At 47.8% G+C, this 57,671-nt stretch carries 52 protein-coding genes, 5 tRNA genes and 3 pseudogenes (1 of these 60 running past the window's edge); 25 read left to right on the forward strand and 35 right to left on the reverse strand.

From position 1 onward, the window contains the following. A pseudogene (locus tag G451_RS0115345) lies at window positions 1–255 on the reverse strand (helix-turn-helix domain-containing protein); the annotation flags it as partial. Between the two features lie 483 nt (window positions 256–738). Continuing rightward, window positions 739–1,869: a hypothetical protein gene (locus G451_RS0115350; protein WP_027184957.1), complete on the reverse strand. Its 1,131-nt coding sequence runs from the start codon at window positions 1,867–1,869 to the stop codon at window positions 739–741. A gap of 891 nt (window positions 1,870–2,760) precedes the next feature. On the opposite strand from G451_RS0115350, the gene G451_RS29705 reads away from it, so the two are divergent. After that, on the forward strand, window positions 2,761–3,345 hold the full coding sequence (locus G451_RS29705; RefSeq protein WP_245587826.1) for a hypothetical protein: 585 nt from the start codon (window positions 2,761–2,763) through the stop codon (window positions 3,343–3,345). Between the two features lie 105 nt (window positions 3,346–3,450). On the opposite strand, the gene G451_RS29710 is transcribed toward G451_RS29705, so the two are convergent. After that, window positions 3,451–4,611, reverse strand: coding sequence for a glycoside hydrolase family 18 protein (locus G451_RS29710; RefSeq protein WP_051261549.1), 1,161 nt, complete (start codon window positions 4,609–4,611; stop codon window positions 3,451–3,453). 653 nt (window positions 4,612–5,264) lie between these two features. Here G451_RS29710 and G451_RS0115370 point away from each other — a divergent pair. From G451_RS0115370 to G451_RS0115400, 5 genes are all read left to right on the forward strand, one after another. Then, entirely contained in the window at window positions 5,265–6,560 is a 1,296-nt protein-coding gene (locus G451_RS0115370; protein ID WP_245587827.1) for an agmatine deiminase family protein, read from the forward strand. 591 nt (window positions 6,561–7,151) lie between these two features. After that, window positions 7,152–7,604, forward strand: coding sequence for a VOC family protein (locus G451_RS29715; RefSeq protein WP_051261550.1), 453 nt, complete (start codon window positions 7,152–7,154; stop codon window positions 7,602–7,604). 54 nt (window positions 7,605–7,658) lie between these two features. Further along, a complete protein-coding gene (locus tag G451_RS0115390) occupies window positions 7,659–8,897 on the forward strand; it encodes a YcaO-like family protein (RefSeq protein WP_169727886.1) in 1,239 nt (412 codons plus the stop codon). Continuing rightward, window positions 8,894–10,273, forward strand: a complete 1,380-nt coding sequence (locus G451_RS32920; protein ID WP_051261551.1) for a TfuA-like protein — start codon at window positions 8,894–8,896, stop codon at window positions 10,271–10,273. Before G451_RS0115390 ends, G451_RS32920 begins: the two co-directional genes overlap by 4 nt. Window position 10,274: 1 nt before the next feature. Next, on the forward strand, window positions 10,275–12,287 hold the full coding sequence (locus G451_RS0115400; protein ID WP_027184961.1) for a hypothetical protein: 2,013 nt from the start codon (window positions 10,275–10,277) through the stop codon (window positions 12,285–12,287). 179 nt (window positions 12,288–12,466) lie between these two features. Here the strand turns inward: G451_RS0115400 and G451_RS0115405 are convergent. The 15 genes from G451_RS0115405 to G451_RS0115475 all read right to left on the reverse strand — a co-directional run bounded on the left by G451_RS0115405 (window position 12,467) and on the right by G451_RS0115475 (window position 22,467). After that, a tRNA-Glu gene (locus tag G451_RS0115405) sits at window positions 12,467–12,542 on the reverse strand. A gap of 9 nt (window positions 12,543–12,551) precedes the next feature. Beyond that, window positions 12,552–12,627: transfer RNA gene (locus tag G451_RS0115410), tRNA-Lys, on the reverse strand. A 44-nt stretch (window positions 12,628–12,671) separates the two neighbouring features. Further along, window positions 12,672–12,747: transfer RNA gene (locus G451_RS0115415), tRNA-Glu, on the reverse strand. Between the two features lie 9 nt (window positions 12,748–12,756). Continuing rightward, a tRNA-Lys gene (locus G451_RS0115420) sits at window positions 12,757–12,832 on the reverse strand. Window positions 12,833–12,982: 150 nt separating this feature from the next. Then, entirely contained in the window at window positions 12,983–13,750 is a 768-nt protein-coding gene (locus tag G451_RS29725) for a GGDEF domain-containing protein (protein WP_051261552.1), read from the reverse strand. A gap of 216 nt (window positions 13,751–13,966) precedes the next feature. Continuing rightward, complete coding sequence (locus G451_RS0115430; protein WP_027184962.1) at window positions 13,967–14,887, reverse strand: manganese-dependent inorganic pyrophosphatase; 921 nt, start codon at window positions 14,885–14,887, stop codon at window positions 13,967–13,969. A 139-nt stretch (window positions 14,888–15,026) separates the two neighbouring features. Further along, the gene (locus tag G451_RS29730) at window positions 15,027–15,713 is read right to left on the reverse strand and encodes a PTS sugar transporter subunit IIC (RefSeq protein WP_051261553.1); all 687 of its coding nucleotides are present in this window, start codon (window positions 15,711–15,713) and stop codon (window positions 15,027–15,029) included. 13 nt (window positions 15,714–15,726) lie between these two features. Beyond that, window positions 15,727–16,188, reverse strand: coding sequence for a PTS sugar transporter subunit IIB (locus tag G451_RS0115440; RefSeq protein ID WP_027184963.1), 462 nt, complete (start codon window positions 16,186–16,188; stop codon window positions 15,727–15,729). Between the two features lie 2 nt (window positions 16,189–16,190). After that, window positions 16,191–16,628, reverse strand: coding sequence for a PTS sugar transporter subunit IIA (locus tag G451_RS0115445; RefSeq protein WP_027184964.1), 438 nt, complete (start codon window positions 16,626–16,628; stop codon window positions 16,191–16,193). Window positions 16,629–16,667: 39 nt separating this feature from the next. After that, entirely contained in the window at window positions 16,668–17,555 is an 888-nt protein-coding gene (gene rapZ / locus G451_RS0115450; RefSeq protein WP_027184965.1) for an RNase adapter RapZ, read from the reverse strand. A gap of 74 nt (window positions 17,556–17,629) precedes the next feature. After that, window positions 17,630–18,082, reverse strand: coding sequence for a PTS sugar transporter subunit IIA (locus tag G451_RS0115455; protein WP_027184966.1), 453 nt, complete (start codon window positions 18,080–18,082; stop codon window positions 17,630–17,632). After that, on the reverse strand, window positions 18,083–18,634 hold the full coding sequence (gene hpf, locus G451_RS0115460) for a ribosome hibernation-promoting factor, HPF/YfiA family (RefSeq protein ID WP_027184967.1): 552 nt from the start codon (window positions 18,632–18,634) through the stop codon (window positions 18,083–18,085). It lies immediately after the preceding gene. Window positions 18,635–18,671: 37 nt separating this feature from the next. Then, entirely contained in the window at window positions 18,672–20,096 is a 1,425-nt protein-coding gene (gene rpoN, locus G451_RS0115465; protein ID WP_027184968.1) for an RNA polymerase factor sigma-54, read from the reverse strand. Between the two features lie 148 nt (window positions 20,097–20,244). Next, window positions 20,245–20,790, reverse strand: coding sequence for a KdsC family phosphatase (locus G451_RS0115470; protein WP_051261554.1), 546 nt, complete (start codon window positions 20,788–20,790; stop codon window positions 20,245–20,247). 45 nt (window positions 20,791–20,835) lie between these two features. Beyond that, on the reverse strand, window positions 20,836–22,467 hold the full coding sequence (locus tag G451_RS0115475) for a CTP synthase (RefSeq protein ID WP_027184970.1): 1,632 nt from the start codon (window positions 22,465–22,467) through the stop codon (window positions 20,836–20,838). Between the two features lie 207 nt (window positions 22,468–22,674). Here G451_RS0115475 and G451_RS0115480 point away from each other — a divergent pair, with 207 nt between their 5' ends. The 5 genes from G451_RS0115480 (at window position 22,675) to G451_RS35360 (ending at window position 24,874) form a co-directional block, all read left to right on the forward strand. Beyond that, on the forward strand, window positions 22,675–23,487 hold the full coding sequence (locus tag G451_RS0115480) for a phosphoribosylformylglycinamidine synthase subunit PurQ (protein WP_027184971.1): 813 nt from the start codon (window positions 22,675–22,677) through the stop codon (window positions 23,485–23,487). A gap of 12 nt (window positions 23,488–23,499) precedes the next feature. Beyond that, on the forward strand, window positions 23,500–24,000 hold the full coding sequence (tadA, locus tag G451_RS0115485; protein ID WP_342663765.1) for a tRNA adenosine(34) deaminase TadA: 501 nt from the start codon (window positions 23,500–23,502) through the stop codon (window positions 23,998–24,000). A gap of 57 nt (window positions 24,001–24,057) precedes the next feature. After that, window positions 24,058–24,153, forward strand: a tRNA-Ser gene (locus G451_RS0115490). A gap of 188 nt (window positions 24,154–24,341) precedes the next feature. After that, entirely contained in the window at window positions 24,342–24,767 is a 426-nt protein-coding gene (locus G451_RS0115495; RefSeq protein ID WP_027184973.1) for an Arm DNA-binding domain-containing protein, read from the forward strand. After that, window positions 24,728–24,874 carry a hypothetical protein gene (locus G451_RS35360; protein WP_425387507.1) on the forward strand — a complete coding sequence of 49 codons (147 nt, stop codon included), beginning with the start codon at window positions 24,728–24,730 and terminating at the stop codon, window positions 24,872–24,874. Before G451_RS0115495 ends, G451_RS35360 begins: the two co-directional genes overlap by 40 nt. Here the strand turns inward: G451_RS35360 and G451_RS0115500 are convergent. Further along, complete coding sequence (locus G451_RS0115500) at window positions 24,837–25,049, reverse strand: hypothetical protein (RefSeq protein WP_027184974.1); 213 nt, start codon at window positions 25,047–25,049, stop codon at window positions 24,837–24,839. The two genes, G451_RS35360 and G451_RS0115500, sit on opposite strands and share 38 nt — an antisense overlap. 154 nt (window positions 25,050–25,203) lie before the next feature. Between G451_RS0115500 and G451_RS0115505 the strand changes: the two genes are divergently transcribed. Beyond that, window positions 25,204–25,662 carry a hypothetical protein gene (locus G451_RS0115505; RefSeq protein ID WP_027184975.1) on the forward strand — a complete coding sequence of 153 codons (459 nt, stop codon included), beginning with the start codon at window positions 25,204–25,206 and terminating at the stop codon, window positions 25,660–25,662. 273 nt (window positions 25,663–25,935) lie between these two features. On the opposite strand, the pseudogene G451_RS33710 reads toward G451_RS0115505, so the two are convergent. Together G451_RS33710 and G451_RS35365 are read right to left on the reverse strand one after the other, a co-directional pair. Then, window positions 25,936–27,134 (reverse strand): annotated as a pseudogene (locus G451_RS33710) (IS256 family transposase). Window positions 27,135–27,177: 43 nt separating this feature from the next. Further along, window positions 27,178–27,444 (reverse strand): hypothetical protein, encoded by a 267-nt coding sequence (locus G451_RS35365; RefSeq protein WP_425387508.1) that lies wholly within the window; start codon window positions 27,442–27,444, stop codon window positions 27,178–27,180. On the opposite strand from G451_RS35365, the gene G451_RS34585 reads away from it, so the two are divergent. After that, on the forward strand, window positions 27,343–27,729 hold the full coding sequence (locus G451_RS34585; RefSeq protein WP_051261556.1) for a diguanylate cyclase domain-containing protein: 387 nt from the start codon (window positions 27,343–27,345) through the stop codon (window positions 27,727–27,729). The genes G451_RS35365 and G451_RS34585 overlap by 102 nt on opposite strands. Before the next feature lie 84 nt (window positions 27,730–27,813). Here the strand turns inward: G451_RS34585 and G451_RS0115520 are convergent, their stop codons facing one another. The 3 genes and pseudogenes from G451_RS0115520 to G451_RS32925 form a co-directional block, all read right to left on the reverse strand. Then, on the reverse strand, window positions 27,814–28,161 hold the full coding sequence (locus tag G451_RS0115520; protein ID WP_027184977.1) for a zinc ribbon domain-containing protein YjdM: 348 nt from the start codon (window positions 28,159–28,161) through the stop codon (window positions 27,814–27,816). 114 nt (window positions 28,162–28,275) lie between these two features. Then, window positions 28,276–28,579: pseudogene (locus G451_RS35025) on the reverse strand (transposase domain-containing protein); the annotation flags it as partial. A gap of 475 nt (window positions 28,580–29,054) precedes the next feature. Beyond that, entirely contained in the window at window positions 29,055–29,483 is a 429-nt protein-coding gene (locus tag G451_RS32925) for a hypothetical protein (RefSeq protein WP_027184980.1), read from the reverse strand. Window positions 29,484–30,243: 760 nt separating this feature from the next. Here G451_RS32925 and G451_RS0115550 point away from each other — a divergent pair. The 9 genes from G451_RS0115550 to G451_RS0115590 all read left to right on the forward strand — a co-directional run bounded on the left by G451_RS0115550 (window position 30,244) and on the right by G451_RS0115590 (window position 39,598). Further along, window positions 30,244–31,170: an ACP S-malonyltransferase gene (locus G451_RS0115550; RefSeq protein ID WP_027184981.1), complete on the forward strand. Its 927-nt coding sequence runs from the start codon at window positions 30,244–30,246 to the stop codon at window positions 31,168–31,170. A 154-nt stretch (window positions 31,171–31,324) separates the two neighbouring features. After that, the gene (locus G451_RS0115555; protein ID WP_051261557.1) at window positions 31,325–32,557 is read left to right on the forward strand and encodes a DegT/DnrJ/EryC1/StrS family aminotransferase; all 1,233 of its coding nucleotides are present in this window, start codon (window positions 31,325–31,327) and stop codon (window positions 32,555–32,557) included. A 493-nt stretch (window positions 32,558–33,050) separates the two neighbouring features. Further along, complete coding sequence (locus tag G451_RS0115560; protein WP_156921673.1) at window positions 33,051–34,058, forward strand: hypothetical protein; 1,008 nt, start codon at window positions 33,051–33,053, stop codon at window positions 34,056–34,058. Window positions 34,059–34,142: 84 nt separating this feature from the next. Then, window positions 34,143–34,424: an acyl carrier protein gene (locus tag G451_RS0115565; protein ID WP_027184984.1), complete on the forward strand. Its 282-nt coding sequence runs from the start codon at window positions 34,143–34,145 to the stop codon at window positions 34,422–34,424. A 20-nt stretch (window positions 34,425–34,444) separates the two neighbouring features. Further along, window positions 34,445–35,137, forward strand: coding sequence for a hypothetical protein (locus tag G451_RS0115570; RefSeq protein ID WP_027184985.1), 693 nt, complete (start codon window positions 34,445–34,447; stop codon window positions 35,135–35,137). Between the two features lie 85 nt (window positions 35,138–35,222). Continuing rightward, window positions 35,223–36,284, forward strand: coding sequence for a YheC/YheD family protein (locus G451_RS0115575; protein ID WP_027184986.1), 1,062 nt, complete (start codon window positions 35,223–35,225; stop codon window positions 36,282–36,284). A gap of 314 nt (window positions 36,285–36,598) precedes the next feature. After that, the gene (locus tag G451_RS0115580) at window positions 36,599–37,651 is read left to right on the forward strand and encodes a hypothetical protein (protein ID WP_027184987.1); all 1,053 of its coding nucleotides are present in this window, start codon (window positions 36,599–36,601) and stop codon (window positions 37,649–37,651) included. Window positions 37,652–37,726: 75 nt separating this feature from the next. Then, window positions 37,727–38,242 (forward strand): acyl carrier protein, encoded by a 516-nt coding sequence (locus G451_RS32930; RefSeq protein ID WP_051261558.1) that lies wholly within the window; start codon window positions 37,727–37,729, stop codon window positions 38,240–38,242. A 306-nt stretch (window positions 38,243–38,548) separates the two neighbouring features. Then, window positions 38,549–39,598 (forward strand): YheC/YheD family protein, encoded by a 1,050-nt coding sequence (locus G451_RS0115590; RefSeq protein ID WP_027184988.1) that lies wholly within the window; start codon window positions 38,549–38,551, stop codon window positions 39,596–39,598. Window positions 39,599–39,804: 206 nt separating this feature from the next. Here G451_RS0115590 and G451_RS0115595 read toward each other — a convergent pair whose 3' ends face one another. The 7 genes from G451_RS0115595 to G451_RS32935 all read right to left on the reverse strand — a co-directional run bounded on the left by G451_RS0115595 (window position 39,805) and on the right by G451_RS32935 (window position 48,567). Continuing rightward, entirely contained in the window at window positions 39,805–40,833 is a 1,029-nt protein-coding gene (locus tag G451_RS0115595; protein ID WP_027184989.1) for an extracellular solute-binding protein, read from the reverse strand. Then, window positions 40,830–41,597, reverse strand: coding sequence for a spermidine/putrescine ABC transporter permease PotC (gene potC / locus G451_RS0115600; RefSeq protein ID WP_027184990.1), 768 nt, complete (start codon window positions 41,595–41,597; stop codon window positions 40,830–40,832). Before potC ends, G451_RS0115595 begins: the two co-directional genes overlap by 4 nt. Beyond that, complete coding sequence (locus tag G451_RS0115605; protein WP_027184991.1) at window positions 41,594–42,448, reverse strand: ABC transporter permease subunit; 855 nt, start codon at window positions 42,446–42,448, stop codon at window positions 41,594–41,596. Before G451_RS0115605 ends, potC begins: the two co-directional genes overlap by 4 nt. Then, window positions 42,438–43,556, reverse strand: a complete 1,119-nt coding sequence (gene potA / locus G451_RS0115610; RefSeq protein ID WP_027184992.1) for a spermidine/putrescine ABC transporter ATP-binding protein PotA — start codon at window positions 43,554–43,556, stop codon at window positions 42,438–42,440. Before potA ends, G451_RS0115605 begins: the two co-directional genes overlap by 11 nt. Window positions 43,557–44,424: 868 nt before the next feature. Beyond that, window positions 44,425–45,930, reverse strand: a complete 1,506-nt coding sequence (xylB, locus tag G451_RS0115620) for a xylulokinase (RefSeq protein WP_027184994.1) — start codon at window positions 45,928–45,930, stop codon at window positions 44,425–44,427. A gap of 41 nt (window positions 45,931–45,971) precedes the next feature. Beyond that, complete coding sequence (gene xylA / locus G451_RS0115625; protein ID WP_027184995.1) at window positions 45,972–47,285, reverse strand: xylose isomerase; 1,314 nt, start codon at window positions 47,283–47,285, stop codon at window positions 45,972–45,974. Window positions 47,286–47,358: 73 nt separating this feature from the next. Further along, window positions 47,359–48,567 (reverse strand): ROK family transcriptional regulator, encoded by a 1,209-nt coding sequence (locus G451_RS32935; RefSeq protein WP_051261560.1) that lies wholly within the window; start codon window positions 48,565–48,567, stop codon window positions 47,359–47,361. A gap of 481 nt (window positions 48,568–49,048) precedes the next feature. Here G451_RS32935 and xylF point away from each other — a divergent pair, with 481 nt between their 5' ends. The 3 genes from xylF (at window position 49,049) to G451_RS0115645 (ending at window position 52,202) form a co-directional block, all read left to right on the forward strand. Next, window positions 49,049–50,095 (forward strand): D-xylose ABC transporter substrate-binding protein, encoded by a 1,047-nt coding sequence (gene xylF / locus G451_RS0115635; RefSeq protein ID WP_156921674.1) that lies wholly within the window; start codon window positions 49,049–49,051, stop codon window positions 50,093–50,095. A 106-nt stretch (window positions 50,096–50,201) separates the two neighbouring features. After that, window positions 50,202–51,431 carry a sugar ABC transporter permease gene (locus tag G451_RS0115640; RefSeq protein WP_027184997.1) on the forward strand — a complete coding sequence of 410 codons (1,230 nt, stop codon included), beginning with the start codon at window positions 50,202–50,204 and terminating at the stop codon, window positions 51,429–51,431. Window positions 51,432–51,440: 9 nt separating this feature from the next. Beyond that, window positions 51,441–52,202, forward strand: coding sequence for an ATP-binding cassette domain-containing protein (locus tag G451_RS0115645; RefSeq protein ID WP_051261561.1), 762 nt, complete (start codon window positions 51,441–51,443; stop codon window positions 52,200–52,202). 257 nt (window positions 52,203–52,459) lie between these two features. Here G451_RS0115645 and G451_RS0115650 read toward each other — a convergent pair whose 3' ends face one another. From G451_RS0115650 to glmM, 4 genes are all read right to left on the reverse strand, one after another. Next, entirely contained in the window at window positions 52,460–53,545 is a 1,086-nt protein-coding gene (locus tag G451_RS0115650; RefSeq protein WP_027184999.1) for a VOC family protein, read from the reverse strand. A gap of 61 nt (window positions 53,546–53,606) precedes the next feature. Beyond that, on the reverse strand, window positions 53,607–56,012 hold the full coding sequence (gene priA, locus G451_RS0115655) for a replication restart helicase PriA (protein WP_245587828.1): 2,406 nt from the start codon (window positions 56,010–56,012) through the stop codon (window positions 53,607–53,609). Between the two features lie 48 nt (window positions 56,013–56,060). Then, a complete protein-coding gene (gene galU, locus G451_RS0115660; RefSeq protein ID WP_027185001.1) occupies window positions 56,061–56,933 on the reverse strand; it encodes a UTP--glucose-1-phosphate uridylyltransferase GalU in 873 nt (290 codons plus the stop codon). A gap of 216 nt (window positions 56,934–57,149) precedes the next feature. Continuing rightward, window positions 57,150–57,671, reverse strand: the final stretch of a protein-coding gene (glmM, locus tag G451_RS0115665) for a phosphoglucosamine mutase (protein ID WP_027185002.1). The gene runs 831 nt beyond the window's last position; 522 of the gene's 1,353 nt are visible here — the last part of the coding sequence; its start codon lies off the right edge, out of view — the gene reads right to left on this strand; it ends in the stop codon at window positions 57,150–57,152.

The raw sequence follows: 57,671 nt of genomic DNA on the forward strand, positions 1-57,671 counted from the left end.
CACTTTCCGTTCAATAGCGGCCTCAAGCCCCTGCTCTACAAATCTTTTTTTTAAGTGCTCAAGGCTACGAGTGGTCACTCCCAAGGCTTCAGCGACCTTAGCGACAACCCACTTGGGGCCATGTTCTCCTGCGTCGAGAAGGAGCAATGCACGCCCGTAAAGCACAGTACGCGCAGCCCTTTTTCCCTTAGATGATATTGCCTCAAGCTCAGCTCGTTCTTCCTGGGTCAGTGTCACTTTGTAGCGCGGCGCCATTCCTTCTCCTTCTTAGTGAAGAGAGAATAGCCTATTGCAATACAAATGCGAAGACTTAAATTTTACGATGTACTAGGCGCGTACGCCAAATGGCGCAGAAATATAATTTGTACTGAATAGTACTTAGTGCCAGAGTGCACGGATAGGAAAAGACTATACACAGATTACCCTTGACGAAGGGCCACATAGGAAAGACGGGGGCAGGCCGGGAAATCGCCTTTCCGACATGGTTGTTGTCACGCTATCCGCACAGCACTTTTACCCGATTGACGATCCCCTGGTTGAATTTTAATATTCATTAAGAAGCTCCCTCCGTCCGGGAAATACCAGAATCGGCCGGAGCGTAGGCGGTATTGGGGTTAACCCCCAAGGCCGCCATCTTCGTTTTTCACCTCGTCAAAAACCTCACTCCCCGTTTCTCCGATGGACTTCCCTGCATTCGCTGGTCATGCACGCCGGTTCTCCAATTTTTGACTCACAACGTTATTCAGGAAAAAACTCGGTAAAGGTACTTTCATCATGCCCAGGATCTTCCACAGGCTTTGAGTATATTAGCTTAATGTTGGATGGGAGAATTTTTCGGAACTTTTGGGTCAAATCAAGACCTTTTATATGAAAAGCATCCCAGTCAAAGGCTTTGTCTGAATATTCATTTTCAAAAGACGTTACCCACGTATTAAAATCGTTCTGAAGCTGCGTATCCATCTCGAATCCTAATTCATCAAAGTCCGCCCCCGTCGCATCAGCGACATTACCGCCAATGGGCGGATACTGGGAACCATTTTCTGTAAACCATCCCCAAGGGCCAGAACCAAAATCAGCCATCACAGTAAATACTGGCTGAGCGTTTCTCATTTCGTGAAGGTACTTATCGAGAGTTTGAGACCTCAAATCAGGACAGATCTCTTCTGCATTCTTTTCTGGGCATGCTCTTTTGTCATAAAAGCTTTTCTCATCTTTCGGTATAAATAAGATAGCTTCATACAAACTTTTAATCAGACTATACTTGCTAACATAGGCGTCAATTGGCTTATCGACATCATGATAGTAGGCATGAATCGTCAATCTAACGTGACCAAAACAACGATCATACGCCGTTAGACTTGTGTACATTCCTTCCTCATCAATCATTACTCTTGCCGATCGATTGGAGTATATCTCTTCCATCCAGCCAATCAAATCATGTAGAGGATCAGACGCATTGCTGCATTGGATTGTATGCTCTTGTTCATCAACTTTGAACATCAATGCCCACCCAGCATTTATCTTGCCAACAGAGATGGAGAAATCCTTAGCCGCTTTCGGACGGTTTGGAGACTCTGGAATGAGTTCGCTAGGAGCCCTCCAACATTCATGAACGGAATCGAAAGCCCATCCATGGTTGAAAGCCATTATAGGCAAAAGCGAATCATCCACCTTGGGGTTGCCGTTTTCATCTCTCGTACAGCATAATCCTTGCGTTATCTCGCGAACCTCCAAAATTCGCATATCCCTTTGCTCAAGTTCTTGAATCACCTCTTTATAGGACGTGGGCCATTCTGCAAGAATCCAACCGTCTTTATCTTCAAAACGGACGCCAAACATGGTCACTGGATAAAACTTTTTATCTTCCATAATTTGGACGCCTATCCAGAAAAAGACTGAGTTCGTCGCCCAATCGTCGCGACTTCAATTCCACCTCAACATCCTTGATCGCGATGTCCGTCAAAACCATAGGAAAACCTCCAGACATTAGAATGATAACCGTTTTCCAGGTCAGAAAAATGTTACCCTGAAGACTGCTCAGATGTTACTCAGAATGTCAACATCCTCCCCAGGATGTTGGCCCCCCTCCATTGACGCTCACAACCGGCAACACTATGGTTTTGGTGTCCGCAGACTCGACTTGACCACCGGAAAGGCCCACCGGGGACCGACCATAGTGGGGGGCAATGGGGGACAAGGTCGCCCCCCCCAAGTTGAGTATGAAGCAAGCCTTGCGGGGTTCCCTCCTTGGACAATTTGAGCCCTCTTGATTGGAACCACGCGAGGCTTTTTATGTACGGTAACCGTACTTTCCTATTGAATATCCCGTCCCCTTACATTCTAACCAACTTGTTGGGAGATCGGGAAGGCTGTGGCCAGCGGGCTGACTCTGCGGTACGATCATGAAAGCCAGTTCATTACCGACGACTTTCAACGTGAGAGTGCGTTTCTTGGGATCAAAGATTCAGCGTCTTACGTTCGGGGGGATTACCGTGGATAGGATTGCGCAATTTTAGAGGGACAACTGTCCCCCAAAAACTGGACGGCTACAAGCCCCAGGCTTTGCCTCCATTTTTGATTATAGAACCCCAGAAATCCAATTCCCTTCTGGCTTTTTTGAAATTTGATATTAATTGATTCTTTAATACCATATTACGCATAGCTTAAAGCTGTACAATCTACATGGAAAATCAAGGCATTACTGCAACACCAATCTTGCTGATGGCAAGAAATACCACTAAAAAAACGACGTGACATTTCATGAAAAAATATTTCCCCATTTTTCTCGCATTAAGCATTGTGACAAGTTCTATATTTCCAAATATTGCCCCATCTACAACAAAAAGCATTTCGACTCTTGCGGGACACATTCGCTCGACTTTGGATGAGCAGTTTGCTCTTGTCTGGGCATCACTCGCTTTCTTGCATTCCTGGAAAATCGATCCTACAGCCCCTCGAGGCATTCGGAATAACAACCCCGGAAATATACGCCATACAAAACGCGAATGGCTTGGCGAATGTCGCGGCGATGACCCAGCTTTCAAGACATTTATTAGCCCAACCTATGGTATACGTGCCATGGCAAAACTTCTTCGGAACTATCAACGTGTCCACGGACTCCTTAAGCTTAACGAAATGATTTCTCGCTGGGCTCCCCCGAATGAAAACAACACACGCGCCTATATAAAATTCGTGTCGCGCCAGTCCGGAATTGCGCCTCATGCTCGTGTAAAGAGAAAAGATTTCCCTAAAGTTATTGCGGCTATGATCAGTATGGAAAACGGTCAACAACCGTATGGTGACGAGATGATTCTTGAGGCATGCGACTTAGCACGAATCTCGTAAGACAATTCACGCAAATCTGCTCTGAACTCAAAAGACAGGAAAACAACATTCATTCCGACAACAACGAGCTGTCTCCAGGCAGCTCGTTGTTGTATTATGCAAATCCTATTGCAAAACAAGCAGCATAACAATTGGAGTTATTGAGGTCGAAGAATCTTGCGCTGCATATGCTGCCAAAGCTTGCGCATTATCCCCTGTGACCTCTGTCGACGGTGGCATCGCCGGTTGGTTGATGGCCCAAAACATCACCCCGCCATAATTGTTGGTTTTGATATAGTCGATGACCTGTTTATCGACATCCATCCCTTCCCATACTCCACCGGCCATCTGACCACCGGGCTCAAATCCCATAACAATTTTGGATTGCGAGACATATTGCCTGAAAAAGCCGAGGACCATTGCATAATTAGCGAGAGAAAAAGCGCCCTGCGCTCCCAAATCTTCAGGAGGAGCATCGTACATCATGACATTAACCCAATCGACGGTGTTGTCGAGCGAAGACCCGGCATCTACAAGGGCTTGGACGACATCAATCCCCTCTCCATCTGTGTTGAATTGTATGACAGAACTCGGTCTCGTACTGTCGTCCCAAAACGCGTTGAGGCGCGTCGTATACCCAATCAACTTATCATGCAGACCGTTTTCATCCAGCGCCTTTCGAAGGACTGGAAATATCTTTCCCAAGACATGACGCTGCTGGTCCTTAATATCCGAATTTTCACTGAGATGCTCCCAGTCGAAATCAATCCCGTCTCCGGTAAGACTGAGGAGCTTGACGCAATAATCGACAAATGCCTGTATTTGGTCATCGCTGATCGTCCGCGTCAGGTCCGACCAGCCGCCAATTGCCCAAATAAATTTCTTCCCGTCGGCATGACATGAATCGATCATGGCTTGAATCTTTAGACGTTGCCAATTGTTAGGATTTTCCCATTCTGGAACGGTTGGTGTCATAACATCAATAACATCCGCTGCTGTCATACTTTCATAAATGGACTCACCATCCCATTGTTGGTTGGGCGGATTATCTGGATTGGGAGATTTCGCCAATGTTAAGAAGGAATAGTACACGAGAGTAAATGGCGCAAAGTCATTTGCATAATACGCAGCTTCGGAAGTGCTTTCACTCCCTGGGTGAAGAGCATTATTCCAGTTCTCCCAGTAGCCGCCAATCATGATATTGTTTGCCCACGCTCTCGTATGCGGAAGAAGTAAACAGCAAGCAATCAACAAAATGCCGCCCAATATTTGAGAAAAATATTTCATAATAGCTCACTTTTAATGAAGTTCTGATACAAATTGAAAGCTCCTTCTGAACTCAATCTGAAAAGGTTGAGCAGTCTTGGCTACTATATAATATCTTCATAGAGGCATGGTCCAGAGGACACGATAATTTTTATGATGAAGCTGAAATACAAACATATTGAAAGCACTGAATTAAAATATGGATATCTATTGTGAGGAGCGTGATGAAACTGAGTCACCAGAGAGTAATATTCGGAATATACGTGAGAAAAACCATGCCCATCCAGTCATACCAATACTGCATGCACGTTACGAGACTTTACGCAGCAATGAAAAGGACGTGAAATCTGGCACTGACGAGTGTCATCGACAATGAAGATAGACATAACAATGCTCAGACTGATGGTGCCGAAATTACGTAGCATTGTAAGCTTGATCAGACACCACCATCACAATATCGTCAAGCTACCATCTGCCAAGCTTTAAACATTAAATCATACTAGGCCCAGGCTTTGCTTCCGTCTTTTATATAGAGGTGCAATTTTCCACATTTGTATTTGATATTTCAAGTTGTTTCGTGAAACAATGAAATCTATTGCTTGCATACACCACCATACCCCATCGGTCAGACGCAAACCACCCCAGTCTAATAACTACCCCAAGGAGAATATAGCATGCTTGTCGCACGAATGAAGATCACAACAATTCTTCTCGTAATTCTATGCAGCCTGAGCATATCGAGGCCGGCGTTTGCTGAAGGGGAATGGCGATTTCCCGGAGAATTCGAAGCCCAGGAACTGGTTTGGATGGGATGGCTTTCCAAAGAATATATCAAGGGATTCGATACCGACGCTGTGCTTTTGGAAATGGCCGAAAATATTTCCAAACACGTCAAACTGCGTATCTGCGTACCGAACAAAAAACAAAAGGATCATGTGCTCTCACTGCTTAAAAAGTACGAAGTGGACCAATCTAACATTTCCTTTTACGTAGCGCCGTTTAGCATGCTCTACTGGCGCGACTTTGGCCCCATTTTTACAGTCAATGCAGCGGGCCAAAAAAGCATTGCGGACTTTAATTTCAACTGCTGGGGCTATTTTCCCGATACGGACACCCAAGCCAGAATGATGGAGCGTGTCGACCGCGATGCTGCTAAGGCTGTGGGCCTCCCTTCTCGCATGACCCGACTGGTGAGTGAAGGAGGAGATCGGGAACTCAATGGCAAGGGAACCATCTTAGTAACTGAGGCCTGCGAGTTTCAACGCAACCCCAACCTCTCGCGAGAGGATATCGAACATGAATTTGCCGAAATGCTAGGTGCGACCAACGTCATTTGGCTCAAAAAAGGCACAGTGGATGATGATCCCTACAATACCAGCACGTTGCCCGGTCCGGACGGTAAAGGCGTGGCTTACCGCAGTGCGGCGGCCAATAACCACGTGGATGAATACTGCCGGTTTATCACGCCGAACACCATTCTCTTGGCTGAAGTCAGCGAGAAGGAAGCGGCCAAAGGGCCGGTGGAACGCGAGAATCGTCGACGCATGGAAGAAAACTACGAGATTCTTAAGAAGGCCCGCGACCAAGACGGCAAGCCATTCAAAATAATCCGCATCCCTATGCCCGAAACCCTTTTCTTCACGGCCAAGCCAGACGACGAAGCGTACTTCGGTCTCATGTCTTATCCCGCGTACACGGACGGCACCACTTTCCCTTTTGGCAAACCGGTGACGGTGATTCCGGCACAGAGCTACTGCAACTTCCTGATCACCAATGGATTGGTTTTGGCACAGAAGTATTGGATGGAGGGTATGCCCGAATCTGTCAAAAAGAAGGATGAAGAGGCGCTCGCAGTCCTTAAGAACGCTTTTTCCGACCGCGAAGTCGTGGCTATCAACACTTTGGGCATCAATTTTGGCGGTGGCGGTATCCACTGCTCCACACAACAGGAGCCAGCAGGGAAGCAGTAGCTCTCACTTGGCATCGCTGGTTTGGCCGCACACACAATCAAGTAGGGGGATTCCTCGCGGTTTCCCCCTCTCACACCACCGGGCATACCTGCTCGGTACCACGGCGGTTCTTCTTCACTTGTAACTCCAGATACTTTCCTTCCAAACTCATAAGACCTTGCTTTTCAAACCACTCATCAATCCGTCGAAATTGGGTGAAGCCCCATCGCAAGTACTCTCTTCGGCCGCAATGCAGGTTGGCAGGCATCACGCGATCAAATTTCTCTTATACGCCGGCTCCTGACTCTGAGGAAAGCTTGCCAGTTGCTCATCCTCAAGACCTAGAAAGAATCTAAGCAAGCCTCGTGTCGGACGTCCTCTTAGTTTCTAGCGTTTATTCTGGACCCTTTATGGATTATAAAGTAAACGTATCAGAGTATCATTATGTTAGCTCCATAAATAGGAATAAAAAAGATAACAAAATTATCTCAATTTGTTGTGTAAACTTCCAGACGAGATACGTAAACAAAGCAGAAAAGCCCAAGCGATGTTTCTTATTCACTGGCATAAAATAGGAGAGTTGGATCATCCACAACATAAAAAGAGGTAAGCATGGCAGGATATTCCCGACTTGGCAGGGTGGTCAACGTTGCGCTTATGACCGATGACTTGGACAAAGCGAAATCCTTCTACGCTGGACTGGCGGGTTGGACCTATAAGGATCAGAAAGCTCCCTTTGGCAACGATGTTGCCTTGGCTTTTTTTAACAACGCAGCAGTAGCCAGCATCATTGCCTTCCCTGAGAACAGACATCCAGAGGCTCAGCCGGTGTGGCGAATCGCCATAGCAGTGGAAGACGTGGACGAAACAGCAGCAAAAGTGAAAGAACTCGGTGGCGAAGTCGTTCAACAACCTACTGGCGAAGGTGCTCATAGGTATTGTCTTATTCGGGATCCACAGGGCAACTTTATCGCCTTGACCCCAGCCGACACATCAAACGCGCACAAGCAGGACAACGAAGACCTGGTAAACCAAATGCAGCATATGCGTAATATCGCTGGCTAGCCCCACGGGTGGCTACTGATGAGTGTTCCATAACTTCTTTTGTACGGAGCCGACGTGCTATTCAGAGGAGAGGAATACGTTGCAAACAAACGCTGGTGCGGCTCCACGCCTCGCTATGCGGAGCCAAACGAGGTATTGGAACTGTTTGAGACTGACCTTCTCGCCATTGGCGTGGTCAGGAGAGGATTTTACACTGGGCTTGCCGGGTTGGGCGTGCCATGCGCTGCTGTACATCGCCATCAAGGAAGGGCTCCAGGCCCATCGTACGGCAAGGGTCTAACCAGAGAGCAGGCCATGGTTTCGGCCGGAATGGAGGCGATTGAGCGCGCTGCAGCAGAGGTCTACGACGGTCCTGTGCTCAAAGCGTCCTATAGGGAACTCTGCACGTCCCACCCTATGATTCGGCAAGACCAGCTTCTTTTGACGAAACAGTCTTTCTTCCATCCACACCTGGAATTAGAATGGGGGTTGGGCTGGGATATCGTCAACCAGGAGGAAGTTCCTGTCCCGCTGGACATGATTATTTTCGGCGGATACCACCGACCAAGCTCTCTCTTCACCTTTGAGTCCACCACCAACGGCCTCGCTGCAGGCGTTGTTCTGGCCGAAGCCGCCGTTCAGGCCGTGGCGGAACTTGTCGAGCGCGACGGGCTGAAACTACACAAGTTTTTGTCGATACAGCGAAACAGCTATTTTCCCCTTCGCAAGGTGAAAATGGCGGCCATTGATCATCCTCTTGTGCTTGGCGTCATCGATGCTTGTGCTAGCCACGGGGCCAATTGCACGCTTTTTGATTGCAGTGTGGACACACAGGTTCCCATCTATACTGCCATTATTTATGACACCTCCCAGTGCCCTCCGCTGATCGTCCAAGGTTTCGGAGCCAGCCTGAATCCGGACTTGGCCATGCTCAGAGCCCTGACCGAGGCGGCTTTGGCCGCTGTGGAAAACAATCAAGGAACCCGTCAAACGTCCGGGCCGGATATGCTTTTCATGAAGCAAGTGCTAACCTACGACAGCTATTTCGAGGCGCTGGACTCCATGCCCGAAATCGTCTCGCCCAAGACATGGCAGGATTGCGCTACAGATACATTCCATGGAGACTTGGATATCTACATTCAGCGGATGCAAGCAGTGGGGGTGGAGCGGGTATTGCTGTTTGACATGAGTCGCCCAGGACTCAAAACGAAGGTTGTACGCGCCATCGCCCCTGGCTTGGAAGGATTGCATAATTTTAATTTCTGCCGCTATGGAAAACGTTCGGCGTTATACGCAAAGAGCCAGTTGCCATGAACACCTTCGTTTTTCTCGGGCCAAGTCTGCCGCGTCAAGAGGCTCAGGCCTTGCTTGCTGCTCATTACCAGCCTCCTGCTGGGCAAGGCGATGTCTTGAGTTTATTGCAAACCCGCAGTCCTGACGCCATCGTGATAATTGATCTCGACCCCAATCGATTTACTCTTTGGGCTGTGGAACTTATCCACGCTCTTGAAATTGGCGTCAGGGTCTACGGTGCCGGTGCCGGCGCGCTCTTGGCTGCCGAACTCCAGCAGTTCGGGGCTAGTGGCGTTGGACAAACTTTCTCAAGCGTCATGGCGGGCCAACTTTTAGACGACGACTTTGTCTACTGCGCTCATCACCCGGAACAAGATGGCTTCGCTCGTCTCTCCGAGCCCATGGTCAACCTGCAGGAGACGCTTAAACAGACAGAGACTCTTTCTCCCGACGAACGAACGCTTATTCTGGCTGCCGCTCAAAAGCTACCGTTCCGAAATCGAACCCTGGAGCGCGTGGTCGTCGCTTCCAAGGAAGCCGGACTTGCTCGCCAGACGGCCAAAGGACTCGCCCTTCAGCTTCGACAGGGCTATGTTGACGTGATGGCGAATGACGCCAGAGCGCTTCTCGTCAGAGTCGCTCAAGAACAACCTGTCAAAGGCGAGGCCAAGAGTCATCTCGAAAGGCAAACTTTACATTTTTGTCCCGATATGTACGCCCGCGTTCAGCGTCGAGGTGCTGAGGTTTCCTTCACTGAAATAGCCGCTCATGCAGTGCTAAACGACGAACGGTTCTGGTGGTTGTCCCTCAGTGCTTTTAACCAAGCAGCCGTTGCCGCCATGGCCGAGCATTTCAAAATGTCCGTCACCGAAGCTGAGCAGTCTGTAGAGCGTACACGCTTTTTGTCTGAGCGCGGGCTTTCCGAAGCGAAGCTCTCGGACTGGCTCCGCGACAATGACATGCGCCAAGACGAATTCGACGCTTTGATGCAGCAGATGACCCTGTGTCGCAAAATGCAGGCGTGGTTTCTGAGTGCTAAGCCCGAGACACGCGGTGTGCGGGAGCTTATGAACCAGTTTCGAATTACGGGTCTCTACGCGGAGCTAGCGGATGCCACGGCTCGGGAGAAGCGTTTGACCCAGGAAGCCGAGGCTCAAGCGTCTGCCCAGCATAAAATCAGTTTTACCGATGTCGGCAAAGCACTTCTGTCGCATTTTCAGAAGTTGGGGCGACCGTTGACAGTAAACCCCAAACAATGGCTGGAGAGCTGCGGTATGCCGGGGGCGTCTCTCGCTGTGGCGCTGTATCGAGCTGGGGTGCGTCAGGCAGCGGAGTTGGGTCGCAGATCAAAAGACGAAGGAAACGTCGAAAACAAACCCAAAAAGAAAGGAGGATGACGTGGGAATAGATAACGTAGGCAATGCAGGCAATTTCCCTCCCTCCATGGGGGCTATTGACCTTGAACAATCACAACAAGCGAATGATGCACAGCAAACTGAAGCGAGTTCGCCGCCTCCTCCCTCGTCGAACCGGGGGGATATTCGCTATAAGCTCCAAGACTCTCCATCGGAACAGTTTACCGTGGAATTTCATAAGCTTTCATCCGATGAACAGGTTGAGGTTGTGGAAAACATGGACCAAGCCACCAATCTGGCCGAAGCGTCCGGCTTATCCAAAGGAGCTGCCGAGCAGCACGTTAGACACGAAATAGCCCAATATGTACAGGAGGGCTATACCCCTCAACAAGCATCGGAAATGGTCAAGATGAAGGAGCGGGCGATCTTGAACACCATGTCTCTTCATGCAGGCTACGGATCCTATACTCCTCACCAAATCGTTGAACTGCGAAAACAAGCAACATCCTCTGTAAAAACAGCGTTCGATGTAGCCGCATTCGCAGCGAGCGGTTGTGGCCTAAAGCAGGTTCCGACACAAGCTCTCCACGCCGACTTGGTCCAGGCGATGAAGAACATTGCTCAAAACACTGGTGAGCAGGCCATAGGCTTTCGTAAATTCATGTTGGCGCTCACTCAGAATGGGAAATGGGCGGATGAGTCTCAAGTAGATGCAATAAACACTGGTGTTATGATTCTTTCTCCGTTGCAGAAAACGGGCATGCCGGACAAAGAAATTTACGCTATGCTTGGTGCGATGGGCGAAGCCATGCTCAAAGGTAAGCTGAGTTGGAATGGCACTTTGCATATGACGAAGGCAGTCATTCACGAGTATGAAAAACTCAAGAAAAATCCAAATATCAAAGATCCAGCGCAGGCTGCTGAAGATTTAGTCAAGATTGCCTGCAAACACCTGGACGGTAAAGACCCGAGTGAATCCGAGTGTAGCAAACTACTGGATGACTCCTTTAGCCAAATCAAAGAACATGCTCAAAAACAAGGGATAACGTTCGATCAAGCCGCGCACAGCATCATTTATAAAAGCGAATGCCTTCAACTGCTGGACGGAGCCAAGATAAACAAGAGTGAAGCGTTAAATTTGTATTCTCAGTTCACACAGCTGGCTTTTGAACTGGGCTTGCCCCCAGATCAAATAGACCAATGCGCCCAATATGGTTCGGAATATGTCGCCGTCATGGTCAAAATGGGCTACACTCCGCAAGAAGCAATGAAGATGTTTGAAGCTTCCCCCCTGCGGGAAAAATACAGTACGCTCGATAGGTTCAAGCTTCTTGCCATGCAGGCCAACTTTGTTGATATGGAAAAATCAATGGGGGGCAGCCCTCAAGAGGCAAGATCGTACTTTAACAAGGCCATCGCGCAAGGGAAAAACCCTCTCCAAGCCGCGCAAACAGTAATACAGCAGACCAAGGCCAAGTACACATATCTGCATAGCTTCACTTCTCAGATCAAAACAATTGCCGGTAAAGCGGGCGAAGAGTACTTCGTGAAAGAGTACGATACATTCGTCAATGAAGGTGTGTCGCCCAATAAGGCTGCTGGAGAGGCCTTACAGACTACACTGAACAAATTCCACGATGCCATCGAGGAGGACTTGAAAAAAGATATCCACGATGGTGCTGATAAAATTAAAAAAGCCTTTGACTGGTGTAAAAAGGCAATAAAAATCTCTAAAAAAGTGGATCAATTCTTGGATGACGTCGGAAAGCCTAAAGGCATGAGAAGCACTGACGTCAACAGCAACGCCGAAGACAGCGACGCCGATGACGATAACATTGGCGAAGGCGTTCTTGAGCATGGAGAAGATCTTGCCGATGTAGATTTTTCAGCTGCGGCGGATGGGCTACCCGTCGATGTTGCCAGTGAAGTTGGCATCGATATAGGCGAAACCAGCGTCGAGGCCGTTGCGGCTGCAGGCGCAGGCGAGGCCGCAGCAGAGATTGGTGTCGGATCTTTTGTCGATCTCCTTATTGACGCATTTGCGCTGGCTGCGTAGCGGCAAAAGAAAGACGCTTCCCTCAATGAAGAACAAAAGAGTTTTGGTCAGGCCGACTATTCAATAGCGCCTGGCCAAAATTTTCATACTTTGACTGGGCTCCTCGGTTCTATATCAAAAACAAGGGCAGGCCTGGAAATAACAAAAAAGGATCAACCTTTCGGACCATAAATGAAATGTGGCGTCCCCAAGGGGGTTTGAACCCCTGTTACCGGCGTGAAAGGCCAGTGTCCTAGGCCACTAGACGATGGGGACACATATATATGGTGGGCCGTGTTGGGCTCGAACCAACGACTCTCTGCTTAAAAGGCAGATACTCTACCGACTGAGTTAACGGCCCTCCGGAAAAAAAGGGACATCCTAAGATAACCCTTAAATTGGCTGTGGCGTCCCCAAGGGGGTTTGAACCCCTGTTACCGGCGTGAAAGGCCAGTGTCCTAGGCCACTAGACGATGGGGACGCATATATATGGTGGGCCGTGTTGGGCTCGAACCAACGACTCTCTGCTTAAAAGGCAGATACTCTACCGACTGAGTTAACGGCCCGTCCGAAGAAGAATGTGTTTATAGTCTGAGCTTTTGATTGTCAACATTTTTTTTGATTTTTTTCATTTTCCTCTATCACTTCACACTGGAAGTACGAGGCTAACCTAAAGTATCACATTGATTTTTACTGGTTTTCTCCATAAGCACCATTTATTGCCCGGGATGGGCAACTCCATTTTGTCGATCCACAACAACTCGATCACGTCCGCTTTGCTTCGCTTGGTACAAGGCGGCATCAGCTCTCGCATAGAGGACATCTCCATCAAGCAACGCCAGATGGGGTGTTCCAGCAACACCTATCGAGACGTTGACCCCAATTGCGCCTCCTGTCTTGATACGGACCTGAGACGTTTTCACCGCCATACGAATCCGCTCGGCAACGACAGCGGCATCATCGGCATTGGTCCCTGAAAAGAGCACAACAAATTCTTCTCCCCCTGCCCGAGCGACAAAATCTGTTTGCCGGACAGATCGCATTAATACAGACGCAACATTCTTTAAAACAATATCGCCAACTTGATGCCCATAAGTGTCATTGATCAATTTAAAATGATCAAGGTCGAGTACCGCTAACGAAAGTGGTAAATTGTAGCGCTTGGCAGTTTCTATCTCATCATGCAATCGCTCGTGAAAGTAGCGCGCGTTGAATAGGCCAGTTAACCCGTCAATAAGCGCCAACTGACGCAATCGCTCTTCTTCAATACCAAGACGAAATGCAAAAGCCACAAAAGAGACTGTTGTCCCAAACAACATGTAGTAATAGAGATACGGATCTGCTTTAAATGCGTCCAGAGGAGAGACCCCGGAGAGGAATTGAATCAACAACCATCCCAAAGGAGCAAAAAAAGCCAGCAATGCACCCTGCAGTGCCCTAACAAATCGTCTTCCGAAAAAATCACTAAAATATTTGACTTCCATGGGGTTTTCACGACGTTATGAATTAATTTTTCTTGTTATTACCTTTTCCCTCCCTCCTGGCAAGCACACCTGTCTTCTTAGGACTTTACACTATGATCTCTTCAATTCTTTCATAATACATCCCCCTCCCCCATCTACTCTTCCCCATCCCACCCCAAAAAAAAAGCCCCCCGCGAGCGGAGGGCTGTATAACACGAACATGTCGTCGATTTCGGTTTAAGCAAAAGCCTTTTCGAAATTGGGGACGACCTGTTTTTTGCGGCTCATAACACCGTCGAGCCAGACGGAATCGCCACCGGCGGCAACACCGAAGGCTTTTTCAACAACAGCAGGATCATCGGAAACGATCAGCATTTCCGAACCTTCTTTCATGATGTCGGTCAACAGCAGGAAGACGCTGTGGCGGCCATCGGCTTTGACTTTCTTGATTTCGTCCAAGAGGCCGGCTTTAACCGGTTCCAGGATGGACAGATCCACGACTTCCAGCTGGCCGATACCGACTTTGTTGCCGGACATATCGAAATCTTTGTAATCGCGGAAAACGAGGTCGCTCATGCTGGCGCCTTCAACGGCCGATTTCACCTTGAACATTTCCATGCCAAGAGCCATCATGTCGTCGACACCGGCAATTTTGGCCAGGGCGTCGCAAGCAGCTTTATCCTGATCGGTGCAGGTGACGGACTTGAACATAACGGTGTCGGACAGGATCGCACACAGCATGATGCCAGCGATGCCTTTCGGAATTTCAATGCCGGCATAGTCGTACATCGACTTGACAACGGTGCAGGTGCAGCCAACAGGCCAAACCCACATTTCCAGCGGATTGGGGGTGGTGACATCGCCCAACTTGTGGTGGTCAACAGCTCCCAGGATTTCACCATCGGAAAGATTTTCAAGGCTCTGAGCCAAGTCGGTGTGGTCAACCAGGATGATCTGCTTGCCGGCGGCGTCAGTGACGATTTCAGGAGCAGCAACGCCGAACTTGTTCAGCACGAATTCCGATTCGGGATTCAATCCACCCTGCGCAGCGGCAACGGTGTCCAGGCCTTTGGCTTTCTTGAAGTAGTCAGCCACGGCAACAGCGGCGGCAACGGAATCGGTATCAGGATTTTTGTGTCCAACAACGTAAACTGCCATGAAGAGATCCTCCTCGCATTGTTATACTTACATTTAGGGTATGCCTAGAAAAAGTTTGTGCAATTTATCCCAATCTCGATGCTTTGCCAAGCAAATTTCACAGGCTCTTTCGAATGAAAAGCATCTTCCTCTATAAAGGCTAAGCCCAGGCCAGCGCGCCCCAGACAAAGAAAAAGCACACACAGAGGACAACGTATGCCGGTTTGTATCGAAGCCCAAGCATTGCTCCGCATGTGGAGATAAGCACAAGCGTCTCCGCAGTCATCGAGTTCCCTTTTAACGCTGCCGATGCTTCATCGAGAACAAAAAACAGAGCGATACTCAACACCGCCAACGCAACGATAAAAAAGAGGCCGTTGATGAACGCCACCCGCGCCATGGAAAACATAATAAGCCGCGCCGGGGTCAATGCTCCAGGAAGATTCTCAACCCAGGCTTGAAGCTGGTCGAAGTCTTTGTTGCTTGCATCGCGGTGAGCGGATTCGACACGCGAAAAAAGATAGGCCAGTGGCATGGCCAAGAGCATGGCTACACTTATCATTGCAGGCTGTTGCAAAGAAAACATGTCGATGAGTGCAAGAGCAGCTACCGTTGAGGCAATCGCATTAGGAGGGATAACTGTGCCAGCGGCAAAAACATCAAGCCAAAGCAACTCAAAAACACATGCGACGATGAGACTTTGCTCCAAATGCCCAAAGATGGCTCCAAAGATGTAGCCAACAAGAATTGGTCGTTCAACGATTGCTATATTAATGAGAAAACGGAATGCCGAAAAAACGGTAAAAAAAAACCAACTGTCAAAAATTGGCTGACGAGAGTCCACCACTGCCAGGAATCATTCATGCTTGACGTACCTGCACAGGATCGGTGGGAACGCACCGGTAATCGATTTTCACACCATGATCGCTAAAATATGCCAACGAGACTTCATCGTCTGGACTCAGCGCCACATGCCGACAGACCTGTCGTTTTCCCGGACCATAATGCAGATTCCCAAGGTTGATAGAACGAAAATGAAAGCCGCTTTCGTATGCTGTTTTGGCGTCCGTACAGTTTGAGAACAACACAAGAACTTCCGACGAGGAAAATCGATTCTGATGGAAAAACATCGCGGCATTGTCAACTGGCAAAAAAGCGATCTCAACACCAGTTGGTATGGCCAACGAGACAATCTCTTGTCGAATGATATCGCTTGCCATGTCGTTATTGACGACAGCAATCAACCTGGCGCGTGTAAAAGGAAGCCATGTTTCAATGACTTGGCCATGAACAAGACGATTGTCGACACGCACAAAAAACATACCTAGCCCTCAGCCACTTTTGACCTGAGAACCTCGCCCGCTACGACAATCCCCTGACAACCGGCGATTTTGGCTTCAGAGGCAAGCGTCTGCAAAGGCTTTTGCCGAGAAGTAAGAATCTTAATCAGCATGGGAAGATTAACCCCGGTCAGCACTTCGAGATTCCCCTCCCCAAGTAAGGAGAGACTTAAATTCGTTGGCGTGCCGCCAAACATATCGGTCAAGATGAGAACACCAGCACCGGTATCTGTTTCTTTGATCGCCGTTTTCATCGCCACCAGGATTTTATCGACTTCGTGTGTCATATCCACACTCACACTACGACAAGCATCCTGCGCACCGATAATGAACTCGGCAGCTTTGAGGAGTCGCGCTCCATAATCCGTATGCGTAACAATAACTACGCCAACCTGACCTGTGTCTTTTGCGGCTTCGTCCATGGCGAACCGCCTCCCTCGGGCGCCTGCTCGTTTTACCAGCTAACCCTGTTCAATATTTCGATGTTCCAGGCTTACACTGTATCCGGCTGTCTGCAGTCTGTCAAAAATTGCCTCGGCCACAGAAACCGACCGGTGGCGTCCTCCTGTACAGCCCAAAGCCAATGTCAGACGGTATCGCCCTTCCTGAGCATACATCGGTAAAAGCATCAGAAGAAAATCAGAAAGGCGCTCCAAGAAAGACATCCCAGGATCTTTTCCCAAAACAAATTCAGAAATCACTGCATCTTTTCCTGAAAATGGTCGCAATGCCTCGTCGAAATATGGATTGGGTAAAAAGCGCAAATCAAAAACAAGATCGGACTCGGAGGGAAGACCATATTTGAACCCAAAGGACATAATATGTACCTTGAGCGAAGCCTCTTTACCTTCCATGGCTGTCCACTTTTCTTGAAGACGGCGACGCAAGTCGTGAACAGAAAAATGTGTTGTGTCGAGGACAAGATCGGATGCGTCTTTGATTGACATCATTGTAAGCCGTTCTTGTTCAACAGCTTGTTCCAACCCGAGATTCCTCGACTCAAGTGGGTGAGGACGACGCGAGGAGGCATATCGACGCAATAATTCGTGGGTGGAAGCTTCCAGGAAGATAATTTGGGTTGCGTGATGGTGGCGGGCATGACGCAGAAGCGTCTTTTGAGCATCTTCACCAATATCGAGCTGGCGCATATCGAGACCAAGTGCCAGCCCTTCGTAGCGCTGCATTTTCTCAGTATCGAACAACTGCAGGAGCTCGGATAAAAATGCTGTCGGCAATCCGTCCACACAGTAGAACCCAAGATCTTCGAACACTCGAAGAGCTGTAGATTTTCCTGCCCCGGACAGGCCGGTCAGTATCACAACGGGGAGATCTTGCGCACTCACCCTCACCTCCTTTTTCCCAGGTAGATTGGAGCTGCATTCTCTTTGATCAATCAGTGCAGACAAACATGGAGATCAAAGAATCAAACGCCGCCCGTCAAGACATCCCACAAGGCGTCTTTGTCCTTCGCATTCACAAATGAGGATCGAAAAGATTCACTGGACAAGAGACGAGAAATATGGGCCAAAATTCTCAAGTGCAATCCAGCCACCGGCTCCGGTGCGAGAACCAGAAAAAAGATGAAACACGGTTTCTGATCCAAAGCATCGAAATCAAGACCTGCTAAACTCCGCCCGACGACAATGACCACCTGATCGATAGAATCAAGTTTGCCGTGAGGAATGGCGACACCGTCACCAATCCCTGTGGTGCCAAGGCTTTCGCGTTCAAGCAAAACACGGCGTGCCCGTTCCAAATCGAGATCGGGCCATCGAGTCTTGAGCGGCCCAACCAATTCCGCCAGCACTTCGCTCTTCGTCTGCGCCTTGATATCTTGAAGAAGCAGATCTTTGTCCAAAAAGTCTACCAGTTGCATCTACGCTTCCACTCCAGGGTCGATCAGGCCGAAATCTCCGCTTTTACGGCGATAAACGACATTGATACGCTCAGTTTCTGAATTGAAGAATACGAGAAATTCATACTTGAGCGTATCGAGTTGCATTGCAGCTTCATCCACGCTCATAGGCTTCGGACTATAATTATCGATCGCAACGATTTGGCGTTCGCTTTTCCCAACTTGATCGTCATCATAGCTAAAAAAATGAGTCCGGACCGACGCCAATCGCTCACCCCGACGTCTCTCCTTCAATTTCTCATTAATTTTACGAAGCTGGGCTTCCAACTTATCATGTACCAAATCCAAGGTAGCATACATGTCCTCGGACTCATGGTAGGCTGAAATATGTGTACGATCCGTCGTAAAGACAACATCGGCCATCTGACGGGTCTTTTCGACACCAAGATTAACCTGCAGGTCGGCATTGTCCGTATTAACCACATACTTATCAAGCTTTTCAAACCGCTTCGCAGCGTAATCGCGCAATTGTTCAGACGGCTCGAAATTCTTGAAGGTAAAACTGATGTTCATACATCCTCCACAAATGTCCTGCGAATTCAACTCAAGGTCAAAAAATTTGGCGACGTTTAGATGACGATGGAATATTCATGGCTGTACGATATTTTGCCACCGTCCGGCGCGCAATATTGATATTGAGCGTTTCCTTCAAAATGTCCGCAATGGCATCGTCGCTCATGGGCTTCTTGGGGTCTTCATTGGCAATAAGCTGTTTGATGGATGCTTTGACAGACTCCGAGCCAACCGAACCACCATCATCAAGGCCTAGCGCACTATTGAAGAAAAATTTCAACTCGAAAATGCCGTGTGGCGTCGCGACGTACTTGCTTGTCGTGATTCGGCTAACCGTCGATTCATGCATGCTGATGTCATCGGCAACGTCTTTCAGAATCAGAGGCCGAATTTTTCCGACGCCCTCTTCGAAAAACTCCCGTTGAAATTTCACGATGCTTTCCAACACCTTATATAACGTACGCTGTCGCTGGTAGAGACTTTTCATGAGCCACATGGCAGAACGCATTTTGTCCTGGAGGTAATCTTTATCTCCTCCGGATCGCGCATTTTCGTCATACATGGAGCTGAGTTGAAGTTTCGGCAAGCCCTCTTCGTTCAACAAAATAACAAATTCATCATCGTATTTATAGACGAAAGCGTCAGGGCTCACATAGATAGGATCGCCCGACCCAAAACTTGCGCCTGGATACGGGTCGAGTGATTGAATGATATCGAGATATTCTTTGACATCATCCATCGTTATCTTGAACTTCTTTGTGAGCGGCTTATACCGTCGCTTTTCCAGGTCTTCGAGGTGTTCGCTGACGAGTTCCAGCAGAACAGGGTCGTCATACTCCAACACTTCGAGCTGAACGAGCAGGCATTCTTTCGGACTCCGTGCAGCAACACCGATAGGATCCATACGCTGAATTCGGTGCAAAACCCGCTCTACCTCGTCTTCCGCTGCATGGGCCATATCGGCAATATCCTTGATGGTCGCCTGCAGATAGCCGGCCGAATCAAGGTTGCCCATAACGACGTCTGCGATAGCAAGCTCATGGTCGGTTAGGTTGGATAACCGTAACTGCCAGCTTAAATGCCCCTCCAGTGACGTCTTGGCCGACAATCGGGCTTCAAACGACATGCCTTCTTCGGGAGTCTCGAATTCCCGCATCGTCGCCTGTTTGCCTGTGCTGGAGAAATCGCCGAGATAATCGTCCCACTCCGCGTTCTTCAGAAGCTCTTTTTCCATCGCGCCATCTGTGGTATTGGCGTCAATGGTACGCTCGTCGCGTGCGGCTCTTTCAATCTTTTCCTCTTCGGCCGCTTCTTCCAGGAGAGGATTCTCCAACATCTCAGTCTGCACAGTCTCAAGGAGTTCCACACGTGAAAGCTGCAATAATTTGATCGCCTGCTGTAATTGCGGCGTCATAACAAGTTGCTGGGACAGCTTGAGTTGTTGTCTGAGTTCGAGTGCCATAATCCGTCTTGGTTTTCATATTCTCGCGCAGGACAGCATGCGACAACACGCGCACACCATCCTCTACGCTGGGAGAGTCTTCATAGCAAAAAAGATGCCTTGAAGCTAGTACTCCCCTTCATCAATCCTGTCGAGCCTTGAGTGATGATTATGCCGACCAGTGTCGCCACATCGGTTCCCATCGATTCTGTGCATCAAGAATGAAACGAATAGCATCTCGTACGGCGCCATCTCCTCCTCGTCGTGTCGTGATCCACGCAGCCATCTCAAGGATTTCAGGTTGTGCATTCGGAACGCTCATCGGCAGGCCGACGCGCTTGAGGATGCTCGCATCAATCCAGTCATCACCGAGAAATGCCACCTGGGAAAAGTCCAATCCTCGCTGTTCCAAAATGCCTTCAAGAATTGGTAATTTGTGAAGGTGCCCGCCGTGATATTCCGTGATGCCAAGTTCTTCCATGCGTTTGACGACCGGAGTACTCCGCAATCCACTGATAACAGCCATATCCAAGCCGGCGGCCTGAGCAATTTTAATGCCCAGACCGTCCTGCACGTTAAAGCGGCGGCCAACGGTTCCACCCTGCGAATCATAGTATACGCCACCGTCGGTCAAGACACCATCGACATCCATGACAAACAGTTTCACGCGCTTGGCTGCCAACTTTGGGTCAATCACTTTGGGTCCATCGCTCATGCCGTTGCTCCCAAGCGCACCCCAAGCTCACCACATGCATTGGCCTTACCCATGATACACCTTGGCGGCTTTGACGAAATCGCGAAACAACGGGTGTGGATTCATGGGGCGGCTTTTAAACTCCGGATGGAACTGACTGCCGACAAACCAGGGATGGTCAGCCAATTCGATGACTTCAACAAGCTCTTCGTCCGGGGACACCCCACTGAACACGATGCCTGCTTTTTCGAGTTCGTCGTAGTAGGCTTTATTAAATTCGAAACGATGCCGATGGCGTTCCGAAATTTCTTCAACGCCGTACGCTTCGTACGCCTTTGTTCCAGTTCGAACCTTGCATGGATAGGCGCCGAGCCGCATGGTTCCGCCTTTGGCCGAATCTTCGTCGCGGCGTTCCACTTTCTTTGTTCTGAAATCGTACCATTCCTTCATCAGATAAATGACCGGATCAGCACATGTCGGATTAAATTCCTCGGAATCGGCACCATCAAGCCCAAGAACATTTCTCGCATATTCAATCACAGCGCATTGCATGCCCAGGCATATGCCGAGAAAGGGGATTTTATGTTCGCGAGCATAGCGAATGGATTCAATTTTTCCACGAATACCGCGTGTCCCAAAGCCACCGGGAACCAAAATGCCATCAACACCGGTCAACTCGGCAGCCACGTTTTTCGGGTCGATTTCTTCGGAATTGACGTACTTGAGTTCCACGGCAACATCATTGGCCACACCGCCATGAACCAAAGATTCATGCAAACTTTTGTAGGCTTCTTTGAGGTCAACGTACTTCCCGACAATCCCGATGGTCACCGAGCCTTTGGGACTGGCGAGCTTGCGGGTCAACTCCATCCACGCTTTCAAATTGGCGTTCTTGGCCGGCAGGCGGAGCAAAATGGCAATCTTCTGATCGACTCCTTCAGAATAGAGATTCAATGGAACCTCATAGATATTGCCAACATCGACTGCACAGAACACAGCGTCCTGATCAACGTTACAGAACAAGGCAATCTTGGCTTTAATATCGGACGAAAGGTCGACTTCACTCCGACATATAATGATGTCGGGTTGAATACCGATGCTGCGCAGTTCTTTAACACTGTGTTGTGTCGGTTTGGTTTTTACTTCACCGGCTACTTTCAGATACGGCACAAGTGTCAGGTGGATATAGAGAACGTTTTCTTTTCCGAGTTCAGACCGCATCTGTCGAATGGCTTCCAGGAACGGCTGCCCTTCGATATCCCCAACGGTGCCGCCGATTTCGATAATAGCGACATCTTCGTCATTGGCGACCCCCAAGATGGAACGTTTAATTTCATCGGTAATGTGGGGAATCACCTGGACAGTTCCACCCAAGTAATCACCGCGGCGTTCTTTGGTGATAACCGTGTGATAAATTCTCCCCGACGTGCAGTTGTTGTTCTGGCTCATAGCCACGCTGAGGTAGCGTTCGTAATGACCCAGGTCGAGGTCGGTTTCGGCACCGTCATCGGTGACATACACTTCCCCGTGCTGGAAGGGGTTCATGGTGCCGGGGTCAACGTTGATATACGGGTCAAGTTTCTGGATGGTGACCTTCAGACCACGGGCCTCCAGCAGCGCGCCAATGGAGGCGGCAGCCAGGCCTTTCCCTAACGACGACAACACGCCGCCCGTCACAAAGATAAATTTTGTTTTCATAAAACTGTCCTTATACGGCTCGATGCACTCGGTTAATGCCCCAAGGGCCAAGGGGGGCGGTATTCGCCCGGAAATCACTCGCCAAATAACGTCCCGACCAGTCACCATCCCTGTAGCTTTGGTTGACGTGAACCGGGGGGGTCATTATGTTGCCGTCCGGTAGTCATCTAAGCGACCGGACTTTTTTTTTCAAGAAAGGAGGGGGAAATGCCCCAGGTAAAAACGGCCGTCATTACCGGATATGGCACCAATTGTGAAGCAGAATCTGCACACGCCGCCACAATTGCCGGTTCCGACGAAACGACAATCATGTATTTTTCCGACATCAAAGCCGGCCGCCATCGCCTTGATGCGTATAATTTCCTTGTATTTCCCGGTGGATTCCTCGATGGCGACGATCTGGGAGCGGCTCAGGCCGGAGCACTTCGCTGGAAGTATGCGAAAACCGAAGATGGTGCGCCACTTCTTGATCAGCTCAAAGATTTTCTTGATCGCGGCGGCATCATCCTGGGGATTTGCAACGGCTTTCAGTTGCTCGTCAAACTCGGTCTTTTGCCTGCCGTTGACAAGAACTATTTTACTCGATCGTTAACACTGTCGGCCAATGATTCAGCTCGATTCGAAGACCGCTGGGTATGGCTCCGCGCCAATCAGAATTCCCCCTGTGTCTTCACCAAAGGTGTCGACGCACTGGAATTACCTGTCCGTCATGGCGAAGGTAAAGTCATCCCGAAGGAAGATGCTGTCTTGCAAGCGCTGTGTGACAACAATCTTATTGCGCTTCAATATACGTTGCCCAACGTATCAGAACCGACACAGGAATATCCCTACAATCCGAATGGCTCACCGCTGGGTATTGCCGGATTGACCGATCCGTCAGGCCGCATCCTCGGATTGATGCCACACCCTGAAGCGTTCAATCATCCGACCAACCACCCGAACTGGACGCGCGGCGCACGGCCAACACTGGGGACGGTGCTGTTTGAAAACGGCGTCAACTATCTGCGCCAAAACGGCTAATCGATTTATAACGTGACACTCCCTCTGCCCTCCCCGCCGCCTGGCTGGACCTCCTGGGAACAGGCCATGCGTCTTGCCCTGGAGCAAGCCGAACGTGCCGGCCGTCATGACGACGTGCCGGTCGGCGCGGTCATCATCGGGGCGGGCGGAGAGCTGTTGGCCGAAGCCGGAAATGAAACCATCCGGCGCAACGACCCGACGGCCCACGCCGAAATCGTTGCCCTGCGCCGAGCGGCAACCGCCCTGTCGAACTACCGACTCACCGACACAGTCATGTGCGTCACGCTCGAACCCTGTCTGATGTGCGTGGGGGCGCTGGTGCATGCCCGCGTCAAAACGCTTATATACGGCGCAACCGACCCCAAAACCGGTGCGGCCCGCTCCAAACTGGACGGTTTCGATCTTCCCTTCCTCAATCACCGGGTCGAAGTCATTCCCGGTCTGCTCGAGGAAGAATGCTCTCAACTGATAAAAGATTTCTTTCGTCAACGACGAGCCAAGAAAAATGCTTGATTTTCCCCAAAACCTCATCTAATAATGCCCTTCCCGTTCGGGACACATCTCTCATGCGGAGAGGTAGCGAAGTCCGGCCGTAACGCGCTCGACTCGAAATCGAGTTACGGGTTAATAGCCCGTACGTGGGTTCGAATCCCACCCTCTCCGCCATATCACAATCCAAGCAAGTCCAAAAAAATCCAAAAGTCCAATAAAAACAAATAGAAATCGGAAATTGATTGTCCGATACTGTCCAGCGTGGTGTGTTGACATCCTGGGTAACGCCTGGGTAAGTTTCTGGGTAGTGCTTTCCCTACCTGGGTAACTGCTATCATTTCAACATCCCTGGAGGTCTTCCTATGGCCTTAACGGACATCGCTATCAAGAACGCAAAGCCGGGACCGAAGCCACAACGGTTGAAGGACGAACGCGGTCTTTTTCTGGAAGTGCGTCCCAATTCCTCAAAGTGGTGGGGATTTCGCTGTTTCTTTGGCGGCAAGGAAAAAATGATTTCTCTTGGTGTCTATCCTAACGTGACATTGAAAGAGGCCCGTGAACGACGTGACGAAGCTCGGAAACTTCTTGCCAACGGCATCAACCCAAGCGAGGCCCGAAAAGCAGAGAAGGCCGAAACGCAAGCAGAAGCCATAACCTTCGAGCTTGTGGCGCGTGAACGGCACGGAAAGTACAAGCCGACCGGAGTGCTTCCCATAGCCTCGATACAATTCAACGCCTCGAAAACAACATTTTCTCTTCTCTTGGGGCAAGACCTATACAAGACTTGAATGCACCTGAACTTCTGTCTGCAATCCGTTTTATCGAGGCACGAGGAGATGGGATGGACGGTGAAATACCTACATTGGAATCATTGACTTTTTTAGAATGCCTTTAAATAGTATTAGTTCCATGTATAGCGTGTCGGTTATCTCGGTCCATTCTTCTGGATCATTGAGCAACATAGCTTCAAATTTCTCACGACTCATTTTGAACGTCTTCCACGGCTTGATCGTGGAGTTGCGTTTGCGGTTCATCTTCAGGATTGCCCACGGTTTGTTTTCTTGCTTCATGACATTACTTCTGAGGAAATATATAAATTCCTTGTTTGATGAAGCCTTCCTATTGTAAGGAGCACCATACTAAGAGTGAATCAATTCGATTGACAATATTGTCGCTAGCCTACATGAACATACGCTATTGCGGCACAAACCCCAGGAGGAATCAATGTCTCACATGCGTATATTGATCTTCTTACTTTTTTTTAGTTGCGCTTTACCAGTGATCCCAACTTTGGCCGCGGAGCAAAGCACAGGCGCAGGCGCAATCCCTGATATCACGGGTGTATGGACGGGAACGTCCGACGCTGTTGTCGTGGGTAAACTCGCTCATACCGAGGAATCAAACATTCCGAAATTCCTACATGTAGACTTTACTCTCACTATTGATAAGCAGGACGGTAGGGCCTTTCACGGCTCCAAATCCTCATCAAAAGCAAAAGAACAACTGGTAGGCGTCATCGACGAGACAACAATGGATCTCTATATGGCTGACGAAGATGGAGTGTTCATCGGTTCGCTGAGGGATCAGGACACCATGATTGTCAAATACCTGGAACCGGGGAAAGCTTCTAAGGTCGCCGGTATTACCATTTTTTCCCGAAAGGAAAGTAAACCCAAGCAGTAGGCAATCCGTCACTCTCGTTAATCAGGAAAGCCCCATGTGAGTGTGCATTCCGAAGTAGTCCGCGCACGCTCACATGGCTTCTAGTAAATTTTTATACGTTTAGAATCTCAACAATTCTCAATATGGGGGGCTGTAGAACTTCCAGACTTATATCCTAGCAACCGACTGTGGACTTGAACGTGTAGTTTTACAAAAAAATTAGGGGTAATTTTTTGTTTGGGGTTGCGGTTCGCGATCAGTTTTACGAATTATAGTCAAATGTGGTGTTTGTGGTCAGGCGGCTTCCCTGCCAGATTCATCCACTTCTTCAGCCAACACTTCTTCGCCGTTGACGAATTTCGCACCAGCAATCAGTTTGTCGAGCAGTTTATATCCGCGTAATCGGCGCCAGCTTTGTTGCGCAGATTGAACCAGCTTGAAGACCATGGCCAGAATCGTATCCCGCGAAGCACAGCCCCTGGTTTTACTCGTCCGCAATCGAACGTGGCAAAGGTCGATTCAATAGGGTTAGTCGTACTTTTTGAGACATTGCGCAGCCTTGGGATATTTAGCTTCGTACTTTTTGAGAAACAAATCGAAAGCCTTATTCGCCTTCTCACGCGTTGCAGCCATCCAAACTTCATGCAAACCGGCCTTGGCTTTCTTTTGAATGGATTTGGGCAGCTTATTGAGAACATTGGCCGTTTTGTGAACCCAACAGCGTTGCTGCTTGGTTCCAGGAAAGAGTTTACGCAATGCCGCCCAAAAACCGAGGACACCGTCTGCAATAGCCAGGCTGGGAGGGATTTCCAGACCACGAGTTTTGAGATCGACGAGCAATTCGTACCAGCTTTGCTCGGATTCACGGAACCCGTCTTCCACGGCAAGAAGCTCTTTGCGACCATCCGTCGTAGCACCAATGACCACAAGCATGCATTGGCGGTCATCATCAGCCCGAATATTGAAGTACACGCCGTCAGCCCAGATGGAGATGTAATGGTGCCCCTTCAAGGAACGCTTGTTCCATTCCTTTCGCCCTGCCATTGTTGCTTCAATCGGCCGATGCTGCTTGAGGACAACCCTTGCGCTTTATATCCGAACAATGCGGCTAAAACCTCTTTAAAGTCGCCGGTGGAAATGCCGTGCAGGTACAGCAAAGGTAAAAAATCTTCGACGCTCTCCGTACGCTTCAGATACGGCGGAACAAGTTTGGAGGTGAATTTGATCCCGTTGCCAGTTCTGTCGCGAACCTTCGGCACCTCCACGGGGACCGGACCCGCTCCAGTAAGAATATCACATTCAGGAAGATAACCGTTTCGGACAACGCCCCTTTTACCGTCAGCAAGAGGCTGAGCAACACGTTCCAATAGTTCTTGAACCTCGATTTCAAGAGCTTGCGCCAAAATCTGCCTTGCTCCTTGCCGAGCCAATTCTGTCAACATATTCCGCTTTGCAGCTTGATCCTCGAAGATCGAAATACTACCCTTGCTCATAGGGGACTTACCTCCAGTTTGTCGCGGTTTCCATAGTGGATTCTCACCCGACAGGGTACGTCACCCCTCCTACCTCTTCAAACACCACTTTTGAGTATAACTCGACATGAAGCGATAATGACCATTGCCAAGAAAGTAATCTCCAACTTCTCGAACGAGTAGCGATTCGTCTGAACTCTTTGAGTTTACAAAAAAAGCGCTCTACGAGATGTCGTTCTTTGTAAATGTGCGTGTCGTATTTCCTCTCGTTGCGACGATTCTTTTTGGGAGGAATAACGGGCTTGGCATTCTGCCCGATAACGAGACTTATGAAGCTGTTGCAGTCATAGGCCTTGTCGGCGGCGAAAAATTCATCATTATCTTGCCCAATACCGACATAGAAGGCGCTCAAAGAATGGCCGAAGAAATACGAGAGGCTGTCGCCAGCATGGCGATTCCTCATGAAAAATCCACTGTCGAGAGCTATGTCACCCTCTCTCTTGGCGTGGCTTCAGCCATACCGCAAGAAAACATTCCCCCAGAAAAACTCGTGATCAAAGCTGACGAAGCGTTATACGCGGCGAAGGCGGCGGGACGAAATTGCGTCTGCAGCTGAGCTTGGCGGGAAAAAAATCAGCCTCTCACATGCCCGAGAAGCGGCCCCACATTTCGGGACCACTCCTCACAACCCTTGCAAGCATTAGCCTTTCTTGACGACCGATGTTTTGAGAAACATCGCCCCGAAGCCGGGAATCTTGCAGGAAATGTCGTGTACGCCGTCTGTGGGCTCGATCAGTTTGATGTTTTTCACCTTCGTGCCCTTCTTGATGGGGCCGGAAGCGCCTTTCACCTTCAAATCCTGCATGATGATGACCGTATCGCCATCGACTAAAACAGCGCCGTTGGCGTCCTTGTACACCTTTTCTCCCGCGTCGGCGGCTGCATCAGCAGCTTGGAACTCCAGGGCGCACTCGGGGCAAACGTACATGCTGCCGTCGTGGTACACATATTCGCAGTTGCACTGCGGACAGTTGGGTATTGTCTCCATGACTCTCTCTCATTGTTTGTGCGCTTTCATTGCAGAAAATGACTGACCGATGCTTACTGGCCAGGGACGACGCTGGGGTTGTCCCACATGGCCAGCAAGAACGTCCGGGGTGATTCACTGTTCCTGGGTAAGCGCATTTTTCCAAGCTATTCCAATCTTCAACATTTTTTTCCACGCCAATTCCTCGGCGGCAAGATACTGTGGCAACAAGCCTCTTCTCTCGTCAGCGGACCTCATATACGGCAGCCTTTTAAAAAGAAAGTGCAGATACCGCAGCGGCTCCAGACTGTTGGCCTTCGCGGTCTCGACAAGGCTGTACAAAGCCGCGCTTGCCGCAGCGCCTTTGGGCGAACCCGAAAAGAGCCAGTTTTTCCCGACCGACCGCAAAGGGACGGATGGCGTTTTCGGCCACATTGTTATCCGACAGCAAGATGCCATCTTCAACTTTGGGGGCAACGCCCCAACACACAACTTAAAATCATTTTATTTCAATGTAATAGGACATCAATATGAGGCCTCCCCTCATTTCAAAATCCAAGCAAGTCCAAAGAAATCCCCAAAGCCAACAAAAACAAATCGAAATCGGAAACTCATCGTCCGATACCGTCCTCTATGGTCCGATCAATCCGAGCCACCTTTTTGAAAAAGCGCAACAAATTCTGAGCGCAATTGAAAACAACATACTGTTGGAGATTTGACCGGACTTCACATAAAGGCTGTGTTTGCATCTGGAGCTGCATCGACTCCAATGCCATGATCTTCACTTGTGCGAAGGTGAACATTTCCCCAAAGCTTTCGTCGAGGATTGTAGGCGTTCATGTGCAAGGAGACGGTTCGTGAACCGCCCCTTGCATTGCATTCTTTGTGTATCTCTTATCGCAGAGGAGTCACAATCAATGTCTCCGCGTCATCATACCGCGCGAGGCAACGGATCTGTTCGTGGTGACGTGAAGATAGATTTGCTCTATCTTATCGGGGCTCACAATACGGCATATCATCATGCCGTCTTCATCCACCATGTAGGCGGACTGGTTGTCAAAGCCGATGACACCCGAAAGTTTTTCCGTTCTCTTCTTGGAGGCTTTCGTACCCGAAAACTTGAATCCTTCCTGTTTATCGATCGTTATTACAACATCCAGGCTGGAAAAACCTGTGTCGTCCATGTGTCGTTTCGCCTGCTCCTCTTCCGTGTTGTTTTGGATCGCCGCTTCGTATGTCAAATCCCACGTGCCCTTCAAATCCGGAACAGCGGTATCGGCAAAGGCAGGAATCGTCAGGATTGCAGTACACAGCAGTGTTGTCGCAAGAACCAGAATACGCATGGTCTCCCCCTATGAAAAGTTAAACATTTTCCCCCATGAGGCCCTGAGCGACTGGCCAAACGGATATCGCGCACACAGGGCATATCCCCTCGTCCTTTCTTTCCACCCTACAGCGCATGATCACTCGACGCGGCAGAGGCCTGAAGATCCAGAGTAATAAATAATATGCCGTAGGTCCCCACTTTTGTCAAAAATACATCACTCTTATTCTCTCAGCATCACGGTACAAAGCTTCGATTTCGCATCTTTCAGACTTATGAGTGAATTGCATTCACTCCACATTCACTGCACTGGAGCTGGTTCAGTACAATGTATGAGAGAAATCAACGCATTATGTTTTTTTTCAAGCGTTACGACCATTCATATCCATACAATAACGACGCTTTTCAAGCAGTCCGCCTGACGCATTTCCATCGGTGACATCAAGTTCGAGAGGAATAGGCAACAATTATCAAGAAATATGCATTTATACCTTACAATGAGCTGAGTCTTTTTCAATAAACAACTATATTAATATTACAAAGAAAGAGGAGAAGATTTGGAATTCCGTATTGATTTACTTTTTGATCGATGATCTGCGTCAAATCAAATGAGTAGACTTGAAAACTAGACAGCGAATCTCCTCTATTATATTCTTTGACTTGAGCATTTTGGCACTCCATCCCATTGAACTAATTTATAAAATTCGGCAAAAATGCAGCATAAAAATAACGTCAAAGTGGCAGGATGCCCTGAATAGGAATAAACACGGATTAAGAATATGACGAAGTCTGAAGCATCACTGGGGTTACTCTTTCCTGGCCAAGGGGCTCATGGCCCAACAATGCTCAATTCTGTTGCAAATTATAACAAGCTTAATGAATTTTCTGAACCAATCTTGAAAGAACTTGATGCCAAATCCCTTGCAGATATTGTTTCCGATCCCAAACAAATCAACCAGAATAAAACAAGCAGTTTATTAACTGTTCTCGTCAGTGCATTAATGTTGGAGATGTGGAGAACATCAGAAAAATCAGAATTTACCTACTCTGCGGGATACAGTGTTGGACAATGGACGGCAATATATGCGGCTGGTGGCGTATCGTATCAACAATTAATAAGAATTGTTGCAAAACGATCTGAGTTTATGAACCAATGTATAGAAAAAACACCAAGTGGCATGATGGCTGTTATTGGTGTTCCAGAAATTCTTGTAGAAGAATTTTGCGAGTCAATAAGAAAAGAAGGACATTTTATTACAATAAGTAATTACAACTGTGCAAGACAATATAGTTTAGCTGGCACATTGGAAGCTATTGAAATCGCGCTAGAGAAAATCCAAGATTTATCACCGAAAAAAGTCGTACAATTGCCTGTCAGCGGGGGGTGGCACTGCTCTATTCTCAACGAAGCCAGCACCCAATTTTTCGAATATCTCAGACAAGAACCAATCGATACATTCACGACTCCAGTACTAGACAATGTCACGGGAGAGTTTCTCCCCACTGATGAAAACCTTCTGAAAAAGACACTTGCGAAACAAATTAGCACCCCCGTACAATGGGAAAAATGTATTCAGCATTTGATAGAAAATGGATGTAATGAATTTATTGAAATAGGTTACGGACAAATACTGACGATGTTCGGTCTATTCATTAATAGACATATCCGCAATATATCGTATTCAATGCAATTAGAAAAAAGATAAATTATTACGATGTATCATCAAGAACATTCGCAATTATTTTTTAAATCATAGCTCTGTAGAAATATCACAATACTCATACGACAAGATGCAATATCCTTAAAAGTATTTAGCATCTCTCTTTGGAATCCATAAAGTAGCATAACAGGAGTTTCTGTTGGCAAAGACGTACGACAATACCGAGCCCCTTGTTATTGAAGGGGGGAAGAAAAGATTTCACAAAAATTTATCAGCTTCAACTCCCGTACCAGAAGCTGCAATCCAAAAAGTTGTAGAGATCCTAAAATCTGGAGAACTTTTTCGATACGGATGCAATGCTCCCATTGAGTCCGAAGCCGCCCTCCTTGAAAGAGACTTCGCACACTATATAGGGACAAAATATGCCCTTGCCGTCAACTCATGCTCTAGTGCTCTTTTTATTTCACTCTTGAGTGCAGGCCTACAACCAGGCGATAAAGTCCTTGTTCCAGGATTTACATTTACCGCTGTTCCAAGCAGTATCACCCACGCCGGAGGCCAACCTGTTTTGGTTGAGTGCAATTCAAACTATACGATTAATCTGAAAGACCTTCGTCGTAAAATGTCGTGTGGCGCAAAATACATTGTACTTTCTCATATGAGAGGTCACATTTCTGATATGGACACTGTTATTACGTTATGTCGTAAGAACAATATATGTCTCATTGAAGATGCGGCCCACAGCCTTGGAGCAAAATATAACGACCAGCCCATTGGAACTTTTGGCCTTACTGGTTGCTTCAGCTTTCAGTCGCACAAAATGATCAACGCGGGTGAAGGTGGCATGCTTATTACAAATGATGACGAAATTATTGCAAAAGCAATTTTGTATTCTGGTTCTTATGAAAAATCCTATAAAAAACACTTTATCGGCAGTAACATCATCTCTCAATTCGAAAAGAAAATTCCAAGCTACAACTTGAGAATATCCAATGTTACCGCTGCAATAGCACGAGCTCAAATTCCATTAATTGATGATAATGGGAGAAAATACAATAAAAATTACAAAATTCTTTACAATATAATTCGGCACTCTGACTATATCGAATTACCCGAAACATCTTCTACTGTATATAAAATACACGATTCAGCACAGTTTAACCTTGTTGGACTTTCAAAAGAAAAAATAAGCCGGTTTGTCGAATTAATGAAGATGCAAAACATTGACATCTCCGTTTTTGGCATCGAAGAAAATAATGCACGATGCTATTGGAACTGGAAATATATCCGAGAAAACCATGATTTACCAAACACAAAATGTATGCTCATTGTCGCATGTGACTTGAAACTTCCTTTGTATCTTGAAGAAAATGATATGGTCATCATTGGCGAAACAATTCTACAAGTCCTAGACTACATCTCAAAAAAGTAAAAACAGCATGAGTTATCCGTGCATACCACCTATTTCTTCCATAGCAACAAAAAAATGAACATTAATTTATTCTCTCCAACAATACCATTGTGCACAACCTATATCCAGACATTTAATATCAAATTTAATTAAACTAAAACCATGCATTCTACAGATTTTCCATCGCAAAAATTGAATAATTTAAAGAAAACAACGTACCCACATGCAACATGTCATATAAATGCTTTTCAATAGTCCTACACAGAATCTTTCACGAGAATTCTATCGCGAACAAAATATTTTTTAAAAGAAATAGATTTTGTCTATGACAACCAAACACAATTGACAAAATTTCTTTTTTTAGCAAAATTTTTTTTGAACACCTACTGTTCCTATCGACACTGCGCATATTTTGAGGAATCAAATCGAAGTTAGGCGAAGCATAAAGTGGAACATTGTGACGCAGATACATGATGACATCAAAAAAGATCGCGCAGACCTGAAACCTGACTTCATGGCTGTTCTTATGAAGGAAGCAGCAGATGTTCGGGGGTTGCCAAATCTTTACCGAAAATTCGAAGAAATAAAGATTCAATTACGTTTTGAGGCCAATAAAAAAACGTATTATTACGCCGATGGCGTTCTTCTTGAAGCTATTAATGACAGATGGGGCAAAATTGGCCGCAATATTAACCATAAAGCGAGCACACTCACTGGTGATAAATTCGGGACGAAGACGCATCTCAAAGAATTTGGATTCAGCGTTCCTGAGGGGCGTTTTTTTCGACGCCGCCACATAGATAGAGCCATCAATGCTTTTAATTCATTTCGCAAGCCTGTCTGTGTAAAGCCCAATAGAGGATCTCTGGGGAAGAATGTTTTTCCATCAATTTATACCAGCCAATGGTATGAGTACGCACTCCATCACGTTGCGAAAGTAAAACCCAATATTTTGGTTAAAGAATGTGTAACAGGTGATCATTTCCGCTTCTTTTATATTTCACCTCAAATTGCAGGAATACGACAAGGAATACCTTTTCACGTGATTGGAGATGGAATTACGACCATTCAAGATCTCCTTGAAACAAAAAATGCAGAAAGGTGCAAAAGGAATCTCCCCACGCATCCTCCGTTTGAAATGGATCAACAGTCCCTAGATTTCCTTGCAATGCAAAATCTGAACACGGAAGATATCCCCCCAATTGGGCAAAAGGTCTTTCTGTACGGAGCTTCCAATGGGACGGCTGGTGCTGACACCATTTTGCTCGATAAAGAAGAAGTTCACCCCAGTTACTGCGCCATTGTCGAACAGGCCTGCAAGAGTATTCCTGGGGTGTATTTTGCGGGGGTGGATATCATCATTCGGGATAGGAAACAGCCGGCGTCCCAAGAGAATCACTGGATCCTCGAACTGAATATGAATCCTTCGCTGACAGCTTTTTATTACCTTTGGAAGGGCTATGTCGTAGACATTGCTGGATTAATTCTGGATTTTCTGGCAGAAGGGCATGATTTTTCATGATTTTATAGCCTGGAAGATCATATCGTATAACAATTTCAAGAGGGCTACAAAGGCCCTATAGAATAGGAGGGTGATAGGTTCGCTATGTCTACAGATATGAGTTCTCTCAAACAATGGATAAAAAATTACTTGGCCGTGTTGATCGATGAACCCATCGAAAAAATCGATACGAATGATCCTCTGTCTTCATTTGATATGGACTCAGTGGACGCTGTCATTATGGGAACAAAATTAGAAGAAGAATTTGGAATTACTATCCATCCAGAGATGTTTTTAGATGTAGCAGCCTCAATCAAAGAACTCTGTGAACGTATTCTTCAAATAGATTATTCAGACTCGAACCATAAAGAAGAAAAAGTCTCTTAACACACCGGAGCATGCAAGAGATGGACGCATTTCGACGCTGGGCTCACATTCCCGAAAAGATGTTTGATGTCGATCTCCACCAAGATGAACAGGTCGAATTTGAAGGGGTGTTATCATTAATACGGAACATGCGTGACCAATCTTCAGTGAATAAGGCACTTTCACATGATGAACTCTTAGTGTTTAATAGATTTGGGGAAAAAAAACCAATTTTTTGGTGTTTCAACAATTGGGCTGAACCCTACCTCTTCGCGTATCAACTTGATGAAAACCAACCGCTGATAGCCGCGCAATCTCCCCATGGTGTTGAGAAAAGTTGGGTAAAAAAAGCTCGGTACACCGAGCCACTTGCAAAGCGCTATCTTGAGAGCGCTACGCAGTTGTTTAATAGACAGGATTTCATTTACTGTGGAAATTGTCAGGGCGCACCAGTCGTGGAGTCAATGTGTATCCAACTCTCTCGTCAATGCGGGATATTCCCGCAATTGATCACAATCGATTATATAGCCAAACGGAGATACCAAGGCCCCATACTCATGCTTTTCGGAAGCGAGAGCCCTTTCAATCCATTCAACTATGAGAGAGACCCGCTCCCATACTGGAAAAAAAGACTTAAATCGTTCCAATGGAAACATCTTCATGGGCCTCATGGCACCTACCTTAAAGAACCAACGATTGTCCTATTAAAAGAAATAGTATCAGCACATATCTAGTTCGATCGTTGTTATAAAACACTCTCGTCCAAACGAACTCATCAACACTTATACAATCGCTGAACCATAAATTTGAGGAAACCTCATGCCTACTCCTCGTATTGGCTACGTATCGTTTCGAACAGATATACAAAAAGCCATGCCCCCTATGCGCCTTCGCGCCTTACATGCAGAGGCTATCCTCCACGGTGCTAGAATTGAACTCCTGGACTGGTCAGACTTTCGTGAAGACAGTGACAAAATTTTAGTGTGGACATGGAGTCCCAGCGGTTGGCAAAGTGAGCGGAAATATCTCTCAGATATAACAGTAATTGTTGGTAGCCCTGTCAATGAACAACAACGCCGACTCATCGAATGGATAAAAGCAACGCGTCCTTATATTTATGACATTGGTATTAATAAACTCAAGCTCGCTGCCCTGCTACACAGCACCCAATATGAGCGTTACCTCATTCCTGATGCCCAGATCCCCAAGGAAGAGAGCGGAGAATTTATTGCAAACTTCCTCACAAAGTATGGCAGCTCCGTTATTAAGCGAAGTAATGCGAACAAAGGAGTTGGCCTGCTTTTTGTATTGAAGGAACAGTCTGGCTGGCGGATAAGCGACAAGAAAAATATTATTTTTACACTTACAGAAATTGTCAATGAAATCATGAGCCGCATAAAAGGGCGTCTCGCGTATAGAGATTTCGTGATTCAAAAATATATAAAATCAACAGCAACTGATGGTCGTGCAGCAGATATTCGCGCACATGTGCAGCGTGGTTATGACCAAACCTGGGGTATCACGCGAGTCTATGTACGCTTGGCTGAAGTCGGCTCACTGGCAACCAATATCAGCCTTGGAGGATACCAAGGTCCGTTGATGAAGTACCTTGAACTTAGAAAAAACAGATCGGCCTCTGAGATAGAAGCAGAAATACAGCAAGCAGCCCTTGAAATAGCCGAGATTCAAAGCGCGACATCGCCACACCCTTTATCTGAACTGGGGCTCGACTTTTTGTTGGATGATGAAGATAAAATCTGGTTGGTAGAAACCAATACCCACCCCCAGTCTTCTTTGCATGAACATGAAAGAGCTATAGATACAGTAAATTATGCCTTAGCACTGGCAGGACTCAAATCCAATATCAGTGTAGAGAAATGAACATTTGTCCTTTCTCATTGGCATACAAGAGTATTGGGGACACTCCCCTGTTTTCTGGACGAGGGACTACGGACAAGATGTTCTCCTCCACCGTCTTCGAACATTGGAGGGGGACCTAAAAACTTGACGTCAACCTCTTCAACTAGGTACAATTACTACAATTCAGTCTTTATAATTTGGAGACAGCAGCGTCTGGAGCCCACGAAACGAGACTTCCAGCTATCTTCTGAACAGAGGCAACATGCGTTAGACTTCACTGCAGAAAAGTCAAGTGACTCGCTCTAGCTCAACAACTAAGAAGTAACAGATTCAACATGAGCACTTCCCAAAAAGAAAATTTTACTCCTGGCCCCAATACAGTCGTGATGAAGGCAGCAGCAGATGCTCGGAATATAGTAAATTTTTACAAAAAATACAAAAAAGACAGAAGAACTTGGTTACATTTCGAAATTAATCAAAAACAATATTGTTATGCCAACGGTATGCTCTTAGAAGCTGGGGTTGATAAATGGGGCAGAATTGGTCTCAATATTAACCATGAAGCATCCGTACTTGTTGGCGATAAATTTGGAACGAAGACCCATCTCAAAGAGCGAGGTTTCAGTGTCCCTCGTGGTCTTTTTTTTAGACGCCGCCACATTGACGAGGCTATCAATGCTTTTGACTCATTTCGTAAGCCTATCTGCGTGAAGCCCAATAAAGGTGCTGAAGGACGAGGTGTTTTCCCATCTATCTATGAACAACAATGGTATGAATACGCCCTTCGTCAAGTTGCGGAAACAGAACCTAATATTCTGGTTGAAGAAAGTGTAACGGGTGATCATTTCCGTTTCTTTTATATTAAGCCCCAAATTGTAGGCATACGACAAGGCGTTCCTCTTCACGTCATTGGAAATGGTGTTTCTTCCATCAAAGATCTTTTTGCGGCAAAAAACGCAAAAAGGCGTGAGAGGAATCTGCCTTTTCATCCGCCATACAAAATGAACCAGCGGATTATTGATTTTCTTGCTATGCAGAACCTCACGTTAGACGATATTCTTCCTCTCGAACAAAGAATCTTTCTCCTTGGAACCTCCAATGGAGGAAAATCAGGTGCCGACACAATTTTGCTTGATAAAGAAGAAGTACACTCAAGTTACTGTAAAATCATTGAACAAGCCTGCCAAAGTGTCCCCGGATTGTATGTATCAGGTGTAGATCTCATAATCCAAGACATAAAACAGCCAGCCCAAAAAGAAAATCATTGGATACTGGAGATGAATACAAGCCCTGCAGTTACGGGCTTTTATTACCCTTGGGAAGGCAAGGTCGTAGATGTTGCAGGTTTAATTCTGGATTACTTGGCAGAACAACATGTTTTTTCATGAGTTGTTAAAATTGAAAAAAATCACAACCTGAGTGCAATCAAAAAAGATTTATGCAGCTCAAGGAAAAAATTGGGTATGACTATCAATCTGGACTCACTCAAGGATTGGATAACAAATTATCTCGCCATTTTAGTTGGTGAACCAATTGAAACAATCGATGTCAATAAACAGCTCTTGTACTTTGATCTTGACGCAGTTGACGCAGGCGTAATGGGGAAAAAATTATCAGCAACATTCGGGATTGCGATTGATCCCGAGATTTTTTTAAATAAAGACGCCTCAATTGAAACTATATGTGCAGGCATTTTTGATTTATACTCATCATCCAACCCCACCCCTCTCAAGAATTGGATAAAAGATTATTTAGCAAATTTGATTGGGGAGCCTGCCGAAACAATCGATACAACAAACCCCCTCTCTTACTTTGATCTTGATTCAATTGATGCTGTCGTTATGGCAACAAAATTATCTGACGAATTTGGAATCGATATTCACCCAGAAACCTTTTTGGCCGAAGAGATCTCAATTGATAAGATAAGCAAACGTATTTTCAATAGATATTTATTGCGCCAAAATTCCGCGAATCAGTAAACATCAAGGGGGAACAAAAGATCGAACGTTACAGCACAAAACTTTAGCAGATGACGCCCCTTAATTGTAATAGTCCAGAAAAATAAACATATTTATCGATATTTCAACGATGAAAATCCCCCGCTTCTTGGCATCCCTGTAAACAAAAGAATACCGTGCTAAATTGCGCAGTCCCTTCATAACTTGAAATCTCATGGTGAAAAACCATTATAATTCATAATGTTGGACTCTTTTTTAGGAACTCAATGTATTCGAACAGGACTGTCAACATTATGCAATTGATGACAACACAATTGAGGAAGTCTCATGTCTCATATTCGTATTGGCTTTTTACCGTTCAAGACAGATCCACGCCAAGCTCTTCCCCCCATGCGTCTTCGGGCTTTACATGCTGAAGCAATTCTTCAAGGCGCTGTTTTTACTATATTGGACTGGTCAGACTTTAACAAAGCCAAAAACGAAATTTTAACATGGACGTGGAGCCCCACCGGCTGGGAAAGCGAAAAAAAATCTCTCCCAGATATCGCAATTATTTCTGGTGCTGTCACCAATGGACAACAAAACCAGTTACGGGCATGGATACGTGAAGCATGCCTCTGTATTAATGACATTGGTATAACCAAACTTAAATTAGCAAGCTTAATTCATGACACAGAATATGAGCGCTATCTCATTCCAGAGGCTCAAATTCCTAAGACCAATACCAGTGAGGCCATCAAGGATTTCCTTCTCAAACATGGTAGTGCTGTCATTAAAAGAAGTAATGCAAACCAAGGCGTAGGGCTATATTTTATTCTTAAAGAAACGTCAGGGTGGTCTATCAGTAACAACAAAGAAAAAATTTTCACGCTGACAGAAGTCGCCGACGAAATAACGATTCGAATAGAAGGGCGATTGGCCTATAGAGATTTTCTAATACAAAAGTACATACAATCTACAGCTCCTGACGGCCGAGCCGCAGATATTCGCGTTCATGTGCAACGAGATGCGAACCAGGCCTGGGGAATAACACGAGCTTACGTGCGTTTGGCTGAAGTAGGTTCCTTGGCAACCAATGTCAGCCTTGGAGGATACCAAGGTCCGTTGATGAAGTACCTTGAACTTAGAAAAAACAGATCGGCCTCTGAGATAGAAGCAGAAATACAGCAAGCAGCCCTTGAAATAGCCGAAATTCAAAGCGCGGCATCCCCTCGCCCCTTATCTGAACTGGGAATCGATTTTTTGTTGGATGATGAGGACAAAATTTGGTTGGTAGAAACCAATGCGCTTCCACAATCTTCTTTGCATGAACATGAACGAGCTATTCATACAATTAGCTATGCTTTATCTTTAGTAGCATCAACGCAAAATCAATGAGAGTAAGACAAGAGTCCTGCATTTCTTTTGCTTGCGACTGCCTCTCCGACTTAGGAAGACTGCAGCGATGTAATGCATTATATTCGCACTGTTGAATAAAATGTCCTGATACCATAATATAGTACCAGGACATTTTATTCGAAATTATAACCAGTCTTCAGTATTCTGCGCTGTATCGTCTATCCCCCTATACAGCGCTTATACCTCTACTCATTCGTCTTCAGTTTCACCCAATACTCATCATACAATTTCATGGCATCGCCGATCCAATCTTGAAATTCACCACGAGCAATAATGTCTTGCGTGGGATAGACAATAACATTGTTGTGGACATTTTCTGGGACGAGAGGAATGGCTTTGGCATTCGGTGTCGCGTAGCCCATTTCGGCGCTGATAATGGCGGATATGTCCGGACGAAGAAGATAGTTTATAAATGCATGGGCTTCATCGACATTCTTGGCACCTTTGGGAATACACAGAGAGTCCAGCCAAAGGCTATAGCCTTCAGGAGGATACACATATGTAATGGCGGAATCTTCCTGATTGGCAATAAAGGCTTCTCCATTGAACACAACACCAACCGCGACTTCACCGGATAGCAATGCTTGTTTGGGTGAATCGGAATCGAATACTTTCACGTGCGGGAACAACTCGCGAAGCTTTTGGTAGGCCTCTTCAAGGTGCGCCGGATTGGTCTCGTTGACGGAATACCCGAGAAGCTTCAACGCGAGCGTGAACGTTTCTCGTGGTTCATTGGGCAACAACAGTTTCCCACTGAGTTCCGGCTTCCAGAGATCGGCAACACTGGTCACCGCATGTTCATCGATTTTGCCAGTGTTCACGGTAATAGACGTTGAGCCCCACATATAAGGAACAGAAAAAATATTTTCCGGATCGAACGACTGATTCACAAACTTGGAGTCAAGATTAGCGAAATTGGTCAACTTGGACTTGTCCAATGGCAACAGCAATTCCTGTTGACGCATGAGGCTCACATAGTCGCTGGAGGGAACAATCAGGTCATACCCCTGCCCGGCCAGCTTGACTTTGGCATACATCGCCTCATTGCTGTCATACGTGGAGAGATGAACCTGAATTCCGGTTTCTTTAGTAAAACTCTGTACAACCTCGTCCGGTATATATTCGGACCAGATATACAAATACAAATCCCCTCCGGCATATGCAGAGGTAACCCACAGCACCGTGATCAAAACGGCAAACAGAATACGTTTCATGTTTTCTCCTTAATAAGCCGCCAGGACAACACCACGGCGGTAATTGTCACAAGGATCATCAACACACTCAAAGCATTGACATCCGGTTTAATGCCAAGTCGAACCATGGAATATATACGCAAAGGCAAGACTTCATACGTCGGCCCTGTAGTGAAAAAACTGACAATGACGTCATCGAGCGACATGGTAAAACTGAGCAACCACCCTGCCAGAACAGCTGGTCCCGCCATAGGCAGCACAATATAACGAAGAACCTGACGCTCCGAAGCACCAAGATCCTTCGCGGCCTCGACGACAGAAGCATCAAAATCCCGAAATCGTGAATACACAGTGGCCGCAACAAATGGTGTACAGAGGGTGACGTGTCCCATGAGTAACGTCCCAAACCCCAGGGTCAACCCTGCGGCCAAAAAGAGTACAAGGAGAGAAATGCCGATCACAATGTCTGGCGACATCATCATGACAAAAATACTCGCAAACAATGCTTTCCGACCGACAAAACGATACTGGTGCAGCAAGAACGCCGTTAGTGTTCCAATGGCGCACGCCACGGTGGCCGAGACCACCGCAATGGTCAGAGAATGCATAGCGGCATCAAGCAAAGAGGCGTTGGTCAACAACTTACCGTACCACTTCAAAGTGAACCCCTTCCACGACAACGAATATTTCGACGCATTGAAGGAATAGACACCCATCGTCACCAACGGAAGGTACAGAAAACAATACACCAAACCGGAATAGACAGCTTTGACGAACCGGTTCATAAGGACGCCTTCCTGCCCGAACGTCGGACGCTTCGATAATATACAAACAGCATAACGCACATCATCATCGTCAAAGCGATGCTGACCGTCGCTCCCATGGGAAAATCACGAGCAACTAAAAATTGGTCGCGAATATAATTGCCAAGCAGCATGCTCCGGGCACCGCCAAGGACGTCAGGAATATAGAACATGCCCAGGGCTGGTAAAAAAACTAACATGCTGCCGGAGATGATTCCGGGAAATGTCAACGGTAATGTGATTTTTCTAAACGTTATCCAGCGGGTTGCACCAAGATCCCGCGAAGCCTCCAACAACCTATAGTCGAGCTTCTCAATCGTCGCATAGAGGGGGAGGATCATAAACGGTAACAATGTATACAGCAGACCAATAAACACCGCTATCGGGGTATACATCAATTCAAGCGGCGTTTTGATAATACCGAAATATATCAATACGCTATTCAAAATACCGTCCGCTTTGAGCACCGTGACTAAGGCGTAAGTTCGAATCAACGTATTTGTCCAGAACGGAATCATGACGAGCAACAGCATCGTTTTAGCATGTCGCTTTTTCATTCGGGCAACAATGTAAGCGAACGGATACCCAACGAACAAACAAAGAACGGTTGCCGTCCCTGCCATGAGTAACGATTCTACGAACATCGTCACCAAGGCGGGAGCGAAAAGACGTGCATAACTGTGCAGAGAAAAGACGGGAGCAATGAGGTCGCTCGGATGTGGGGTGAGTACGCTCATACCGAGAAGCATCAGCGTCGGTACAGCTCCAAACAGCGCTATCCAACAAAGGACACCGCCGATAATGACATATTTGGTGATCGAGCTACCTTTCATGCGGCAACACCACTTCCCAGCCTTCGAACCATCCCACGGCAACTCTATCCCCTGCTTGGAAATAGAGAGTTTCCGCATCTTCATCGAAAAATTCCGAGATCAGAATTTTCTTCCCATCGTCCAAGACAATATCCACATCGTATGTAGCGCCTTTATAGAACGTGTGTTCCACAACGCCTGTAAGCAACGCTTTGGCAAATTTTTTCGCAAGTTCAGGCGATTCATTCACTTCGCGCATCACTTCGACGCGAAAATCTTCTGGTCGAAGTAGGACATGGATCTTATCACCTGGATTAAAATCTCGTTTCGACTTGACGGACACCTGTACGCCTTCTACTTCTGCGGCAAAATTGCAGTCTTTTCGCTCAACAATGACACCATCAAGAACATTAATTTCACCAACAAACCTGGCTACGTACAAGTTGGACGGTGTTTCATAGATATCTTTCGGCGAACCGACCTGCTCAATGCGACCATGGTTCATGACAACCACTCGATCCGACATGGTAAACGCTTCTTCCTGATCGTGCGTCACCAGGACAAACGTAATACCGAGCGTTCGTTGTAGTGCCTTCAATTCCTTCTGCATTTGTTTGCGCAAGCGATAGTCCAACGCGGAAAGAGGTTCATCCAAGAGCAACACTCGTGGTTTTTTGACGATCGCACGAGCAATTGCCACACGTTGTTGTTGCCCTCCCGATAATTCGGAGGGCTTCCGCGTTTCCATCCCTTCAAGCCGAACCAGCTTCAGCGCCTCCTGCACCATGGTGGCAATATCCGATTTGGCTATTCCTTCAATGCGCAACCCAAAGGCAACATTGTCGTAGATGTTCATATGCGGAAACAAGGCGTAACTCTGAAAGATCGTGTTGACCGTACGAGCTTCCGGCGGCACCCCCTTCATGGACACGCCGTCAATGACAACATCGCCATGATCACACGTCTCAAAGCCGCCAATGATACGTAATACCGTTGTTTTGCCGCATCCCGACGGACCAAGCAGGGTCAAAAATTCCCCATCTTCGATAGACAAATTAAAATCTTGCAGAGCGACAAGCCCCTCAAAAGACTTACTCACCTGAGATATATCAACAATTGAACATGCCACCGCTCTTCCTCCACTCGGGGGTTTCTTCTTTTCTCCCACAGGACACAATTCCGTTGTCTCTGGCAGCGAGAACGTTCAATCATACTTCGAAAGTTTCAGGAGGGCATAGAGTGCAGGAAAGCAATACCGAAGAAGAGCTTCCAGATGGATCATCATCCTGATGCGTTCACGCGCCCTGTTCAAGATCATGCATCTTGAGTTGACCAAGCGCGTGTATTCCGAGGAGGAGTCCGCACTCCCGAAACAATACGATTACCGACGCATCGTTGGGAATATCCATGATGTATATCGATCAAACAGCAATCATCATGAGACCTCTTCGAGATCTTTCCCCAAATCCTTCGTCACCAGGGAAACCCAACTGGCACGAACGAAAACGGCAATCCCGTCGCATATTGTGCAATAAGCAACACTCATTCACATTCAGCGACAAATCCGAGGGCATCGAATAGAGCACCACTTCCTTATGAGTCAAGCAAATATGAATGCGTAAATGGTGAGCTTTCGATTTTTTTACGACAAGTACAATCCAGAGGCTGAAGCACCGACGTAGACACAGGAATAAAATCATTTTGATAATCGAGTATGGGAACTCTTCACGGTTTCTCCTTCTCACACCACCGAACAAGCATGGCACCTGTACTGAGGAATCGTCCCGACGAGCAATGGAAGACAAGACCCTTTCCACCCTGCCTCACAGCGACGCAGTTGCCTTCAGCTACCAGTTCCCACCATCAGGGCCTGGAGAGGACTTGCACCTCCGAGATTCACGCCATGCCTGGCACACTGAGAAAGGCCGCATGCGTGATCTGCGCATGCGGCCTTTTTTCTACAATACCAATATATGTATTTCACCTATGACAGCGGTCTATCCGTAGAGAAACCGTGCCGCAGCATTGAGATCAAGATACCGCTGATAGCAGTCCTCGTAAATATGCTGATTATTGGTGTCAGGTTCGACACGCGATGTCGGATCAAGCCCGACATACTCCTGCGTCAATGTTCCAATCTCTATTGGCACGCCATCATATTGCCGTCGGCACCACAGAGCTTGAATTGCCGCGCCCAGAGCTCCGGCTTCGGCTGTGGTCGGACAGACAACGGGACAACCGAAGATATCAGCCAAAATCTGTCTCCATAATCGGCTCTTGGAACCACCTCCGACAAGACGAATTTCCGTCGGTACCACCCCGAGCCGAACCAAGACGTCGAGGCCGTATCGCAACCCGTATGTCGCTCCTTCCATTGCCGCACGACACAAGTTGTCCGGCGTCATATTGGATGGAGTCAAACCGGCAAATACACCACGTGCTTCAGGTAAGGCTGGAGTTCGTTCGCCATTGAAATACGGCAAAAGCATGACTCCATGAGATCCGGCCGGTGCAGCCTGAGCAGCTTGATTGAGCTCTGCCACGGATTTGCCCAATAAGGATCGCACGGTCTCCGTCGCTACGGTAACGTTCATGGTACAAATCAATGGTAACCAGAGCCCCGTACTGGAACAGAATGCGGCGAGTTCACCTTGTGGGTCCACTACAGGATGATCAGCACAGGCAAAGATCGTCCCCGATGTCCCAAGACTTGTCGTCACCACGCCGGGAACAACATTCCCCGTTCCAATGGCGGCCATCATGTTATCTCCACCACCCGATGAGACAACCACGCTTTCAGACAAACCAAAACGGTCTGCAATCTCCGGTCGTAACAATCCAACGGGAGCATCCGATGCAATGAGTTCCGGCAGACATGCTTCAAGTTTCCCCGAAGGATCAATGGCCGACAAAATCATTGGGTTCCACGTCCGGGAGTGAACATCGAAATATGCCGTGCCTGATGCATCTCCGCATTCCGTTTTCTTCTCTCCCGTCAACCAGAAATTAAGGTAGTCGTGAGGTAAAAGCACCGTGGCAACACGCTCATAGGCTTCCGGCTCGTTTTCCTTGAGCCAGGCGAGTTTGGGAGCTGTAAAACCAGCTGCCATGGAATTCCCGGTCGCGGCAACAACCGCCTCATTCCCCCCAATCGCGTCTGTCAGTCCTCGAGCTTGGGGGGCGGTTTCGGTGTCGCACCACAATTTTGCTGGTCGAATAACCTCACCTTTGGCATCAAGGCATACCATACCATGTTGTTGTCCCGAGACTCCGATACCGGCAACGGATGAACGATCAACCCCGTCGGCCGCGAGGACGTGTTCCAACGCAATCGACACAGCATCAATCCACCAGGATGGATGCTGTTCTCTCCGCCCGTTATCATTTGTAATCAGCTCATGCGGAGCCGATGATTCAGCAATGAGCGTTTTTGTCGCTTCATCGAGCGCAACAACTTTGACGCCCTGTGTGCCGGAGTCGATGCCAAGAAAAAGGCGTGCCATGCGTGCTCCTCACTCTCAACCACGATCCGTGGTGTGTTAAACTAAAAATAACTCTGTAATAAATTTTCCAGCATTTCCTGACGACCGCTTCGACGCTGTGGTTCTTCATGGTTCATGGCCCATTCAGCCAGCGATGTCAGAGACTCCTTGCCGTCCATAATACGCTTTCCCAGACCATCGTCATACCCTGCGTATCGGTCGCGAACGAATTTTGGCAAGAGATCGTCGTCAAGAATACGCTGAGCTGTCAAGAGACCGCGAGCGAAAGCGTCCATAGAACCAATATGACCATAAAAAAGGTCGAGGCCGTCAATGGAGCCGCGGCGAACCTTTGCATCGAAATTCAAGCCGCCCGGATTCAAGCCACCTTGCTTGAGCACAATAAGCATGCATTTCGTAACGGTCTCCAGGTCCAGGGCGTATTGGTCCGTATCCCACCCAAGCAACAAATCGCCCACATTGGCGTCAATACTCCCAAGCTTCCCATTCATCGACGCAATTGTCAGGTCATGGTCGAAAGTGTGCCCGGCTAGTGTTGCGTGGTTGGCTTCGATATTAAGCTTAAAGTGGTCAATGAGATCATATTGCCGTAAGAATCCCAGCACAGTAGCCGCATCGAAGTCATACATATGCTTGGTCGGCTCTTTCGGCTTGGGTTCAATGAGTAATTGCCCGGTGAAGCCTGTGGTTTTGGCATAGTCCACAACCATATGGAAAAAACGGGCCATTTGCTCCATTTCGCGTTGCATATTCGTGTTGAGCAACGTTTCGTACCCTTCTCGCCCTCCCCAGAACACATAATTGACTCCACCAAGTTCTTTGGTGGCGTCCATGGTGGTTTTTACCTGCAAGGCGGCACATGCCATGACAGCTGGATCGGGGTTCGTGGCTGCCCCGTGCGTATACCGCGGATTCGCTGTCAGGTTGGATGTGCCCCATAACAGCTTGACGCCGGTATCGTTTTGGAGCGCTTTCAGAAGGCCGGTCATATGCTCCATGTTTTTGACGTATTCGGACGCATTGGCTCCTTCGGGAGAAATGTCGCGATCATGAAAGCAATAGAAGTTGACGCCGAGCTTCGTAAAAAATTCAAAGGCGGCCCGAGCGCGATGCTCTGCCCGCTCAAGTGCAGTGGAACCAGTATCCCATGTCCGTTCATACGCTGGTGCACCAAATGGATCTCCACCGTTACCGACAAACGTATGCCAATACGCGACGGCTATGCGTAGGTGCTCGGCCATGGTCTTGTTTCCAACTATACGATTAGCATCATAATATTTAAAGGCGAGAGGATTTTTGGAATCCGGCCCTTCGTACGCAATAGGAGCGGAAACTTCGGGGAAGAATGTTTTCATGTCGTCCTGCCTTTGGTTCAGGTTTTTCTTTGCTTTTACAAACACAAGAAACACAACACGACGTGAGACACGATCACGCTTTGATATGATCAAACGGTGACTCGTACATCTCCTGCAGCACAATACTCGCGGCGCCTCGAGCCCAATCCGTGGCTTGCCATTGCAACACAACGAATTCAGTCGCCTCATACTGCTGAGTATTTGTCAAAGACTTGATCGTTTGTCGCATTGGCGCGAACAGCATCTCACCAGCACTAACATATTGTCCCGTGATAATAATCTTTGCGGGATTGAAAATTTGGAGCAGACTGGAGATACCTTGCCCGAGCACTTCACCGCCACGATGAAACAAGCTCTGAAGAAATGGGTCGCCGGATTGCGCGAGGTCGATAACCTCCTCCAACGAAAGCATCTCCATGCTCGGATGTGTCCACAATCCGGATGCATTGGCTTCGCTAACGGCCCGCATGATTCCGTCTCCACCGGCATATGCTTCGATACAGCCGTTTTTACCACAACGACACCGCCGTCCACCCGGCTCAATGACAACATGGCCAAATTCAGCGCCAATGCCACTATGACCTCGATATAACTCGCCATTGACGACAATACCCAGACCAACGCCTTGCTCGATGGACACAAGAAGAAAATCATCAATATCCTGCCCATGGCCGAACCATTGCTCGGCGAGAGTGATCGCGTTGGCATCATTTTCGATAAAAGCTGGAATACCAAGCCGTTCATAAACCAATGCGCACAAATCGCCCTGGCTATCGTTGTAAAGCGGTGTCCATAGACAACGACCATGCTCATGGTCGACAAAGCCGGGAATAGCCATGCCTATGCCGCGGACGTGGTTCTTTTCGATTTTTGATTCCTTGATGCATATACGCACACCATCTTCAATAATATCAGCAAGATGGGAAAGTGGACGACTTTTGGATCGCACAGGAATAGACAACGACCCCAATACATTGGCAGCAAAGTCAATAACAGCGACTCCGATATTGAATGCCATGACCTTCACTCCAACGACATATGCCGCTGTCGGATCAATGGCCAACATGACACGCCGCCGCCCTTTGCTTTCCGTTACCCGCGTCTCTTTTTCATAAATGATACCGCGTTCAATGAGCTCGGCCGTGATATTTGTCACGGTAGCTCGGCTGCAACCGGTACGTGCAGAAAGCTCCACACGAGAAATACTTCCGGCGCGACGAATCTTTTTGAGAATGCGGAGTCTATTCCGCATACGTATGGGATCGGGACGTTCATTTGACATGACCTTTCCTCATTAATTCAATCTCGAAATCAATGTCTAGTCCTAATATTTTCAATTCACTCTGAATAGCTTTTTCATGAATAATAAAATATCAATTAAAATAAGAATGTTAGTAAAAATCCATACTATCTCCCAAATATACACCTCATTTTTTATGGAAAAATGAGCTTCACCTTATGAAGAAAAAAGAGGTGAATTCACCATTTGATCCTTGAATACGAAAATAATAACAAGGCATTCTTCCGAAATACACATAATAGGCTGTTAAAACAGGATGTTAAGATCAACAAATATTGATTAATCAATCAAACAATTTAATTTACTTACAAAATTAATACTTGCCTAAGCGAACTGTCTCTGACATACACTATTCTTTAATATCTACGTTGGAATGCCGTATCCACTGAGGTTACGGCACTATTCTGGTATATTTGTGGGTGTGTGAACTGTGTGACTTCACGATTATCTGGAGGTTTAGGTCATGAACAAACGTATGTGGTCTTTCGCTCTTCTCGTGGCGTTCGGTATGGTGGGGGTACTTTTTGCCGGTACAGTCTTCGCGAAAGATCTGACTATTGGGGTCAGTTGGTCCAACTTTCAGGAGGAACGGTGGAAAACAGATGAAGCAGCCATCAAGGATGAACTGAAAAAACTTGGCGCCAAATACATCAGTGCTGATGCACAAGCCAGCCCTGAAAAACAAATTGCCGACATTGAAAGCCTCATTGCTCGCGGTGCCGATGCTCTTATCGTACTCGCTTGGGACTCCGACGCCATTCGACCTGGCATAGCCAAAGCCAAAGCCGAAGGTATTCCCGTCGTCGGATATGACCGCCTGATTGAAGATCCATATGCGTTTTACCTGACCTTTGATAACAAAGAAGTCGGCCGTCTCCAGGCTGCCGAAGTCTTCAAAATCAAACCCAAAGGGAATTACGTTTTCATTAAAGGTGCTTCCACAGACCCCAACGCCGATTTTTTGAATGCCGGTCAACGTGAAGTGCTGCAGGCCGCCATTGATAAAGGCGATATCGTCATCGTTGGCGATCAGTATACGGAAGGTTGGAAACCCGAAGTTGCTCAACGCAATATGGAACAAATTCTGACCGCGACGAATAACAAAGTCGATGCAGTCGTTGCCTCGAACGATGGCACAGCCGGTGGTGTTGTGGCAGCCTTGACCGCCCAAGGCATGGAAGGGATTACTCCGGTTTCCGGACAGGATGGTGACCACGCTGCATTAAATCGTGTCGCTCGCGGTCTGCAGACCGTCAGCGTATGGAAAGACGCTCGTCAACTCGGTAAAGAAGCTGCCGATATTGCTGTAACTCTTGCGAAGAACGAAAAAGTTGCCAACAGCATCGTCTTCAAAGATGGCCCTAAGAAAGTCGAAATGACGGCTATTCTGCTTAAACCGATCCCTATCACGATGGACAATCTTGACGTTGTCATCGATGCCGATTGGATATCCAAACAGGCCGCTTGCCAAGGCGTTGACCCCGCCAAGGCTCCTCAAGCCTGCAAATAGTCCTGAGTAAAGATGAAACTGGAACACCGATTGGCGTTCCAGTTTCATCCGGATCCATAAATGTGAAATGTCCTTCTTATCACGGCATTAAGCAAGAGAGACAGCCATGGCGGATACGAACAGTCATCCCACGTCGGTAACCCAGTCCCTGGATAAGGTGTTACGAGAAATGGAAATCGACACGCGCATGCTGACGATGCTCATTTCTCTTATCGCTATATGGATCATCCTGAACTTTTTGACGGATGGCATCTTTTTCACGGCACGCAACCTTTATAACCTGGCTGTCCAAACCAGCGTTGTCGGTATCATGGCCACAGGCATGGTACTTGTCATTGTGGCACGCCAGATTGATCTGTCTGTCGGCTCTATGCTCGGCTTCACAGGCATGGTCATTGCTTATGTACAGGTTGTCGTCTTTCCCATTGATGCGGCCTGGAATTGGCCGTTATCTATCGTCATTGGCCTCGCTATTGGCGCTTGTATCGGGACATGGCAAGGATGGTGGGTTTCCTCCCGCAAAGTCCCATCCTTTGTTGTCACTCTGGCAGGTCTCCTCATTTTTCGCGGTGCTGCATATCTCGTGACGGATGGACAAACCGTTGCTCCACTGAATCCTGTTTACCAACTGCTCGGCGGTGGCATTGATGGCTCCATCGGTGCAACGTGGAGCTGGATTCTAGCACTCCTCGCTATAGCGTGGCTCGCGTTCTCTACCATCAGGCATCGCCAGAAAAGCCATGCGTTCGGATGCCACCTGAAACCACTGTGGGCAGAACTCGTGGTGCTCGGCGTTATGGTTGCCGCCGTCTGCGCATTCGTCTTCATCATGAATTCGTATTACAAGCCACGTACGGAAATTCCACGCGGTATCCCGGTTCCCGTGCTTATTCTCATTGCTGTTGTCATCATTATGTCACTGCTCGCGAAAACGACCCGCTTTGGTCGCTACGTCTTTGCCATTGGCGGAAATCCTGAAGCGGCAGAGCTTTCCGGTATCAACGTCAAACGTGTCACCATGCTCATTTTTACGATTATGGGTGTGCTCAGCGCGATTGCTGCCGTTATCACGACAGCCCGACTCAATGCCGGAGCCAACACGATGGGCATGCTCGCCGAACTCAACGTTATCGCGGCCGCTGTCATTGGCGGAACCTCCATGAGCGGCGGAGCCGGCACCATCACAGGAGCCATTTTAGGCGCAGTTATTATGCAAAGCCTGGATAACGGCATGATATTGCTTGGTATATCCAGTGCTATGCGGCAGGTCATTATCGGTCTGGTTCTCATCGTCGCCGTCTGGTTCGATGTGGTGTTCAACAAAAACCGACGGTAGGAGATTGCTATGAGTGGTACACCTCTTGTTGCAATGCGTCACATTCACAAACGATTTGGCGGCGTTCACGCTGTCAACGATGTCTCCATCGACCTGTATCCCGGAGAAGTCGTCGGAGTACTTGGACACAATGGAGCGGGCAAAAGCTGTCTCATGAAAACGCTGTCGGGCGCCTATCCTCTTGATGGTGGCGAAATCCTCATCAATGGAGAGAAAGCCAACATTTCTACGCCTCGTGACGCAAGACGCTATGGCATTGAAACCATTTACCAGACTTTGGCGTTGGCTGATAATCTTGATGCCCCGGCGAACTTGTTTCTTGGCCGTGAAATCCTCACGCCCTATGGCGCACTGGATGACAAGGCTATGGAAAATGCCGCCCGCAAGGTTATTTCCAGACTGAATCCCAACTTCGTCAATCTCAAAGATCCGGTCAAAAACATGTCCGGGGGACAACGTCAATCCATCGCGATTGCCAGAGCCATTCACTTCAACGCAAAAATCCTTATCATGGACGAACCGACAGCCGCCCTCGGTCCCCATGAAACTGCCATGGTCGCCGAACTCATCAAGCAATTAAAAAGCGAAGGCATTGGGATTTTTCTTATCAGTCACGACTTGCATGATGTGTTCGACCTCTCCGACCGAGTGTCTGTCCTGAAAAACGGACGCCTTGTCGGTACACGCCGAACTTCCGAAGTCACCAAAGACGAAGTGCTTGGCATGATTATTCTCGGGAAATTACCAGAAGAAAAAGCTGTGCCAGCTTAGACGCCTTCCCAAGGATATCCTGTGGTTGTTCCCGCAGAACAAACACAGCAGGTGATACGCTCACAACAGCATTATCCAGTCCTCCCCCACCCACACACGTCAAGCTGCGTATGTATCTCAGGATGCACATGCAGCTTGACCCATTTCATCCGCTCATTCAACAAACCCGATAAAAGGCGTATCTGCAATCAAAGGCACGTCTATTCCGCACCTGCACGATTTTCCCTCCACATCGACGCCAAGGTTTAACGATCCTTTTATTGCTTCTCGGTCGCCTTGGTCAAAGCGGTGACATTGGATTTAGTAAAGAAGCCGTCAAAATCGTCGTAGCGATGAATATATTCGTTGACGATAAGCGTGTGGGGTGAAGGTTTGGTGAAAATTTGTTTGAGTCCCTCTTCACGCGAACCAATAAGCTCGGAGATATACCCCATACCATGTTCAGCTAACGCATCTACGGTATCCTCAATATTCTCCGTATTGAACGCGAGGTGATGTGTCCGCGGGCCATAATTATAAATAAAACGTTCTGTCGGGCCGGATTCTTCCAAGCTTACAAAAGGTCGGATTCCCGAAGTGAACACCAGCGCAAAATCGTCCAGAGAAAGACGAGATACATTGGTTATCGAATTGAGCGATTCGACATACACCGCAAACTCAAAATGATAATTCGTCCATTCCATAAATTCGATGATGGCAGCATCACGTTCTTCAGCACGCACACGCGTTGCGGCATGATCAAGTTCAAGGATATTGCTGCAATAGGAAGCCTCTGGTTTGGTCAATCCAGGATCAAATGGCGTAGCATGTTGGGAGCGATATTCCCCTTCATTGTTCTTCCATTGGATGAACCCAACACTATTGCACGTATAGGCTGATGGTGGTGTCTGAATAAAACTGTAGGTGTCGGTTTGCTGAATGTCTTGTGTGAGAAACGACCGACCGCAGCCGGTTTGCTTCGCAACATACGTTTCAATATCGGGACATTTGAATACGAAGGTCTCGAGACGCGTATTGGGATAAGGACCGGTTTTGGCGCCGCGGTTAGATGCTGCAAATGGATTCTCATGGCCTGACCGCGTGTACACCAGAATATCGGCCGATCCTTCACGTTTGAGGACAATCGTTTTTTGTGCATTGTCTTCAAATGCATCGACGACATCATGCCCGGTATAATTGATAAACTCCTGCGCCGCGGGCAATAATCTTTCCGGCTCAACAGCTATGATAACGGCTTCAAGTCCACCGCTCAGCCCTTCTAATCCGTTCTTTTTGCGCTGCTCTAACGTCTCATCGACTTTTTCCAGCAACGCCTTGTCGTCATTATGAAAATCGGTTCCCATTCTCTCCTCCTCGTGCAGGTTCGTAAACACGCATATTCCAGGATATCTTGTGTCCTGTCCGTCACAGCATGTCAACGGGATCAAGGTCCAGTCTTACCTTGAGTTTCGAGTTCGGCGGCTGACTTCTCGCCAATATCGTATAGATATGTCGAATGTCTGGCCACGCCTCAGCCTTCAGTAAGCAATTAAAGCGTCTGCGTCCGGCAACCATAGGTAAAGGAGCGGGGACCGGCCCTAACACGCGAACATGGCCGGCAGATTGACGAATAAGCTCACCAGCACGAGATACCGCTATGGAACCGTCCTCCCAATCTTTGGGATAATCAAGACGAATAAGTCCCAGTTTGACAAATGGCGGATATAAAAATTTACGTCGTTTTTCGAGTTCTTCTTCGTAAAATCGCTCATAATCGGCATGAAGCACATGCTGCCAAAAAGGGTCCACCGGATTACGCGTTTGAAGAAGAACACGACCTGGTTTATCTCCACGTCCAGCCCGGCCCGACATCTGCACAAGCAATTGAAATGCCCGCTCCGCCGCCCGAAAATCGGGAAGGTTGCGCCCCATATCGCCATCAACAGCAATAGCCAGCGTCACATCGGGAAAATGATGCCCCTTGGATAACATCTGCGTGCCGACAAGAATTTGCGCTTTCTTTTGACCAAACTCGGCAAGAATCTCCTCGGCTCTCCCTGGCCGGCGGGCACTGTCGCGATCCAATCGTAATATCGAAGTATTGGGCGGTAAAATACCGGGCAATTGTTCCTGCAACAGTTCGGTGCCCTCTCCCATGGGAACAAACGAACACCCTCCACATGTCGGGCATGGCTTAGGGAACGGAAACGATAACCCACAATAATGACAGATAAGACGCTCACGCTTTTTGTGGTAGGTCAGGCTCAATTCGCATTCCGGACACTTCACCGTTTCTTCGCATTCGCTGCAATACAGAACGGGAGCATACCCTCGCCGATTCAGCATGATGACGGCCTGATCTCCCGCTTCAATCGTTTCTCGCAACGCCACAACTGTGCGTTCAGCTAAAGGTCCACCCTTGGCCGCCTGTTCCGGGGATAGACACGTTGACGACACCGCCGATGTTTCTTGAACTGTAACGAGTTCGACTTCCGGCAATACCGCCGAATGAACACGATTTTTCAACGAAATTAATGGGACAGCGCCTTGCTTAGCGGCATAATACGTTTTGAGATCGGGTGTTGCGGAGCCGAGAACAAGCACGGCACGATGGCGTTGCGCTAAAAACCACGCGAGTTCCTTGGCCTGATATGGCAAACGCTCATCCTGTTTAAAAGAGGTATCGTGCTCTTCATCGAGAATAATCAGGCCGATATCGGAAAGAGGCAGGAACAGCGCAGAACGTGCTCCAACAATAAAAAGCGATCCTTCGGCCTTAGACGCCTTGGAAAATACATCTTGCCTCGCGGTCGGAGACAGTGAACCGTGGTACAACATTCCTGGAAATCCAGACAGTGCTACCGTTGCATCACGCCACAACTTTCCTGCCAAAGCGACTTCAGGCGCCAGGAGCAACACCTGCCGACCCGATTGCAATGTCCGAGCGACAAGTTCCATATAGAGACGCGTTTTCCCGCTTCCAGTCACTCCATGTACAAGTCGAACGGCAGCGGAACGAGCTTCAAGGAGTGGAACGAGCTCATTCAAGGCACTCGTTTGTTCTTCGGTCGGCTGGGGCAGACGCGCTCGCCAATTTACATCTTCATCCGTTCCTTGGATGAGCCAATCCGCCTCATGCAATTCCGATTCTGTTTCGCGAACAAGATTGAGTGTCACCAGTCTGGCAAGAACCGATGCGATGGAGGTCCCGAAGCGAACAGTTAATGCCGCTTTGGAGACAACACCATGATCATACAGATATTCAAGGACATCCAATTGACGTTGTGCAGATGGTCGTACAGGCCATGGAGGATCAGCCGCCAGGATAAACTGACGCTCTCTTCGTCGTCGAAACCGCTCGCGAACCAATCCCGCAGCCCAAAGTTTTGCCAACGTATATGCATCGTTTTCGTCGCAATCACGAAGTGCTTTAGGGCTCAACGCTTTAGGATAAGCTGGATCGGAAACAACAAACGATGTTTTTGCTGTTCGTAAGCCGCTCGGAACGACCGATCCTAAAATTTTCCCAAGTGTCGTGGATTGCCGTGTCGCTAAAGAGGCTGCCATGTCCATATATCGCGTGCCGAACATGGGATGCGTTTCAAGCGGCCAAATACAATTTTTTACAGTTATTTCTGATTCAGGCGCACTGGTCGGCCCGACAATGACACCAACGCGAATCGTGCGACCAAGGGGAACAAGAACACGTTGCCCAGGCAACAGACTCCCCGATTGAAACCACGGTGGTACAGCGTATGTATAGGTCGCGTATGGAGCGTCAAGCAACGCGACAGCAAGGTATGATGGCATGGGGAAAACGGGGGGATTCATATGTTCCCGGATGCGCCAATTCGCATCCGGGAACAAAAAGAAAGCCGACTAGCCTTTGTACGGCAACAGCTCTTTGAGACGTTGGACAAGATCATCACGCAGAGTTTCATCCTGCAAGGCAAAATAGATATTGGCTGTCAGGTAGTCGGACCAATCGCCGGTATCGAAACGTTGTCCTCGAATTTTGACGGCAAGCAATCGGTTACTCTTGGCGAGTTCCTTCATGGCGTCCGTCAATTGAATTTCACCACCGTGACCGGGGCTCAGATTTTCGAGATGTTCAAAAATATCGGGGAACAGAATATATCGACCGACAATAGCCAATCGAGACGGAGCTTCACTAACTTTCGGCTTTTCCACGAGATCGCGAACCCGGTACATTCCAGGGGCAAACTCGTCACCACGAATAATACCGTAATTGGATACTTTATCGCTCGGCACTTCCACTACACCGACAACCGGCATATGCTCAGAATGCGCCACAGCCATAAGCTGTTTGATACCCGGTTCCATACCGAACATAAGGTCGTCGCCAACCATCAGGGCAAACGGATCGTTGCCGACAGCGGCTTTTGCACACAATACGGCATGCCCCAAACCAAGTTGACGTTTTTGGCGCACGCTGATGATGTTGACCATCTCGGCCACATCATGAACCATTTTGAGCGTATCCATTTTGTTCGTGCGTTTCAGCACGTCTTCCAGCGCAAGGTTGTAATCAAAATGATCTTCAATAATGGTTTTGTTGCGGTTGGTGACAAAAACGACATCTGTCAACCCAGCTCCCTGCGCTTCCTCAACAACGTATTGCACAACGGGTTTGTTATAAACCGGGAGCATCTCTTTGGGTACGTTTTTCGTTGCAGGTAATGACCGCGTTCCCCATCCGGCGACGGGAACGACCACTTTTTTGATTTCCATGCTCATCTCCTTGGAGGACACGCAATCCAAATAGTTGAAAAGTCCGATAGCTGCACGTAGGTAGATACCAGTCCGAACAGACTGAAATTCATACCTGTTCTGCGTTCATGGTCATAATGAGTTCCGCTATGAGCCTATGACTTTTACCGAAAAGAGTCCAGCCAGGAAAAAGAAAAAGCGTTAGCATCGCGTGGTCAATGTGCAATGGTGCTTGCTTTAGCGCAACGTTTCGCGAATGAGATCAGCCAAATCATTAGCTGTGGATTCAACAAGCGAATGCTCTTTGCCTTCCACCATGACACGTGCGACAGATTCCGTTCCCGAATAGCGCAACAAGACCCGTCCAGTTCCGGCAAGTCGCTTTTCGGCTTCGACAACGGCCGTGGTGATTTGAGGAACTTCGTCAAACGGTATCTTCTTTTTCACATGGACGTTGATCAGTTCTTGAGGAAATGGTTCGAGAAGTCTCGACAAACTGGAAAGCGGTTTGTCTTTCTCAATCATAATACGAATCAACTGCAATGCTGCCAGAATACCGTCTCCGGTGGTACTGTGATCAAGAAAAATGAGATGCCCTGATTGCTCACCGCCAAAAGGCAGATTTTTTCGGCGCATCGCTTCAACAACATAGCGGTCACCAACAGGCGTGCGCAATAATTGGCCGTTGTTGTCGTTCATGAACACTTCGAGCGCCATATTGCTCATAACGGTCGAAACAAGCGTATTCCCCGGTAATTC

The organism is Desulfovibrio inopinatus DSM 10711, from assembly GCF_000429305.1.
Classification (GTDB): Bacteria; Desulfobacterota; Desulfovibrionia; order Desulfovibrionales; family Desulfovibrionaceae; genus Alteridesulfovibrio; species Alteridesulfovibrio inopinatus.

What these genes read in the sequence shown, in the direction of transcription:
- G451_RS0115350 (WP_027184957.1), bottom strand. Translation starts at nt 1,869, where the DNA reads ATGGAAGATAAAAAGTTTTATCCAGTGACCATGTTTGGCGTCCGTTTT.
- G451_RS29705 (WP_245587826.1), top strand. Translation starts at nt 2,761, where the DNA reads ATGAAAAAATATTTCCCCATTTTTCTCGCATTAAGCATTGTGACAAGT.
- G451_RS29710 (WP_051261549.1), bottom strand. Translation starts at nt 4,611, where the DNA reads ATGAAATATTTTTCTCAAATATTGGGCGGCATTTTGTTGATTGCTTGC.
- G451_RS0115370 (WP_245587827.1), top strand. Translation starts at nt 5,265, where the DNA reads ATGCTTGTCGCACGAATGAAGATCACAACAATTCTTCTCGTAATTCTA.
- G451_RS29715 (WP_051261550.1), top strand. Translation starts at nt 7,152, where the DNA reads ATGGCAGGATATTCCCGACTTGGCAGGGTGGTCAACGTTGCGCTTATG.
- G451_RS32920 (WP_051261551.1), top strand. Translation starts at nt 8,894, where the DNA reads ATGAACACCTTCGTTTTTCTCGGGCCAAGTCTGCCGCGTCAAGAGGCT.
- G451_RS29725 (WP_051261552.1), bottom strand. Translation starts at nt 13,750, where the DNA reads ATGGAAGTCAAATATTTTAGTGATTTTTTCGGAAGACGATTTGTTAGG.
- G451_RS0115430 (WP_027184962.1), bottom strand. Translation starts at nt 14,887, where the DNA reads ATGGCAGTTTACGTTGTTGGACACAAAAATCCTGATACCGATTCCGTT.
- G451_RS0115440 (WP_027184963.1), bottom strand. Translation starts at nt 16,188, where the DNA reads ATGTTTTTTGTGCGTGTCGACAATCGTCTTGTTCATGGCCAAGTCATT.
- G451_RS0115445 (WP_027184964.1), bottom strand. Translation starts at nt 16,628, where the DNA reads ATGGACGAAGCCGCAAAAGACACAGGTCAGGTTGGCGTAGTTATTGTT.
- G451_RS0115455 (WP_027184966.1), bottom strand. Translation starts at nt 18,082, where the DNA reads ATGCAACTGGTAGACTTTTTGGACAAAGATCTGCTTCTTCAAGATATC.
- hpf (WP_027184967.1), bottom strand. Translation starts at nt 18,634, where the DNA reads ATGAACATCAGTTTTACCTTCAAGAATTTCGAGCCGTCTGAACAATTG.
- rpoN (WP_027184968.1), bottom strand. Translation starts at nt 20,096, where the DNA reads ATGGCACTCGAACTCAGACAACAACTCAAGCTGTCCCAGCAACTTGTT.
- G451_RS0115470 (WP_051261554.1), bottom strand. Translation starts at nt 20,790, where the DNA reads ATGAGCGATGGACCCAAAGTGATTGACCCAAAGTTGGCAGCCAAGCGC.
- G451_RS0115475 (WP_027184970.1), bottom strand. Translation starts at nt 22,467, where the DNA reads ATGAAAACAAAATTTATCTTTGTGACGGGCGGCGTGTTGTCGTCGTTA.
- G451_RS0115480 (WP_027184971.1), top strand. Translation starts at nt 22,675, where the DNA reads ATGCCCCAGGTAAAAACGGCCGTCATTACCGGATATGGCACCAATTGT.
- G451_RS0115495 (WP_027184973.1), top strand. Translation starts at nt 24,342, where the DNA reads ATGGCCTTAACGGACATCGCTATCAAGAACGCAAAGCCGGGACCGAAG.
- G451_RS0115500 (WP_027184974.1), bottom strand. Translation starts at nt 25,049, where the DNA reads ATGAAGCAAGAAAACAAACCGTGGGCAATCCTGAAGATGAACCGCAAA.
- G451_RS0115505 (WP_027184975.1), top strand. Translation starts at nt 25,204, where the DNA reads ATGTCTCACATGCGTATATTGATCTTCTTACTTTTTTTTAGTTGCGCT.
- G451_RS34585 (WP_051261556.1), top strand. Translation starts at nt 27,343, where the DNA reads ATGTCGTTCTTTGTAAATGTGCGTGTCGTATTTCCTCTCGTTGCGACG.
- G451_RS0115520 (WP_027184977.1), bottom strand. Translation starts at nt 28,161, where the DNA reads ATGGAGACAATACCCAACTGTCCGCAGTGCAACTGCGAATATGTGTAC.
- G451_RS32925 (WP_027184980.1), bottom strand. Translation starts at nt 29,483, where the DNA reads ATGCGTATTCTGGTTCTTGCGACAACACTGCTGTGTACTGCAATCCTG.
- G451_RS0115550 (WP_027184981.1), top strand. Translation starts at nt 30,244, where the DNA reads ATGACGAAGTCTGAAGCATCACTGGGGTTACTCTTTCCTGGCCAAGGG.
- G451_RS0115560 (WP_156921673.1), top strand. Translation starts at nt 33,051, where the DNA reads ATGGCTGTTCTTATGAAGGAAGCAGCAGATGTTCGGGGGTTGCCAAAT.
- G451_RS0115565 (WP_027184984.1), top strand. Translation starts at nt 34,143, where the DNA reads ATGTCTACAGATATGAGTTCTCTCAAACAATGGATAAAAAATTACTTG.
- G451_RS0115570 (WP_027184985.1), top strand. Translation starts at nt 34,445, where the DNA reads ATGGACGCATTTCGACGCTGGGCTCACATTCCCGAAAAGATGTTTGAT.
- G451_RS0115575 (WP_027184986.1), top strand. Translation starts at nt 35,223, where the DNA reads ATGCCTACTCCTCGTATTGGCTACGTATCGTTTCGAACAGATATACAA.
- G451_RS0115580 (WP_027184987.1), top strand. Translation starts at nt 36,599, where the DNA reads ATGAGCACTTCCCAAAAAGAAAATTTTACTCCTGGCCCCAATACAGTC.
- G451_RS32930 (WP_051261558.1), top strand. Translation starts at nt 37,727, where the DNA reads ATGACTATCAATCTGGACTCACTCAAGGATTGGATAACAAATTATCTC.
- G451_RS0115590 (WP_027184988.1), top strand. Translation starts at nt 38,549, where the DNA reads ATGTCTCATATTCGTATTGGCTTTTTACCGTTCAAGACAGATCCACGC.
- G451_RS0115595 (WP_027184989.1), bottom strand. Translation starts at nt 40,833, where the DNA reads ATGAAACGTATTCTGTTTGCCGTTTTGATCACGGTGCTGTGGGTTACC.
- potC (WP_027184990.1), bottom strand. Translation starts at nt 41,597, where the DNA reads ATGAACCGGTTCGTCAAAGCTGTCTATTCCGGTTTGGTGTATTGTTTT.
- G451_RS0115605 (WP_027184991.1), bottom strand. Translation starts at nt 42,448, where the DNA reads ATGAAAGGTAGCTCGATCACCAAATATGTCATTATCGGCGGTGTCCTT.
- xylB (WP_027184994.1), bottom strand. Translation starts at nt 45,930, where the DNA reads ATGGCACGCCTTTTTCTTGGCATCGACTCCGGCACACAGGGCGTCAAA.
- xylA (WP_027184995.1), bottom strand. Translation starts at nt 47,285, where the DNA reads ATGAAAACATTCTTCCCCGAAGTTTCCGCTCCTATTGCGTACGAAGGG.
- G451_RS32935 (WP_051261560.1), bottom strand. Translation starts at nt 48,567, where the DNA reads ATGTCAAATGAACGTCCCGATCCCATACGTATGCGGAATAGACTCCGC.
- xylF (WP_156921674.1), top strand. Translation starts at nt 49,049, where the DNA reads ATGAACAAACGTATGTGGTCTTTCGCTCTTCTCGTGGCGTTCGGTATG.
- G451_RS0115640 (WP_027184997.1), top strand. Translation starts at nt 50,202, where the DNA reads ATGGCGGATACGAACAGTCATCCCACGTCGGTAACCCAGTCCCTGGAT.
- G451_RS0115645 (WP_051261561.1), top strand. Translation starts at nt 51,441, where the DNA reads ATGAGTGGTACACCTCTTGTTGCAATGCGTCACATTCACAAACGATTT.
- G451_RS0115650 (WP_027184999.1), bottom strand. Translation starts at nt 53,545, where the DNA reads ATGGGAACCGATTTTCATAATGACGACAAGGCGTTGCTGGAAAAAGTC.
- priA (WP_245587828.1), bottom strand. Translation starts at nt 56,012, where the DNA reads ATGAATCCCCCCGTTTTCCCCATGCCATCATACCTTGCTGTCGCGTTG.
- galU (WP_027185001.1), bottom strand. Translation starts at nt 56,933, where the DNA reads ATGGAAATCAAAAAAGTGGTCGTTCCCGTCGCCGGATGGGGAACGCGG.